Here is a 56,376-nt window from a genome sequence, read left to right on the forward strand (position 1 = left end):
GGTCGTCGCCGAGCAGGATGTCGCCGGGCTCGGAGAGCGTCGTGGTGACGAGGAGTTCGCCGTCCTCCGTGGAGACGGTGCTCTCCCCACCGGTCACGTTGCCGCGACCGATCATCAGCGACGTGATGAAGGTGACGCCGTCCTTGTGCCGGCCCTCCGGAGTCGGCTCGCCGGCCTGGTCCTTCGTGGCGACGGTGCGGATGGGGGTCACCTTGATGTTCCACTTCTTGGTGCCGTCGACCCCGCTGAAGATCTCGGCCAGGCTCATCAGCACGCTGCGCAGGACGGGTCCGCTCACGAACGTCTCGGTGAGCGGCTCGTAGTACCGGTCCACGCCGCCGTGCAGCTTGTTGACGTCCGCCTCCTGGCGGTACGGGCCGTGCGGAAGCCACGTGAGGTCGCCGGACTCCCCGTCGAGCTCGAACTGCCCGTATCTGCGGTAGCGGTAGGTACCGCCGTCGGCCATGTAGGGGTCGCGCTGGAGAACCTCCCAGTTCTCGGAGAACCGTGCCCAGTCGTCACGCGAGATTCCCGTCAGCGACGAGAAGTCGTCGTGCCGGACGAGGTGGGCACCGGATGCGGACAGGTCCCGCGTCGCGGCGAGTGCGATGTCGCCGGCCGTCTCTACGGTGATCATCGTTACTCCCCCCAGTCCTCTTCGACCTCGGGCGCGAGCGCGAGCACCACGGGGCTCAGTGCGACGATCTCCAGCTCGACGCGACAGCCCGCGCACTCCAGAATCTCGTTGAGTCGCACCGAATCGCCGATCTGTACCGACTCCTCGCACTCCGGGCAGGCGTGCACAAGGGCCGTGGTCATGAGATGTGCTCCTTCCGATCGGTCAGCCTTGGTCTCCGCTGCGGCAGAGGCGGCTGGGTCCGAACCTAGTCCGGCCCTGGAAGGCTTTCGTCCGCGTCGCGACTACGCCGCGCGTGCGGTTCGCTGACCGGCTCACGGGTCGGGTAAGCACGCCGACTATTCCGGTGGGCGCGGTCGTGCCCGGAGCGCGCGGCGCGCGCGGTGGTTCAGTCGTTGCCGTGGTTGTCGCGCGGCTCGGTGACGATCCCGGTCGGCGCCTCGGCGGACGGGGCGAGCTGCTGGACCGTCGCCGACGCCGGGGTGGCGTACGAGGCGGTGAAGCAGCCCGTCAGCGCACTGAGGACGAGTACCGAGGCGGCGGCGGGGGCGAAACTGCGCACGAGCTGACTCCTTCGTGGAAGCCGATCAGGACTCACCGTGCGGTCTCCGGCACGTTCATGAGAGAGAACAGGTCATCGGCGGCTGAGCGGTGCTCCCGGGCCAGCTCCAGCTGTCCCCGGGTCTCCGCGGTGCGGGCGAGACCCCACAGGGCGCACGCCTCGTCGTAGCGCAACTCCATGCGGCAGGCGATCTCGTGGGCCAGCAGCTGCTGGGCGCGTGCGAGTTCCAGCTCCCCCTGCGCGTACCGGACCCGCCCCACCGTGAGGTGGACGCCGGCCCGGTAGATGTCGCCGGTGCCCCGGGCGGCCGTGAGGGCCTGGTCGGCGCTGTGCGCCGCCTCCTTCAGCTGCCCCATGCGGGTCAGCACGTCGGCCCGGCGGGCGAGGACGAGGGGCAGCACCGACGGCATGCTGATCCGCTCGCACCGTTCCAGCGCCGCGTCGGCCCGGGCGAGCGCCTCCTCCAGGCGGCCCAGCCCCTCCATCGCCTGGGAGAGGTTGCTCAGCGCGTCCACGGACAGCTGGACCTCCTGGATCGACGCGAAGACCGACAGCGCCTGCTCCGCCGACTCCACCGCCTCGTCGAAACGCCCCAGGCGCACCTGTATCAGGCTCAGCATGCTGAGCGACGAGCCGCCGAGCCGGGTGAGCCCGAGCTCCTTGGCGCGCCGGTTGACCTCCTGATTCAGCTCCAGCGCGCGTTCCAGCTCCCCCATGCTGTTGTACGCCTGTCCCAGCCGCGCCTGGCAGGCGGCCTCGCTGTGCTCGTCGGCCATCTGCCGGGACAGCTCCACGGCCTCCTCCAGCCGGGCGATCGCGTCGCTCAGCTGCCCGAGGCGCCACTTGCCCATGGCGAGGTTCGTCAGGTTCAGCCGGGTCAGGGACAGGTCCCCGAGTCGTCTCGCCGCGCTCACCCCCTTCTCCAGGGCGGCGTTCGCGCTGGCGTCGTAGGCGCGGACGCTGGAGTGGAAGCCCAGTTCGCGCGGCAACCGCGCCGCGTGCCACAGCAGGCCCTCGTCGTACGCGGCGTCCACCGCCGCGAGCATGCCGTCGCGGTGCTGGTCGAGCCAGTGGAGCGCCTTGTCCTTGTGGTCGAACTCCGGGTGCGCGCCGCCCGCTTCGTCGCCCTCCCCGACGCTGCGCCGGCCGGGGAACAGCGTGTCGCCCGCGCGCTCCGCCATGTGCACGTAGTGGTCGAGCAGCCGGCGCACCGCCCGTCCGGTCTCCCACGTCCGCTCGTCCCGAGCGACCCGGTGGACGAAGCTGCGCACCAGGTCGTGCAGGGCGTACACCCCCGACTCCCTGGCCTCCAGCAGCCTGATGTCGACGAGTTCCTCCAGCACGCCCTCGGCCGTCATCGCGTCCGTGTCCAGGAGTGCCGCGGCCTCCTCGGTGTCCAGGTAGCGTCCGGGGTGGTGTCCCAGCAGCAGGAAGGCGGTGCGTTGGTCGTCGGGCATGGACTGGTACGACAGCAGCAGCGCGCCGGCGACTCCCCTGCCCTCGCTGGTGAGTTCGTCCAGACGCCGGTTGTGGTCCCGCAGCCTCTCGGCGAGCCGCCGTATGGTCCAGTGCGGGCGGTTCGCCAGCCGGGCCGCGGCGATCCTGACCGCCAGCGGCAGTCCGCCGCACAGGTCCAGCAGCTCGCGGGCCGCGTCCGGCTCGTTCCGGACCCGTTCGCCGCCCAGCGTCCTCAGCAGGATCTGGTGGCTGTCGGACTCCGACAGGGCGCCCACGGAGAGCCACTCGGCTCCGTCGAGCCCGGTCAGCCGCGGTCGGCTGGTGATCAGGACCAGGCTGTCGGACGAGGCGGGGATCAGCCCGCGTACCTGCTCGGACCCGGCGGCGTTGTCCAGGAGCAGCAGCATGCGGCGTCCCCGGATGTACGACTGCCATCGTGCGGCGCGCCCCGCCGGCACCGTGGAGATCTCGTCGCTGGGAACGCCGGCGGCGGCGAGCAGGTCCCCCTGGGCGTCGAAGGCGCTGAGCGGTGTCTTGCCCGGGGTGAAGCCGTGCAGGTCGATGAAGAGGCTGCCGTCCGGATACCGCTCGGCCAGCCGGTGGGCGGCGCGCACGGCCAGCGCCGTCTTGCCGCTGCCTCCCATGCCGTCGAGGGCGAGGACCGTCGGCACCCGGGGCAGGGCGCGTCCGGCCGCGTCGCAGACCCACTGCAGCTCGGCGTCGCGGCCCGAGAAGTCCCGTACGTCGAAGGGGAGGGCGTACGGCACGTCGGGCGGTTCGGCCGGGGCGGGGGAAGGCGGGCGTGCCGACTGGTGGATGAGCGACCGGTCCTGGCGCAGGATGCGTTCGTGCAGCTCGGTGAGCTCGACCCCCGGGTCGATGCCGAGCTCGTCGGCGAGGTGTCTGCGGGCGCGGGCGAACTCGGCGAGTGCGGCGGCCTGGTGGCCCGAGCGGTAGAGGGCGAGCATCAGCCGGCTGCGGAGCGTCTCGCGCAGCGGGTGCTCCTCGACGAGGGCCCGCAGCTCGCCCGTGACCTCGGCGGCCGCGCCCGCGGCGACGCACAGGTCGTAGAGCTGTTCGGCCGCGGTGAGGCGCTGCTCCTCCAGGGCCGCCGAGGCGGCGTCGATCACCCGGCCGCCGTCACCGGAGAGCACCGGCCCCCGCCACAGGGCCAGCGCCTCGCGGAACCGGGCGGCGGCCCGCTCCGGCTCCCCGGCTTCCAGCGCTGCCCTGGCCTGGCCCAGCAGCTGCTGGTGGCGGAGCAGGTCGAGCTGGTCGGTGTCGACGTCCGCGCGGTATCCGGGCCCGTCGGTGACGATGACGTGCGGGCCGTACGGGATGCGGCTGCGCAGCTTGGCGACCACCTTGCGCACCTGGTGCTCGGCGCTGTCGGGTGGCTCCTCGTTCCAGCCGGCCGCCACGAGGCGGGAGACGGGCACGACGCGGCCGGCCTCCAGCAGCAGGGTCACCAGGACGCGCCGCTGCAGCGCTCCGCTGACCGGCACGGGCTCACCGCCGCTGCGGACCTCCAGAGATCCGAGCACGGCGAACTCCGGTCTGCGACCGGTCTCGTCCTGATTCCGCCTCGACGTCGCAGCCTGCACCCTTTAGCCTCCCCCCGGATGGCATACCTACCTCGCGAGAGTAGATCATCTCGTGCAGCGCATCACCAGGTCTCGGGGCGCGGACTTGTCGGCTAGGTCTGGACCTGGGGGCGCAGGCGCAGGCCGTGCATGCCGTTGTCCACGGCGAGCACGGTGCCCACCGTAGCGGTCGACAGGGGGCTGGCCAGGTAGGCGATCGCGCCCGCGATCTCGTCGGCCGTCACCAGGCGTCCGGTCGGCTGGAAGGCGTCGAGGGCCGCCCGGGCGGCGACGGGGTCGGGTGTGTCCTGGAGCGAGCGGCCGATCCACGGGGTGTCGGCGGAGCCGGGGGCGACGCAGTTGACCCGGATGCCCTCGCGGACGTGGTCCGCCGCCATGGCCAGGGTCAGTGCCTGGACCGCGCCCTTGCTCGCCGAGTAGAGCGCCCGCTGCTGCACTCCGGCCCAGGCCACGATGGAGCAGGTGTTGACGATCGCGGCGGCGGGCGAGCGCCGCAGGTGCGGCACGGCGTGCCGGGCGACCCTGACCATGCCGACCACGTTGACGTCCAGGACGCGCGCCCACTCCTCGTCGCTGTTCTCCGTCACGTCCCCGACCGCGCCGATGCCGGCGTTGTTCACCACGACGTCCAGCCTGCCGAATCGCTCGACCACGGCGTCCACGGCGGACCTGACCTGGGCGTCGTCGGTGACGTCGGCCTCGATGCCCGTGATGTCGTCCGGGAGCCCGTCCGGCTTGAAATCGAGTACGGCTACCGAGGCTCCCCTGCTGCTCAGCAGTTTCGCCGTGGCCAGTCCGATTCCCGACGCACCGCCGGTGACGATCGCGACCAGTCCCGTGAAGTCACTCACTCATTCTCCCCTTTGCATTTCGAGACATCATCAAGGTCACGAGAGTCGTGGGTGGCTACGTCGTGTCGACACAGTTCGTGGAGCGCGGCGCGAGCGATCACGTCGTTCTGTCGGAAGAATTCGTCATTGCTCTTCGGGGACGGGAACCGGCCGGATGCCAGCACACTTCCCGAAAACAGGATTCCTGCCCCGAAGCGACTCTCGTGGGGGGTTCCGTCAGCGCGGTTCAGGCGATGCGAAGAATCGGTGTCGATGAGACTCGCCGTATCGACAAGGCCCGTGGGATACCGGTCGCCGCCGTCGGGGACCGAGGAGATCTCCGCCCTGATCTCCCCGCGCTCGACGAGCTTGCGCAGCAAGGGGTCGTCGACGCGGAGTACCGTCCGCTCCGGGAGCCGGGCCTCGATGAGGGAGCGGGCTGTGATCGATACGTTGACGTTGGACGACCGTGCGTGGAAGAGCCCCTCGTGGGCGGTCACCGTCATCTCCGAACCGAGGAATCTGACGACTCCGGCACGAGTGAGGGCGAGCAGCTCCTCCAGCCGTGGTCCAGGCGGTCCGCTGGTGAGGAATCGGCAGAGATCGAGGAACGCGGGCAGCTCGTGGTCCCATGCGGCGGGAGAGATCCTCTGTTCGTCGACGAGTGCGACCAGCCGGTAGAAGGCAGAGCTGAGGCCGTGCAGCATCGCCAGGCTCGCGCTGTGACGAGGATCGCGTCCGCGTCGAACTCCCGTGGCGATATGGCTGATCATCCAGCTCTGAAGGGCGTCCAGGTCGGCGAAGTGGCGGCCGGCCAGAGGGTGGGCCGTTCCCTCCAGGTCGATCCGGTCCTCGTCGAACCGCACTGCCTGACCGACCAGTTCCTTGAGTTCCGGCCCGTCCCAGTCGAGGGTGTCGAGGCGGTGAAGGAACTGACGGGCGTCGATGTCCAGGCGTTCCGGGTGCGATGCGGCGAGCTCGCGATAGCCGGCGTGGGTGATTTCGCGGGCGATCAACGGCCAGATGTCCAGGGCGAAGTCGAGGGGACGGTCGCCGAGGCCGTCCACGGCCGCGGCGTCGAGGTGGCCGAACGGTTCCGGGGGTGATCCGGCCAGGCCGTAGTGCATCTTCGACCAGTACGGTACGCCGCGCCGCGAGCCCGCGAAGAGGACGGGTTCCTGACCGGAGGGCCTGTACCGCAGCTCGCCGGAGTCGTCACGGTGGAAGGTGCCGCCGCGTCCGGCGGTCAGCAGCACGGCGGTGTCGACGAAACACAGTCCGAGCCCGCGGACGATCACCGGTTCGCCGGCGGGTATCCGGTCGAAGGAGTCGTCGACGGTCGATCCCGCCGGCAGATAACACAGGTCATGGGCGGCCGCGTACTCCGTCAGCCGCACCTCTTCCGCGGTCGGCGCGATATCGACGTTTCCTTGTGCGAACAGGACGACGTCGGCGTCCACCGGGGGAAGGCCGTCCGCCATGACGACGCGTTGCCGGCCGAGAGGAAGGTCCCGCACATCGACGGCCCGGCCTACGTGCGAGTGGACCCGCACCTGGGGCTTGCCGCTCTTGACCGTCTGCCAGAACACCCACGACAGATAGTCGCTCTGCGTCGGACGAGTGGTGAACCAGCTGTCCCGCATCCTCGTCGCCTCGACCGACGTGGCGGGGGCGAGCGTGAAGCCCGGGGGCGACGGCAGACTGCCCTCGGTCAGCTGTCGGGCCCATTCGCCGAGCGTGGGACCGGAGACGACCGGGCCTTCGCACGCGACGGTCTCGTCCGTGAACATGGTGCATTCGTCGGTCGCGGTGTTCATCCACAGCAGCGGTGACTGCTGGGAGCGCCAGATGCGACCGCCCCCGGGCGGATAGGGATCGATGACGTGGACGGCGATCGGCCGGTCCGGCGCACACTCGGCGGCGTTGGCGACGAGACGTTCGAGAAGTGAGGTGCCCCGTGGGCCGGCACCGATGATTGCCACGGTCAGCGTCCTGCTCATGTTCCGCTCCTACGCCTCGCTCGGGGTGGGGTCGTGTCGCATGCGTCGGGCTGACGCGTCACCGTGCCGGCGCGAACGCGTCTGGTCGCGAAGGGGGCGACGAGCCGGCCGGCTCCTCACCGTCGGGAGGTGTCGAAACGCGAGACTAGAGGCGCGTTCGGCCTCTGCACATCCGCGTCGAGTTCATCCGCGAGGACGTACCGCACTGACTCCTCTTTGCGCGTGTGCACGTTTCGCTTACCCGCGCCCACACGGTAGGAGGCGGTCGCGGAGTCGGGGTCGGCCGCGAGCATCATGAGCTGGGCGAAGGTCGGGTTCGACCCGGCGGGGTCGCCGCCGGCCTGGCGCCACCGGCGGTACTTGGCGGCGTAACTGATCACGGTCTCCTTGCCCTTGCGCGAGCGGGGCGTGGTGAACGCGCCGGCCCACAGGCCGTCCCAGGCGGCGTACCCGGGGTCCTGGAGCATGACCCGGTGGGCCCGGCCCAGGTTCCAGTGGGGGATGCCGGTGTTCAGGTGGTGGACCAGGTGGTACCGGTCGTTGTGGCGGCTGATCAGGAACCGCTCCAGGAAGCGGCCGTGGCGGTTGCGGGTGAGCAGCACCGGCTGCTGCTCGCTCTCCGGCATCGGGTAGTGCTCGGCCAGTTCGGCGAGCCAGCCGATGGCCGCGTTGGTGGTGAACAGCGGGACGAACCAGAACAGGGCCAGCTCCGGCAGCCACCCGAACCAGGCGCAGATCCCGACGATGGCCGCCCACTGGGCGAGGACGACGACGCGCTCCACCCGGAGCGACACCGGTACGGAGACCGTGACCTGGGAGGCGTCGAAGAAGAGCCGTTCACGGGCCACGTACCGGATGTAGCTGAAGGCGCGCAGTCCGAGGGCCGAGAGCACGAGGTGCTTGTAGAAGAAGTACCGGTCGGAGCGCTCGGTGTCGTAGAGACCGCACTCGATGTGGAAGCTGTAGTCGGGGTCGTTCTCGGCGTCACCCAGGTTGCGGTGGTGGTTGCCGACGTGCGAGCTGCGGTAGGGGCCGAGCAGGTGCCACACCAGGTATCCGGAGAGCACCGTGCCGCCGATGAGGTTCAGCGTCCGGTTCCGGGCGAGCACCTTGTGGGACGACTCGTGCAGGAAGTGGGCGAGGAAGCGCTGGGTGGAGCCGATGACGACCAGGGCCACCGGATAGAACCAGTACGAGCCCGCGACGCAGAGAGCTACGGATCCGGCGATCAGTGCGTACTCGAAGAGAATTGCCAGCGGGCCGTGGTGGTTGTCGAGCCGGCAGAGCTCCCGGAGTTCCTTTCTGACTCCGGGAGCCAGTCGGTCGAAGTTCAGTTGCTCTATTGCGGACATGCCCGTCCTTCGGTCTGTACGCACTGTGCAATGCGTTCTTTCGGATGGAGGGAGACGCCGAACGGCGCCTCGGACGGACGCTATACGCGTGATGTCTCCGGGCACGTCTGCCGCAGGTTTATCCACGGGGGATCAAGGCATTTACCGGACCGCCGGCGACTAGTCATCTCGCTTATTCGGTACGGCCTCCAGGTGTGCCAGCATTGGCGCCCGCGTGTCATCAGACACCCCTTCCTGAAAGCCTCCGGAGGTCCGCGACATGAAATCCGTGCTCGTCCTTTCCTGGATAGCCATCGGCAACGTGCCCGCTGCGGTCGGGGAGCTCCGGTCCCGCGGTCTGCGGCCGGTGCTGGTCTCGAACCTGCCGGACGACCCCCATGCCGGCCTCTGCGACGACCACCTGGTGTTCGACTGGGACGGCGAGGAGCTCGCGGCCCTCACGGCCCGGATCGACGAGCGCGGCATCGTGCCGATCGCCGTCGTCAGCATGATCGAGAAGCTGATCGAGTGGAACATCGCGCTCACCACGCACTACGGCCTTCCGGGCGGTGGCACCGGCCGCGCCGTGCTGGCGAGCAAGAACCTGGTTCGGGAGCACATGCGGGCCCTGGGCCTGTCCGGGATCAGGTTCACCGACGACCCGGCGACCCTGGACTTCTTCCCCGCCATCGTCAAGCCCGCGCGGGAGTCCTCGGCCTCGTACCTGGTCAAGCGGGTGGACGACCGGGCGGAGCTGCTCGCCCACCTGAAGCACCTGGCGGAGTCCGGGGCGGGCGGGGTGGAGCTGATCGCCGAGGAGTTCCTGCCGGGCGTCGAGTTCTCCGTCGACGGGCCCGTGCTGAACGGCCGCTTCCACCCGCTCCTCGCGGTCGAGAAGCCCGACCACGACGACGTCCGGCACCATGACGCGGGCCTCGAGTTCCACCCGCCGCAGCAGGACCACGTGCGCGAAGGGGTGCGGGTCCTGTGCGAGGCGATCGACAGGCTGTGCGCCGACCGCGGCCTCGACCAGCTCTGGCTGCACTTCGAGGGCCGGAGCTCGCCGGACGGCAGGACCGAGCTCATCGAGATCAACGTCCGGGCCGGCGGCGGCGAGATCCCCCGGTCGATCCAGGAGCTGTACGGCATCGACGTGTTCTCGGTGATCGTCTCCATGGCGCTGGGCGAGTACGCGCCGCAGGAGCTGCCGGCGCTCCGCGAGCGGCCGTTCATCGGCTGGATGGACGTGGAGGCCGAGGAGATCGGCACGGTGGAGGTCGTCACGACCGAGGCCGAGCTGCTCGCCCTGCCCGGCGTCCTGCACGTGCGGCTGGCCGACGGGTTCCGGGTCACTCGCCTGGACATGGAGAACTTCTTCCTCACCTTCTCGATGACCGGCGACTCCGTGGACCAGCTGCGCGAGCACGCGGCGCGGGTCCTCGGCACCGTCGAGTACCGCGTCAGGCCGTGACCGGCTCCCCCGGGAAAGCCTGAAGCCCGGTCCACCACCCGCGGGGTGCGGTGGACCGGGCTTCGTACTTCCCGCTCAGCTCTCCGTCGCGACCATGCCCGCCGTCAGCGTGGCTCCGTCGGCCTCGTCGACCAGCAGGAACGAGCCGGTGCGCCGGTGGTCGGCGTAGTCGTCGAGCGGCAGCGGCGAGGCCGTGCGCAGCGTGACGCGGCCGATGTCGTTGGCCCGCAGGGCCCCCGGGCCCGGCAGCCGGCGCAGCGTCTCCAGGTCGAGGACCGAGTCGAGCGAGCGGACCACGGCCTTGACGACGGCGGTGCCGTGGCGCAGCAGGACGCGGTCGCCGGCGCGCAGCGGCCGGTCGGCGATGTGGCAGACGGTCGCGGTCACCTCCTGGGTCACGCGGGGAGCCTGGTCGACGGCGGCGATGAGGTCGCCGCGCGCGACGTCCACGTCGTCGGCCAGCCGGATCGTCACCGACTCCTCGGCGCGGGCGACCTCGACGTCGCGCTCGCCGAGCCGGTCGATCCCGGCGATCGACGTCCGCCTGCCCAAGGGCAGCACGACCACGTCGTCGCCCGGGCGGAAGACCCCCGAGGTGATCTGGCCCGCGTAGCCGCGGTAGTCGCGGAACTCGGCGCTCTGCGGGCGCAGCACGTACTGCACCGGCAGTCGCGCCGGGGAGGCGGAGGCGTCGCGTTCGGCGTCGACCGTCTCCAGGTGTTCGAGCAGGGTCGGGCCGGTGTGCCAGTCCATCCGCCCGGACGGCTGCACGACGTTGTCGCCGCGCAGGGCGCTGATCGGGATCGTCGTGACGGCGGCGATGCCGAGCGCCCGGGCGTACTCCGTGAACTCGTCCGCGATCCGGGCGAAGCGGTCCTCGGCGTAGCCGACGAGATCCATCTTGTTGACGGCCAGGACGACGTGCGGCACCTTCAGCAGGGCGGCGACGGCGGCGTGCCGGCGGGTCTGCTCGACCACGCCGTGGCGCGCGTCCACCAGCACGACGGCGACCTGCGCGGTCGACGCGCCGGTGACCATGTTCCGGGTGTACTGCACGTGCCCCGGCGTGTCGGCCAGGATGAAGCGGCGCCTGGGCGTCGCGAAGTAGCGGTAGGCGACGTCGATCGTGATGCCCTGCTCCCGTTCGGCGCGCAGTCCGTCGGTCAGCAGTGCGAGGTCCGTGGTCTCCAGTCCGCGCTCGCGGGAGACCCGCTCGACGGCGTCGAGCTGGTCGGCGAAGACCTGTTTGGTGTCGTGCAGCAGTCGGCCGACGAGCGTCGACTTGCCGTCGTCGACCGAGCCTGCCGTGGCGAGCCGGAGCAGTGAGCCCGGCCGTGTGGCATCCGTGTTCCCGGCCGCGAGCGGCACCGTAGGCATGCTCATCTAGAAATACCCCTCGCGCTTGCGGTCTTCCATGGCCGCCTCGGACATTCTGTCGTCGGCTCGGGTCGCGCCGCGCTCGGTCAGCGTCGAGGCGGCGATCTCCGCGATGATCTCCCGCACCGTCACGGCGTCGGACTCGACGGCGCCGGTGCAGGACATGTCGCCGACGGTGCGGTAGCGCACCCGGCTGGTCCGGACCGTCTCGCCCCGCGCCGGGCCGCCCCAGGCGCCGGCGGTGAGCCACATGCCGCCGCGCCGGAAGACCTCGCGCTCGTGGGCGAAGTAGATCGAGGGCAGTTCGATCCGCTCGCGCTCGATGTACTGCCACACGTCCAGTTCGGTGAAGTTGCTCAGCGGGAAGACCCGCACGTGCTCGCCGGGGCTGTGCCGCCCGTTGTACAGCGACCACAGCTCCGGGCGCTGGCGCCGCGGGTCCCACTGCCCGAACTCGTCGCGCAGCGAGAAGACGCGTTCCTTGGCCCTGGCCTTCTCCTCGTCGCGCCGTCCGCCGCCGAAGAGGGCGTCGAAGCGGTGCGTGGTCACGGCGTCGAGCAGCGGCACGGTCTGCAGCGGGTTGCGGGTGCCGTCCGGGCGTTCGCGCAGCCGCCCGTCGTCGATGTAGTCCTGGACCCGTGCCACGTCCAGCCGGGCGCCGGCCCGGGCGGCGGCGCGGTCGCGGAACTCCAGCACCTCGGGGAAGTTGTGCCCGGTGTCCACGTGCAGCAGGCCGAAGGGCACCTTCGCGGGCCAGAAGGCCTTGGCCGCGATGTGCAGCATGACGATCGAGTCCTTGCCCCCGGAGAAGAGCAGGACCGGTAGCTCGAACTGGGCCGCGGCCTCGCGGAAGATGTGCACCGCCTCGGCCTCGAGGGCGTCGAGGTGGTCCGGCGGCGCGGGGCGCGGCGGGCGCAGCGCGCCGGCGGTGTCGACAACAGTCATGTCAGTCTCCTTCGTCACAGTCCCCGTGCAGCGAGCAGCGCACGCACCTGCCGGACCGACTCGTCGATCGTGTTGTGTTGCGTGTGGAGGCGCAGGTCGGGGTCGACCGGCGCTTCGTAGGGGTCGTCCGCGCCGGTGAGACCGCTGATCTCGCCCGCTGCCTGTCTGGCGTAGAGGCCCTTGACGTCCCGGGCGGCGCACTTCTCCACCGGGGTCGCCACGTGCACCTCCAGGTAGCCGACGCCGCGCGCCGCGTGCTGGTCCCGCACCGCGGCGCGGGACTCCGCGTAGGGGGCGATGACCGGTGCCAGCACGGTGACGCCGTGCTCGGCGAGGAGCCGGGCCACGAACCCGATGCGCCGCACACTGGTGTCCCGGTCGGCCTTCGAGTACCCGAGGTCGGGGGAGAGCGCGGCGCGGACCTCGTCACCGTCGAGGACGCGCACCCGGTGTCCTTCGGCCGAGAGGCGTTCGGCGAGTCCGGTCGCGATGGTCGACTTGCCCGCGCTCGGCAGCCCGGTCAGCCAGACCGTACCGCCCTGCCACCCGGCCGGTGTGCCATCGGCTTCGCTCATACCCGGATCTCCTCCTTGTGTGAACCGCCCTCCGCGGCAGGGGCGTCGGCGACGTGCACGGTGGTGCCCGCCCCCGCGAGCGCCCGGCTGACCGGGTCCGGAGTGCGTCCGTCCGCGATGCGCACGGTGGTGACCCCGCCGGCCAGCGCCTCGCGGGCGGCGATGAGCTTGAGCGCCATGCCGCCGGTGGCCGACGGGTCGGGCGCCCCGCTGGGGGTGATCCCGATGCTGTCGCGCACGCTGGTGGGGTCGCCGGGATCGGCGAGCACCCCGGGTGCGCCGGTGAGCAGCAGCAGTTGGTCGGCGCCGAGGGCGGCGGCCAGGGCGGCGGCGGCCCGGTCGGCGTCGACGTTGACGGGCTGGTCGTGCTCGTCGATGGCCGGAGGCGAGACCACCGGTACGTAGCCGGCCCGCAGCAGGTTCCGGGGGAGTTCGGGGCGCACGGTGGCGATCCGGCCGCTGTGGTTGTCGCGGACCAGGACGGTGCGGCCGTCGACGACGGCGCGGACGGCGGCCTTCCGGCGGGCCCGCAGCATCCCGCCGTCCATGCCGGTGAGGCCGACGGCGGGCACGCCGTGGCGGGAGAGTTCCGCCACCAGCCGGGGCTTGACCGAGCCGGCCAGGGCGAGGACGACCACGTCGAGGGTGTCCGGGTCGGTGTAGCGGGTGGACACGCCGTCCGGTGCGACCAGGGTGCGCTGCGGGACGTCGAGCCGGCCGGACAGCCGGGCGATCTCGCCGGAGCCGCCGTGGACGAGCAGGATGGAGTGGCCCTCGTGGACCAGGCGGGCGATGTCGGCGCAGATGCCTGCGGCGTCGACGGCGGGATTGCCGCCGCACTTGACGACGGTCAGGGGTTGGGTGATCACGCTCTCTCCGGTTCGGCGGGGGCTACAGCGGGTGCAGGCCGGGGAAGGTGAGGCCGAGGGTCTCGGGGAGACCCATGCGGACGTTGAGGGACTGCACGGCGTTGCCGGCACCGCCCTTGACCAGGTTGTCCAGGGCTCCGATGGCGCTCAGCCGGCGGGTGTCCTCGTCGAGGGCGAAGCCGACGTCGCAGAAGTTCGATCCGAGCAGGATCTTCGGGTCGGGGTAGCGGTAGACGCCGCGCTGGTGGGCGACGACGCGGACGAAGGGCTCGGCCGCGTAGCACTCGCGGAAGGCGCGGCGGACGGCCTTGGTGTCGACGCCGGGGCGCAGGGTGGCGTGGCAGAGGGTCTGGGCTCCGCGGACCGCCTCGACGCCGGTGGCGGTCATGGCGGTCGGCAGGCCGAGGTGCTGGGCGATCTCGGCCTCGTGCCGGTGGTGGGTGGGGGCGAAGACGCGCATCGCGCCGCTGCGTTCGGCGTGCAGGTTGGCCGGTCCCGCGGTGGCGCCCGAGCCGCTGGAGCCGGTCTTCGCGTCGACCTGCGCCCCGCGTTCGAGGTCGATCAGGTCGTGCGCCACCAGGGGGTGGAGAGCGAGCACGGCGGCCGTGGCCATGCAGCCGGGCACGCTGATCAGGTCGGCGGTGCGCAGGCGCTCGCGGTAGAGCTCCGGCAGGCCGGGGACGAAGTCGTCCAGCAGTTTCGGTGCCAGGTGCTCCTCGCCGTAGTAGCGCCGGAAGACCTCGGTGTCGTAGAGCCGGAAGTCGCCGGTCAGATCGAGGACGACGCCGGCGCGCGAGCGCCAGTGCTCGATCTGGGTCATCGCCACCCGGTGCGGCAGGGCCAGGAACACCGCGTCGCTCTCCGGTGCGTCCTCGGCCGAGCAGAACGGCAGATCGGTGACGGAGCGCAGATTGGGATGCACACCGTCGATCCGCTTGCCGGGGAAGCGGGACGACACGGCGCCCACCACCTCCACCTCGGGGTGGCCCAGCAACAGCCGCAGCAGTTCCCCGCCGATGTAGCCGGCCGCACCGACCACTGTCACTCGCAGCACGGCCACGCCCTCCTCACCTGCACGCCACGAAGCGCCTCCACCACGTCCTCCAATTCGAACGGTTGTGACCTGAAAGGGAATTCACGTACGCGGCCGGTCCGGCCCACGAGCCCGTCAGCCGGCGTTCCCGGCGGCCAGGACGCCGAAGTTGCGGCGGGCGATCGACACGGCGAGGTCCTGTACGGCGAAGGCCGTCATGTAGTAGCCGTGCGGCGGGATGCCGGGGTCGAGGGTCAGGGTGAACGTCGTCTCGCCGGTCCCGTCCGGGGCGATCCTGACCTTGCGCAGGTTCGGTTCGATCGTGCAGCCGGCGCGACCGTAGCTGGCGAAGAAGAGACCGAGGCGCAGGATGCCGGGCCGGGCGTCGCGCACGGCCACCCGCACCTCGTTCGTGGCCCCCTGCTCGGCGCCGTCCTCGGCGTGGATCAGCAGCGACGGGGAGCCGAAGAGCCGGAAGGCGACGTCACCGCAGCGGGTGCAGACGACGCCCTCGTAGTCGAGCGAGGTGGGGACGAGGGCACGCCGGCTGTAGCGCTCGGCGGGCCGGCCGCACTGGCAGCGCACGTGGCTGACGTCGGACATGTCGATCCGGCTGCGCTCGCCGAAGTAGGCGAAGCAGTTGCTGAGTTCGTTCTCCGGGTCCTTGGTGAACTGGGTGGCGATCGCCATGTCCAGCGACTGCAGGTCGTCCATCAGGCCGCGGAGCACCGGGGTGCGGTCCTGGTGGACCGCCAGGTCGCGCCGGGAGACCTGGCTCTCGACCTTGACGGCGAGCTTGCCCAGGCGGGGGCGGAGCGCGTGGTTGGGGGCCAGCACCCCGCCGGCCAGGTACGCGGTGAGGCGGGCCGAGGTGGTGAGGAGCAGCGGCTCCGGCTCGACGGCGGGCAGCTCCGGCGTACGGCCGGCGTCCTCGCCGGTGCCGAACTGGACGTAGGCGGGGTACGGCTCCGAGGTGCCGATGCTCGCGTTGAGCGCCTCCGTCGAGGAGGACCCCGCCAGGGCGGCCTCCGTCCAGACGAGGTTCTCCGGGCGGGCGGAGGCGTGGACGGTGATCGCGCCGACGACGTTCTTGGCGGTCCCGTCGATCGCGTTGAGCATCAGCTGGTACTTCGGGTCGAACACGGCGGCGTCGGCGAAGGGGGCGTTGTTGCAGGAGCTCAGCACCACCTCCGCGGCGCGAACGTCCCTGAGCTGGATCAGCTTGTCCACGGGCTTGTAGCAGGTGGAGGTGGCGCAGATCGGGGCGACCAGGGACGGGTTCCGTCCGACGGTCTCGTTCAGACCGCAGATGGTGAATTCGGCGAGGTTGATCGAGTCGTCCTTGCCGTGCCCCTGGAGCATCAACCGCCGCCAACGGGTCCCGAGGATCTCGGACCTGACGTCCGTGTTCCCCACCTCGCCCTCGTTGCGCAGGTGGATGCCGTCGCGGGTGAGACCGCGGTCGACGGCGGTGAAGAGACCGAGCTCGTGCACGTCCGGGGCCGGCGTGACGTACTGCTTGGCGGTGAACCAGGCGAGGGAGGCGGCGTCGCGGCCGGTGAGGAACGACAGCCGCACGTCCGGCCGGCGCGAGGCGGCGCGGACCAGCGGCCAGATGAGGTCCACCGTGAAGTGCTCGTAGAGACCGGCGACCAGGAGGGTGTACGTCTCGGGGCGGCCGTCCCGCGGGGCGAGCCGGTCGAGCAGGGCGGGGACGAGCTCCTCCTGGTCGAGCCAGGTGAGGGCGCAGGGCGCGATCAGCGCGTGCAGTCCCGCCGGCAGGGACTCGGGCCTGAGCACGACGCCGTAGGTGCGGGCGGCCGGGCGGGTCACCTCGCCGTAGAGGGTGGCCGCGCGCTCGGCGGAGGCGGCCAGGTCGGCCCGTCCGCCGGTCCACACCGGGACGGACGCGGGCGTGTCCGCGGCGAGGAACGCGTCGACGGCGGCGGCGTACGAACCCGCGTCGTCGAGGACCGAGAACGGCGAGCGCGTCAAGGTTGCCGTCCCGACGCCGGGACCGTGGGGTTCGGACTGCATGAGGTGGGGCTCCTTCGGGGAAGTCGTGCGCTTCTGGGCTGTGCGGAAGGTCCGGAACGCGGCGCGCCCCGGCGTACACGGCGCGCCGGGGCGGCCACCGCCGGGGGCGGCCACTGCCGGGGGCTGCTACTCGCCCCAGTCCTCCTCGACCTCGGGGGCGAGGGCGAGCACCATGGGGTCGAGCGCGACGACCTCCAGCTCGCTCCGGCAACCTGCGCATTCCAGGATCTCGTTGAGCCGGACCGAGTCGCCGACGGTCACCGGCTCCTCGCACTCCGGGCAGGACAGGGCAGTCGTGGTGGTCACGAGACGTGTTCCTTTCGGCCGGTTCTTCCCGTGCGGGCCGCGGTGTCGAGGGCGGTACGGACCGTCCTCACGACCCGCTCCGCGGTGAGGTCGTAGTGCGCGACGAGGTGCTCCTGGTGGCCGACCTCGGTGACGAAGGTGTCGGGCACACCCAGCCGCACCACCCGTACCGGCGCGCGCTCGGCCAGCGTCTCGGCCACCGCTCCGCCGAGTCCGCCGCCCCGCCAGTGCTCCTCCAGGGTCACGACGAGGTCGGCCGGGCGGGCCGCGGCGGTCAGCGTCTCGGTGTCGAGCGGTCGCAGCGTGTGCATGTTGAGCACGGTGGCCTCGATGCCGTGGCCGGCGAGCGCGTCCGCCGCGGCGAGGCACGCGAGCACCGGGTACGGGCCGCAGCTCGCGAGGACGACGTCGCCGCCCTCCCGCAGCGTCTGCGCCTGCCCGATGACGGGGGGCGGGCCGACGGGCAGCGGCGGGGTCGCCTTGCGGCCGAGGCGGACGTAGAGCGGTCCGGGCAGGTTCAGGCTCTGTTCGACGAACGCCTCCGTGGCGGCGGCGTCGGCCGGCACGACGACGGTCATGCCGGGCAGCACCCGCATCACGGCGAGGTCTTCCAGGGCCTGGTGGGTGGGGCCGAGGTGGCCCGCGGCCAGGCCGCCGTGGGTGGCCATGATGCGGACCGGCAGCCGGTTGTAGGCGATGTCGATCTTGATGGCCTCCAGCGCGCGGGAGGTGGCGAAGGCGGCCATCGTGTTGACGAACGGGACCCGTCCGCAGGCCGCCATGCCGGCGGCCACGCCCATCAGGTTCTGCTCGGCGATACCGAGGTTGAGGTACTGCTCGCCGGCGGCCGCCGCGTGGTCCGCGGAGAACAGCCCGGTGTCGGAGTCCAGGCACATCAGCTCGGGACGGCGCGCCAGCAGCGGAAGCAGGGTGTCCCGGTACGCCTCGCGGGTCGCGCGGCTCATCCCAGGGCCTCCGTGGCTCGTAGCGCGTTCAGCGCCCGCGCGTGGTTGCGGGGCGAGAGGGTGACGTAGTGGCTCGCCGGACGGCCGGCCAGGAAGGGCAGGCCGTGGCCCTTGACCGTGTGGGCGATCAGCACGCTCGGCTTGCCCGGCTCCCACGGCGCGCCGTCGAGGTGCTCGGCGAGCAGCGCCGGGTCATGGCCGTCCACCTCGCGCACCGACCATCCGAAGCTGCGCCAGCGTTCGGCCAGCGGCTCCATCGGTGCGATGCCCTGGGTCGGTCCGGTCAGCTGCAGGCCGTTGCGGTCCACGACGGCGACCAGCCGGTCCAGGCGCAGGCTGGCGGCCGCGATCGCGGCCTCCCACACCGAACCCTCCTGGAGCTCGCCGTCGCCGAGCAGGACGAAGCTGCGCGCCGGGCTCTGCGCGTAGCGGGCCGCCAGCGCGAAGCCGCAGCCCAGGGCGAGCCCGTGGCCGAGCGAGCCGGTCGGCAGTTCCACGCCGGGCACCGCGCGGACCGGGTGGCCCATCAGCCGGCTGCCGGGGCGGCCGAACTCGGCGAGCTCCTCGACCGGGAAGTAGCCGCGCTCGGCCAGGGTCGCGTACAGCGCGACGGCGGCGTGGCCCTTGCTGAGCAGGAAGCGGTCGCGGTGCGGATCGTCCGGTCGGCTCGGGTCCACGTCGAGGACGGAGAAGTACAGCGCGGTGAGCACGTCGGTGCAGGAGAGCCCGCCACCGAGGTGGCCGCCCTCGGGCCCGGCGCACATGTCGACCACGTGCCGGCGGATGCGGGCGGCGATCGCGTCGAGCGTCCCGAGTGCGTCCCGCTCCAGCAGTTGGGTTCCGGTCATGACGCCGCCTTCGCGAGTGTGGCCACCATGTCCTTGTTGGCCCACACCTTCTCGAAGGCGTCGGCGTACAGCGAGAGCAGTTCGCCCGCACCGGGGTTGAGGTGGCGCTTCTGGATGGTCAGCGAGTCGGCGATGACCTCGCGGGTCACCGGGTAGCCCTCGCCCTGGACCGTGCCGGGCGCGCCGGTCATGGCCCACGGGTGGCCCGAGCCGAAGCCGAGGCGGTCGACGAAGACCTTCTGGTCGGGCAGCGGCATCAGCTGGTACTGCGACATCGGGACGCCCTCGGCACGCAGCAGCCGGCGCAGAGCCGAGCGCAGCGCCTGCGGGCTCACGCCGTCCAGGCCGAACGCGGCCGGGTCGAAGCGGAAGCGCAGGATGTGCCAGACGTGGGTGGTGTCCGGGAGCGCGGTGGGCACCTGGAGGCCGGGCAGCCCCGCGAGCCGGGCGAGGAACTCGGTGACGTTCCGCTGCCGGTGCTCCTCGTACCCGTCGAAGCGGGCGAGCTGCGCGGAGGTGAACGCGGCCTGGAGGGCGTTCATCTTGTGGTTCCAGCCGAGGCCGTACGAGACGTAGTCGCGGTCGCGGCCCGCGGTGATCACCTCGCCGAACTGCCGGCCCCGGCGCATCGCCTCGGCCAGCTCGTCGCTGCCGGTCACGAGCAGTCCGCCCTCGCCGCAGGTCGGGATGTTCTTGCTGACCTGGAGGCTGAAGGAGCCCGCGTCGCCGATCCCGCCGACCGGCCGGCCGCGGTGGGTCGCCCCGGGGGCCTGTGCGGCGTCCTCGACCACCGCGAGGTCGTGCTTGCGGGCGATCGCCATGATGCGGTCCATGTCGGCGGGCGCGCCGTGCAGGTGTACGGGGATGATCGCCCGGGTCCTGGGCGTGATCCGCCGCTCGATGTCGTCCGGGTCGATGTTGAAGGTGACCGGGTCGATGTCGGCGAAGACCGGGACGGCCATCTGGTGCACCGGCGCGAGCCCGGTGGCGATGAAGCTGAGCGCGGGCACGATCACCTCGTCCCCCGGTCCGACGCCGAGCGCGGACAGCGCCAGGGACAGCGCGGCGGTGCCGTTGGACACCGCGACGCACTGCGCGAAGCCGAAGCGGCGGGACCAGTCGTTCTCCAGCTCGGAGACCGGGTTCACGCCGTCGGTGTCGGACACCAGCCGGGCGCCGTCGAGGGCGTCGAGAACGGCCTTGCGGTCCTCGTCCTCGACCAGGGGCCACGGCACATGACGTCGGTCTTTCGGCACGGCCGGCGTACCGCCGAGCGCTGCCAGCTTGCTGCTCACTCTTCACTCCGGGAGGTCACGAGGGTCGATGCGTACACGATCAGAGCCGGGCCGCCACCGCGCCGACGGCGTCGACCGCGCGGGCGTAGGCGCCGCGCAGCAGCGTGGTGTGGTGCGCGATGTCGAGGGCGGCCGCGCGCGGGTCCTCGAGCCCGTGCGCGCCGGTGAAGCGCAGCCCGGTCCAGGTGTGCGCCACGGTCTCGACCGCGCGGCCCGCTCCGGCCAGCGCCGGGTCGCGCCACTCACCGCCGCAGCGGCGCAGCAGTTCCCCGTGGAGCGAGGCCTGCGCCTGCATGGCCCAGCCGAACGGGTAGAGCTCGCGCAGCGCACCGGCGTCGTCCGCCCGGCACCGTTCGAGGAGTTCCGCGGCGAACTGGTCGAAGCCCGCGAGACCGGTGCGGACCGGGCCCGCGGTGGTGAAGTCCTCGGTGTTGGTGCGGAGGAAGCCGCCGAGCAGGTCGGGCGTCAGCGGGGCGGGCGCGGCGTCCAGCCGGACGTCGAGGCAGCGCCGGCCTATCCGGGAGTCGCTGAAGAAGGCGTCCTGGACGTCGGTCGGGTTCTCCGAGTTCCAGCTGCGCAGGAACTGCTCGATCGGGACCGCGCCGCGGAAGGACGGCGGCATCGCGTCCGAGACGTAGACGACGCCACGGGTCTCGTCCAGACCGTAGATCACCACCTGGTGCGCGGCGTGCACGTCTCCGTACGCGGGCCGGAACGGCAGGTGGAAGTTGTCGACGGCGGCGATGACGGGCCGGTCCTCGGCGAGCGATGCGCGCACCTCGCTCCAGACGTCCTGCTCGTCGGCCGGCCGCCACCAGCGCACGCTCAACGCGTGGTGCGGTGCCAGCGCGGTGCCCAGGTCGATCGTCCCGGACTCGTCGGGCAGGCACGGGTAGTAGAACTCCTCGTGCCGGACGTCGCCCGGCAGGTGCAGGAACCGCCACCCCGCGCCCAGCACGGCGAGCGGGTCGGCGCCCTGGCGGGCCAGCACCGAACCGATGGTGGCCTGCAGGCAGCTGATGAGGTCGCGGTACCACAGCTCGGGTTCCGGACCGTTGATCGTGTACGTGCGTGCGGGCGTTTCCACGGTCATGTCAGCGCTCCGTCCGCTGGAGGGTGACGGCGAAGATGTGCACCGCGACGTTGCGCGGCAGCAGGATGCCGGTGAGGTCGGCCCGCCGGGTCACGGCCACCCGCTGCGCCCACATCACCGCGGGGACGCCGCGCTGCACGTGGTGCGGGTAGTGCATGGCCAGGCTCTCGAAGGCCCTGACCTCGCCGAACCACGCCGGGGCCGCCCAGAAGTCGGAGACCCGCAGCGGTTCCGCGTCGACCGAGCCGTCCGCGAAGGTCAGCTCGACGGTGTCCTCGGAGCGCCGTTCGGACGCGGCCAGGACGTGGATCCAGTCGTACCGGTCCCGGGGGACCTTGATGAACTGGCCGGCGCAGCGGATGTTGTCGGACCCTTCGCAGACCGGAGGGAACTCAAAGGGAACCCCGTCCACGTGGACGAGACTCCCGCCCGCCGGCAGGTATTCCGCCGCGAACGAGTTCCGCCACACATTGAATGCCCCTGCCCCGGTCTCCGCCGCCGAAGAGATTGCCGCATTGTTGCGGTGCTCGGAAATGTCGATCCGATCGAACAGAAACCTTGTGGCTGAGGACGTCGAGATCCCCGTCAAGTGCCCCACCTCGCTGGAACGGAATGTACGACTCGAACGTAGTCTGCTGATTCGCGCTCATCATCCGCGTGGCGATTACCCTGCACATCCGCATACGGATACGGCGTACGCGCCGGGTCATCATGCGGAAGATTCCGCCGGACCTCACGGGCGGAGTGCGACGGCGCGCAGCTTCTCGTAGTACGGCTGGTGGTGGTCGCGGAAGGCGCGCAGCACCGGGTCCGCCGCCACTTTCTCCGCTCCGTCGGTCCTGCCGCGGGCGAAGCCGGAGGTCTCGCTGGTCGCCCGGTGCCACTTGCTGGTCGACCGCCACTCCGAGCGCATGCCCGGCCGCCAGGTCAGCGCCTCGGGGCGGAAGGGGATGCCGACCGCCTCGCAGTAGGCCCGCACGGTCTCGGCGGGGCGGTCGAGCAGGTCGTCGGAGTCGATCACGACCGGCGTGGCACCGGTGACGGCCTGCACCGCGCCGAAGATCTCGTACAGCCGGGCGAAGCCGATCTCGTCCTGGCCCAGCTCCGGGTTGAGCGCGTGGTGCGAGGCGATCGCCTCGGCCGGGTCGCGGATGATGAAGGTGTGCGTCGCGGCGGCGAGGAAGGCCTCGTCGGCGAGGAGCTCCGGGTAGGGGAAGTCCGTGGTGTCCTTGAAGAACACCGGCCGGCGGCTCCCCATGGCGCGCAGTTGGGCGAGCACGGCCCGCTCGTCGTGCGCGACGCGGTCGCCGACCTCCACCTCGCCGAAGTCGACCACCCGGGAGAAGGGCTCGTGCACGACGGCGTGGTCGCCCCGCTCCGTCATCATCCGCGCGAACGCGGTCGAACGACAGCGCGGCGCGCTCCACAGGGCGAGCACCGGAATCCGTTCCGACGTTCTTTCCACGACTTCCCCCTCTGTGCCTTGCGGCGGTCAACGCTTTCCGCCGGGTTTCCGAATGCGGTCAACAATGGCACGGCACCGGCCTGGGCCGGGTAATCAGAATTCGCAATCGCAGCGGCCCGACTCCCTGTGATACGTCCTCCCGATTCCTTTCGGCGCGGACGCGCGGACCGGCCCCGCCCTCCTATTTTTCTCTTCACGCGGCGGGCTCGCCCTGCCGTCCGGCCCAGCAGTGGTGCTTCAAACGGAGGTCACGTGTCAGCAACGCCCGAGCGCCCAGACGCCCGCAGGATCGCCGTGCTCGCCAGCAGGATCGGCGCTGACGAGAAGCGGCTGTTCGACGCCTTCGAGCGGCGCGGTGTCCCCTACGAGCACCTCGACCCGCGGCGGCAGTGGTTCCCCGCCGGGCGGCGCGAGCTGCCCTGGGGCCTCGCGCTGAACCGGGAGATCGGCCAGACGCGCGCGGGGTACGCGGCCCGCTGCCTCGCCGCGGCGGGGGTCGACGTCGTCAACAGCGTGTCCGCGACCGAGGTGTGCGGCGACAAGTGGCTCACCACCCAGGCCCTGGCGGAGGCCCGCGTACCGACGCCGCGCACCGCGCTCGCCCTCACCCCGCAGGCCGCCCTGGAAGCCCTGGACTCCCTCGGCTACCCGGCGGTGCTCAAGCCGCTGGTCGGCTCGTGGGGGCGGCTGGTGGTCCAACTCCCCGACCGCGTCGCGGCGGAGGGCGTACTGGAGTACGCCGGCGCGCTGCCCGGACCGCAGTCGCACCTCGCGTACGTGCAGGAACTGGTCGACAAGCCGGACCGGGACATCCGCGTGATCGTGATCGGCGGACAGGTGATCGGCGCGATCTACCGGACCGGTGAGGCCCTGCGCACCAATGTGGCGCTCGGCGGCCGGACGCTGCCGTGCGAGGTGACGCCGGAGATCGAGAAGCTCTCCCTCGAAGCGGCCGTCGCCGTCGGCGCGGACATCGCCGGTGTCGACCTGATCGAGGACCGCGACGGCCGGCTGCTGGTCCTCGAGGTCAACCACCGGGTGGAGTTCTCCGGTTTCCAGTCCGTCCTCGGCGACCACGTCAGTGTCGCGGACCGCATCCTCGACCACCTGCTGGAACGGAGTCAGCGATGAACTGGCCCTTCACGCCCTCGGGCAAAGTCACCGAGACGTACGCCGCCGGGCTGCTGCGCAAGCTGCTGGAGACCTCCTCCCCCTCGTACCAGGAGCGCGAGCTGGCCGACTTCCTCGTCGAGGCGATGACGGGCCTGGGCTTCGCCACGCACATCGACGACGTCGGCAACGTGATCGGCGTGATCGAGCGCGGTGACGGCCCGACCCTGATGCTGCTCGGACACATGGACACCGTCTCGGGCCACGTCCCGGTCCGGTCCGAGGACGGCCGGCTGTACGGCCGGGGTGCGGTCGACGCGAAGGGGCCGCTGGCGGCGATGATCTGCGCCGCGGCCGGCGCGGTGGACTTCCCCGGCAGGATCGTGGTGATCGGCGTCGTCGAGGAGGAGACCCCCGCCTCGCGGGGCGCGATGGCGATCCGGGCCCGCCACGAGCGGCCGGACGCGCTGATCATCGGCGAGCCGAGCGGCTGGTCGAGCGTGGTGCTCGGCTACAAGGGGAAGCTCGACCTGCGCTACACCGTCAAGTGCCCCGCCACACACCCGAGCAACCCGGTGCCGAAGGCGTCCGAACTGGCCGTCGCCTGCTGGAACGCGCTGCTCGACCTGCTCGGGCCGGACGCGAGCCACGCCGTCTTCGACCGGCCGGGCCCGACACTGTGCCGCCTCAACGCCGACCTGACCTCGGCGTCGATGGACCTCAGCATCCGCACCCCGCCGGGATTCGACGACGAGAAGCTGGTGCGCGAGCTGCGCGAGCGGCTGGCCGACGGTGAGCTCAAGGTGCTGAACGCGGTGTCGGCCTGCCGCGTGGGCCGGGCCGATCCCGCGGTACGCGCCCTGGTCACCGGCATCCGCCACCTGCACGCCCAGCCGCGACTCGTGCTGAAGACGGCCACCTCGGACATGAACACCCTCGCCGAGGTGTGGGACATCCCCATGGCCACCTACGGTCCGGGCGACAGCAGCCTCGACCACGCCGACGACGAGCACATCGTCCTCGCCGACTACCTGCGCGGCATCGACGTCCTGACCATCGCCATCGCGGAGCTGGCCCACCTGCCCGGGCGCCCGGGCGACCGGGTGAGCGCCGCGCCGCCACCGCTGAGGAGCGTCAAGTGACGGACATGACCCAGCGCCTCGCCGCGCTGCCCGAGGAGCGCCGCGCGCGTTTCCTGGCCCGGGTACGGCGGCAGGCGGCGGCGGAGCCCGGCCTGGTCCCGCGCGGGCACACGGGCCCGGCCCCGCTCTCGCCCGCGCAGGAGTCGCTCCGCTTCCTCGACCGCGCCGTCGCGCCGGGCGGCGGCCCCGCCGGCGGCACTCCCCTGCTGCTGCGCCTGCGGGGCGAGCTCGACCACGACGCGCTGCACTCGGCGCTGGCCTCGCTGGTGGCCCGGCACGAGGCGCTGCGGACCACGGTCGTGGAGCACGAGGACGGCCCGGTGCAGGTGGTCGCGCCCGGGGTCCCGGTGAGGCTTCCGCTGATCGAGGCCGACGGCGAGGACCCCGAACAGCGGCTCCGCGCCGCGCGGGAACTGATCGCGCGCCGCACCCGCGAGCCGTTCGACCCGGCCGGCACACCGGCCTGGCGCGCCCTGTTGGTCCGGGTGGCGGCCGAGGATCACCTGTTCCTCCTCGACGTCCCCCCGCTCCTCTGCGGCCCCGAGTCGCACGGCCTCCTGCTCCGCGACCTCGCCGAGCACTACCGGTCGGCGCGCCGGGGCGACGCCGTCCGACTGCCCGAACTCGCGGTGCAGTACCCGGACTTCGCACTGTGGCAGCACGAGCGGCGCGACGCCGACGACCTGGACCGGCTCACCGCGTACTGGCGCGAGCGGCTGACCGGCGCCGAGGCGCTGGAGTTCCCGGCCGACCGGCCCCGCGGTGAGACCCGGGGCGTCGAGGGCGACGCCCGCCGCTTCGCGATCGGACGGCAGGCCCTGGAGCGGGCGGCGGAACTGGCCCGGCAGGAGGGCGCCGCCCCGGCCGATGTGCTCACCGCCGCGTTCCTCATGCTGCTGCACCGGTACTGCGGCGTGGACGACCTGGTGATCGGCTCGCCGTACACCGACCGGCCCCACTCCGCCCTGTCCTCGACCGTCGGGCTCTTCACCGCACCGCGGGTGCTGCGCGCGGACCTCTCCGGCGACCCGGACTTCCGCACCCTGGTCCGGCGGGTGGCCCGCGAGTCGGCCGAGGCGTCGGCCCACGCCCACCTGCCGTTCGACCGGCTCGTCGAGGCGGTCGAGCCGGTCGTCGACCCGTCGCGCCCGCCGGTCTTCCCGATCGAGTTCGGTGTGCGGTACGAGGAGGCCGCCGCCGCCCTGCCCGGTGTCACCACCTCCGTGGAGACGGTCCGGGCCGGCGTCCCGCGGACCGACATGAGCTGGACCCTGACCTGCCCGCCCGTGGCCGGCACCGACGGCTCCCTGGACATCGGCTTCGACAGCGGTCTGTTCGACGCCGAGAGCATCGCCAGGTTCGCCCGGCACTACGACGGCCTGCTGCACACCCTGACCGCCGACCCGGACGCCCCGTTGTCGGCCGCCGAGCTGCTCGGCCCGGCCGACCTGGCGTTCCTGGCCGAGGTGGGCAGCGGACCGGCGCGGCCGATCCGCGAATCCACCATCGTGCGGGAGTTCGAGGCGCGCGTCGAGGAGGCCCCGGAGAGCGTGGCGGTCGTCGTCGCCGGCGCCGAGACCCGCTACGCAGAGCTCAACCTCCGGGCGAACCGGCTCGCCGCCCTGCTGCGCGGACACGGTGTCGGCCCCGGCACGCGGGTCGGTCTGTGCCTGCGCAGGAACGTGGACCTGCCGACCGCGATCCTCGCGGTGCTCAAGACCGGCGCGGCCTACGTGCCGCTCGACCCGGCGAGCCCCGCCGGGCGGGTCGCGGAGATCGCCGCCGACGCGGAGGTGCGGGTGGTGCTCGCCCACGCCGTGGCCGGCCAGGCCGTACGCGAGGTCGGCGCGCCCGTCGTGGTGCTGGACGAGGTCCGCGCCGAACTGGCGGCGCTGCCCGGCCACAACGCGCCGCTCGCGGCGCGGCCCGACGACGTCGCGTACGTCATCTACACCTCCGGCAGCACCGGCAAGCCGAAGGGCGTGCTGCTGGAGCACCGCGGCGTGGTGAACTTCATCGACTCCACCCGGGAGCTGTTCGAGCTGACGCCGGCCGACCGGGTGCTCGGCTTCGCCTCGGCGACCTTCGACGTCTCCGTGTTCGAGACCTTCTCCGCCCTGCTGACCGGGGCACGGCTGTACGTGGCGACCGACGAGGAACGGCTCTCCGTCGACCGGCTCCAGTCGCTGATGGAGCGGCACGGCATCACCGTCGTCGACCTGCCCCCGACCGTCATGCCGCTGCTGGCCCCGGAGCGGTTCGCCGCGCTGCGGATCGCCTTCGTGGGCGGTGAGAGCTTCAGCGGCGAGCTGGTGAACCGGTGGAACCCCGGGCGCCGGCTGTTCAACGGCTACGGGCCGACCGAGTGCACGGTGACGATGATCGTCGAGGAGTGCCCGGGCAGCTGGGAGACCTCGCCGCCGATCGGCCTGCCGATGACCAACCACGTGGCGCACGTGCTCGACCGCGAGCTGCGCCCGGTGCCGGTCGGCGTGCCGGGCGAACTGGTGATCGGCGGCGCCGGACTGGCCCGCGGCTACCTCAACCGGGACGAGCTGACCGCGCAGAAGTTCGTCGCCGACCCGTTCGGCACCGCGCCCGGCGGCCGGCTGTACCGGACCGGCGACCTGGTGAAGCGGCTGCCGGACGGACGCCTCGTCTTCCTCGGCCGGATCGACCAGCAGGTCAAGATCCGCGGCCTGCGGATCGAACTGGGCGAGGTGGAGTCGGCGCTGACCGGCTTCGACTCCATCGGTCCGGTCTGTGTGGTGGCCTGGACCGACGACCACGGGGCGAAGCACCTGGTGGGCTACCTGACCGGAGTGACCGAGCAGCAGGTGCCGGCGGTGCGCGAGCACCTGGGCGCGCTCCTGCCCTCGTACATGATCCCGTCCTACTTCGTGGTCCTCGACGAGCTGCCGGTCACCTCCAGCGGCAAGGTCGACCGGCGCAGGCTGCCCGCCCCGGACCCGAGCCGCGCGGGCGAGGAGCGGGGCGAGCGCCGTCCGCCGACCGCGACCGAACGTCGGCTGTTGCGCGAGGTCCTCGCCCCGCTGCTGGGCGAGGACCGGGTCGGCGTGCACGACGACTTCTTCCTGGCCGGCGGCAACAGCCTCCAGGCGGTCCAGCTGATGTCGGCGATCAAGCGCCGGTTCGGGGTGGAGATCGCGCTCGGCGACTTCTTCGCCTCGCCCACCGTCGCCCGCCTGGCCGCCACCGTCGACTCCCGCCGCGCCGTCCGGCCGGACGGCGGCCGGGCACCGGTGGCGATGCGCGCGTCGGGCCCGGCGCAGGTGATCCTCATGCACCCCTCGGGGGGTGCGCTGTTCTGCTACGTACCCCTGCTGAGGGCGCTGCCGGAGTCCGTCTCGGTGACCGGGTTCGCCGCCGATCCGCAGGACTGCGCCCTGCCTCCGCGGGAGGGCCTGACGGCGTCCGCCGCCCGGATCGCGCACCGTCTCCTCGAGACCGGGCTGCCGGACGCGTACTGCCTGGCCGGCTGGTCGTACGGCGGGGTGCTCGCCTTCGAGGTCGCCCGGCAGATCGAGGAGAAGACCGGGCAGCGGCCTCCGGTCGTCCTGCTGGACTCCGCCTACGACGAGGATCCCGTCCCGCTCGACGAGGCGACGGTGCGGGAACGCTTCGTGCACGACCTCGCCAGGCTGACCGGACGCGACCCGAAGGACATCGAGCCGGAGCTGGACGACGGGGAGGTGGCCGACAGCTACCGGACCTTCCGGTTCTGCGCCCTGGCGATGCAGGAGTACCGCCCGCCGAGCCCGTACGGCGGACCGGTGACCCTGCTCACCGCCTCGCCGCGGATCGCCATGGAAGAGCAGTGGCGGGCGGTGTGCACCGGCCCGTTCCGGGCCGAGAACGTGCCCGGCGACCACTACACCCTGTTCACGGAGCCGGCGTTGAGCCGGGTCGTCGCGGCGCTCGAAGCGACGCTCCCCAGTTGAGGAGACCACCATGCGGTTCGGATTCACCGAGGACCAGCGACAGTTCCGGGCGCAGGTGCGCGAGGCGCTGCGCTCACCCGAGGTGCGCGCCGCCGCCGCGGAGGCCACCGGCGCGGACGGCGTCGAGCCGGACGCGCGCCCGCTGTACCGGCTGCTCGGGCGGCTGGGCCTGCTCGCCGTGCACTGGCCGGCCGAGTACGGCGGTTCGGACCGTCCCCCGACGGACGCGGCGATCGTGGCCGAGGAGCTGGTGCGGGCCGGTGTGCCGGACACCTTCCACGTCAACACCATCCAGATCGTGGGCCAGTTCCTGCTGATGGCGGGCAGCGAGGAGCAGAAGCGGCGGTACCTGCCGGCGATGGCCCGCGGCGAGAGCTTCGCCTCGGTGCTCTACACCGAGCCGGACGCCGCGTCGGATCTCGGGGCACTGCGCGCCGTGGCCCGGCCCGAGGGCGACGACTACCGGATCACGGGGACGAAGGTGTTCAGCCTCAAGACCCGCTTCGTCGACCTCGGGCTGTGCGCGGCCCGGACCACGCCGGGCGCCGGGAAGTACCAGGGGATCAGTCTGTTCCTGGTCGACATGACGGACCCCGGCGTCACGGTGTCGGTGATCCCCGGCATCGGTGACGAGCACTTCCACCGGGTGGACCTCGACGCGGTGCCGGTACCGGGCGGCGACCTGATCGGGCCGCGCGACGGCGGCTGGCCGCTGCTCAACGAGGCCCTGGCCGTCGAGCGCACCGGCCTCGACTACTACCTCAAGGCCGAGCGCTGGTTCGGCGCGGCGCTCGACGCGCTGCTCGACGACGACCCCGACGCGGGGCACGAGGACCGTCTGGAGCAGATCGGCCGGTGGCACGGTGCGCTGACGGCCGACCACCTGCTGTCCTGGGAGGTTCTCACCGGCCTCGCCGCCGGCCGGGTCGACCAGCTCGCGGCGGCCGTCGCCAAGTACCACAGCAGCGAACTCGCGCAGTCCGTGGCGGCCTGGGCCGTCGGCATCCCGACCCCCCGGCAGCGGGCCGACCGCACCGGGGAGGCGCTGGTCCTGGACTCCGCCTACCGGGAGGCCCCGGGGCTCACGCTCTCGGCGGGGACCTCCGAGGTGATGCTCCAGATCGTGACCGCCGCGTTCGACTCCCTCGGACAGGAAGAGCACTGACATGAACCTGAACCCCGATCCGCTCCTCACCGAACTGCGCAAGGCACTGCGCAAGGGCCTGGCCGGCGTCGAGGCCCGGAAGGACCTGCACGGTGCGCCGGTCACCGACGGGTCCTCCGGCCCGACCCGGCCGGTCCTCGACGCGCTGCACGCGGCAGACTTCGAGCGTCCGGTCTCCGCCGGCGGCCTCGGTCTCGGCCTCACCGCCGGAGTGCTGGTCAGCGAGGAACTCGGCCGCGCGGCCCGCGGCGACTCCTACCGCGCCGACGCGCTGGCGGCCGACCTGGGTCACCCGGCGGGCGCGGCCCTGGCCGGGTTCGAGACCCTGCCGGCCGGTGGCCGGGTCACCGCGGTCCCGGTGGCGGGCGGCTGGGAACTCACCGGCACGGCCACCGTCGACGACGTCACGGCCGGCCACATCCTGGTGGCCGCCCGGACCGGCGACGGGTCGGTGCTCCTCGCGGTGGAGCGCGGGGCCCCCGGTCTCTCCGTCGAGGACGCCTGCTGGCCGCCGGCCGTCCGCTTCGCGCGCACGCCGGTGTCCGTCGGGGAGGTGGTCGGGCCGCTGGACGACGCGCCGGCGGGCCCGCTCTCCCGGGCCCGGCTGCGGCAGGCCGGCTACCTGCTGGGCATCGCCGCCGGCGCGCACCGGACCGCCGTCGAGTACGCCGGATTCCGGCGCCAGTTCGGCACCCGGCTGCGCGACCTGCCGGCCGTCGGCTTCCCGCTGGCGCGAGCCCTGGTCGCGGTGCGCGCCACCCGGGCGGCGGTGTACCAGGGTGCCTGGCTGGTCGACTCCGAGCCCGACGCGGTCGGCACCGCGCCGGCCGTGGCGCTGGCGATGGCCGCCGAGACCGCGCGCGACGTGGTGCGGCTGAGCATGCAGACCTGCGGCGTACGCGCGATGACGTCGGAACTGGGCCTGCACCGGTACTACCGGCTGGCCGCGGCCGAGTCCGCCCGGTACGGCGATCCCGCCGCCCTGTGGCGGGCGGTCGGCGCGGACCGCGTCCGCGCGACCCGCCGGACCCGGGCCGCGGCGGTGCTCCCCGGGTGAGCCGGGCGGTGTCCGCGGGCGAGCGGGCGGTGCTCCCCGGGTGATCAGCTTGCTCTGAGGCCGCCGGGCGACAGCGCCGGCTCGCCGCCGAACGTCCGCTCCCCCGAGCGGATCAGTCCGGTCCGGTACGCCAGGGAGACGAGCTCGGCGCGGTCGCGGACGCCGAGCTTGGTCCGCACCCGGTAGAGATGCGTACGGACGGTGGCCTCGCCGATGATCAGCTCGCTGGCCACCTCCTCGGTGGACATGCCGAGCGCGACCATCCGGGTCACCTCCCGCTCCCGCGGGGTCAGTTCGGTCACCTCCGGGCAGGCCACCGGCTCCTGCGGCTCCGGCTGGGCGCGGAACCAGCTGACGAGCCGCTCCGCGATGCTGGGGGCGAGCAGGGTCTGCCCCGCGGCCGCCGCCTGGATCGCGGCGATCAGCTCCTGGGGGCTGGCGGCCTTGCCGAGCAGACAGCTCGCCCCGGCGTGCAGCACGTCGCTCACCGTCCTGTCGGACGGGGTCGCGGTGAAGACGACGACGTTGGGCGAGTCCTCCTCCTTGCCGAGCCGGCGGATCAGCTCGAGGCCGGAGATGGTCTGGAGTTCCAGATCCGTGACGACGACGTCGGGACGGTTGGTGCGCACCAGCACCATGGCTTCCATGCCGTTGTGGGTGGTGCCGATCACTTCGATCTCCGGCATCGCGTCGAGAAGGGTCTTGAGACCATCCGCGATGACGGGCAGTTGGTCACAGATGAGCACCCTGATGGTCATTGCCTTGCCCTCCGAGGCCTGGGAACGTGCGAGGTTCAGTCGTTGCCGTGGTTGTCGAGCGGCGAGGCGACGACCACGGCCGCCGGCTCGGAGGCCTGGACGTGCGGCTGTGCCGTCGGCGCCTGGGAGGCGTGGGAGGCGGTGAGGCAGACCGCCAGCGCACCGATGAGGACCGATGCGGCGGACAGGGCGATTCGGCGCATGAGAGGTGACTCTTTCGTGGAAGCCGGTTGTTTCGACACCGCCGATGGTCCCGATCTCTCTTCCCCGTCCGTTCCCCTCTGAGCACCCGCCCGATCCCCGCGGTTCACCGGGGCCGCCCGCACCCGCACGAAAGACGCCCGTGACCGCGCGGGGAGCGAGGTCACGGGCGTACGAAGGAGGGATCGGGGGCGCGGGGGCTCAGCGCTTGAGGGTGAAGGTGAAGTCGCCGGAGAGCTTGCCGCTCAGCCGGACGGAGGAGACGAGCTTGCCGTCGTTGATCAGCTTCTCGACCCCGGCCCGCGAGAGGCCACAGCCCTCGGCGATCAGCCGCGCCGGCCGGACGGGTATGCGCGCCGCGAAGCGCACCGAGACGTCGACGACCTCGCGGTCCGGGTGGTCCGATCCGCCGGTGTCGAGGCGCCAGGCGTCCGACCAGTCGAGGTCGATGTGGTTGCGCCGCAGCAGGGCCGCGTCGTGGAGCAGCTCGGCCGCGAGGCTGGGGTCGTTGTCGTGCACCCGGTCCAGCAGTTCGGGGCGTACGGATCTCACGTGGACGCGCTCCATGACCACGATCTTCGTGGTGTCCCCGCACCCCGTGCAGAGGGCGAGGAGCCAGATGTCGATGAGTTTGTGGTTCGCGTTGGCGCGGAATTTGCCGGTCGTCCGGAACGTGTCGGACGCGCACCCGTGGCAACGGCGGCGAATCAGTGGGAGACGGACAGGTGTGACTACCCAGTTCTCGAGGACAGCAGTACTGCTCGACTGGTTCTCGGACATTTCACCGCCAGGTACTGGTGAGCGATCGGCGCTTCGTCAACCGGGGCTCGGGACGATTCGTGTCGGCGACCGTGCGCCGGCAAGTACCTGGAACGCTATGGAAGTTGGGGTGCATGGCGCGTCCGCGTGCGGTGCAACCGGTACGACACGTGGCGATGACGTCCGGCCGGCCCGCCTGCACATCTCGCTTACCGGGGGCCGCCGCCGCAATAGTCGGCGGGCGACCCCGTGCCGGTCAGCGCTCGGACGGCCGGATGTCCGTGACCAGGTCCCGGCGCGCGCCGGCCACCCGCGTACGGGTGAGCTCCGGCGTGTCCCCCTCGACGACCACGTAGGCGCGGCGGCTGCCCCGCTCGCCGACCGGGGCGACCCGGTCACCGGACCGGTAGGGGAAGCGCGCGCCGCGGACCCAGGGCGTGACCGCGATCTCCTCCGTGCCGGTGTACGTCTCCAGGCGCCCTTCGGGCAGCAGGAAGAAGCCGATCTCCGCGTACCGCGAGGCGGGCCCCACCACCGGCGGGGTGCCGAGCAGGCCGGCGAAGACCGCCGCCTCCGGGTCGAAGCCCCGCGCGATGTCGATCAGCAGCGGGATGCGGTCGTCGCCGAGGTGCGCCCGGCAGGACACGATCCGCGGCCCGTGCGGCAGCAGCGCCACCTGGGCGTGGGCGGGCCCGGAGCGGTATCCGCTCGCCGACAGCAGGTCCGTGACCAGCCCCGCGACCACCTTCTGCGCCGCTTCGTCCAGGGGCGCCGGGTGGAGGTGGCCGGTCACGTGGAAGTCCGGTGGCCCCGTGGTGCGTTGGGCCGTCATGCCGATGACGTGGTGGATGCCGTCCACGGTCAGCGTCTCGACGCCGACCCGGGGTGCCTCGGCGGGGATCCCGTCGTCCGCCTCGCCCTCCCGGAGCCGTTCGTGGACCTCCGGCGCGTTCGGGGTCAGGCCGAGCCGCCACGCCTCCCGGGCCACCGGCAGGACCGAGCCGTCGTGCCCGCAGTGGAGCACGACGTCGAGGTCGTGGGTGCGCGCGGTCCGCGCGATGAGCTCGCGCAGACCGCTCTCGTCGGCGAAGTCGGTGAGCAACAGTTCTTCGGATACTTCTTCAAGGCGCGGCCGCAGATCCGCGTCGAGCTGTGCAGGATCCCATAGCGACCAGATGCGGAACCCCAACTCCATTCCCTTGCGTACCAGTTGATGACTCGGCATCACCAGTAGCAGCCTGAATTGCGAGCTTCTCTCGGAGTGTGCACGCATAATTCTCAGTATGCAGGGGCCACTTCCCCCGCAATTCCCTTTCCGTTCCCCACGATTGCCTTTGCGTCACGCCGAACGCCCCTTTGACCGAAAGACGTTCACCATCCAGGGCGACGGGCTAGGCGGGTGACGTCACCGCTTCGGACGGCTCGGCCGCTCCGGCCGGCTCGGCCGACCCGCGCGGTTCGGCCGGCGCCGCGAACAGCCGGCGGGCGCCGAAGGCCAGCGCGGCGACCACGAGCATGCCGACGACCGCTCCGAGGAAGGGCGCCGAGGTGCCGTACGCACCGAGCCCGAGGCCCCCCAGCTGGGAGCCGACCGCCGAGCCGCCCACGCTGACCGTGATGGCCCAGGTGTACGCCTCGGTGACGTAACCCGCCCGCGCGGTACGGGAGATGAGCTCGTACGAGAGCGCGGTCACCGGCGCCTGGAGCAGGCCGAGGACGACGAGGGCGACGCCCATCGACCAGTTGTCCCAGGCGGCCAGCACCAGCGCGGAGGCCCCGCCGAGGGCGAGCAGGCCCCAGGCGAAGACGGTCTCGGACGGCTGACGGAAGGTGCGGGTGCCGTACCAGAGTCCGCCCAGGATGCCGCCGACGCCCCACACTCCGAAGACCAGACCGATGTCACCGGCGGAGCCGTGGTTCTCGACGAAGGCAGGCACCGCCACGTTGTACGCGCCGGTGGCGCATCCGGCGACGAGCAGCAGGACCAGCAGCCGGACCAGAGCCGGGGAACGGAGCGCGCCCAGCGGATCGCGCTTGCCGGTGACGGGTTCGACCTTCCGGTCCCGCGAGGCCCGGGTCATCGCGAATCCGATGGCGCCCACGCTGGTGAGCACGGCGCCGACGACGAGGGCCGACCCCGCGCCGCCCCAGATCAGCACCAGGCTGAACATCAGCGGCCCGCCGATCACGAAGACCTCGCCCAGCACCGCCTCCAGCGAGAGACCGACCCGCTCGGTGTTGCCCGGCGCGCTCCACAGGGAGCGGATGCAGCCGCTGATCGGCGGCATCGCCGCGCCGGCGACCACCACGCACACCAGCTGCAGGGCCACCGCCTTCGGGTCGGCGAGCACGAAGCCGATCAGGGCGACCGGATAGACCGCGCCGGTGATCAGCAGCACCGGCCGCTGCCCGTACCTGTCGACGATCCGGGCGACGAACGGCGCGAGGGCCGCGCCGCCCAGGCTGTACCCGGACAGGAGCAGACCGGCCGAGAAGTAGCTGAGCCCCCGCGACGCGGTGAAGACCACCATGGAGACGGAGATCAGATAGAGCGGGAGCCGGCCGACGGCGCTCCAGAACAGCGGGGCGCGCATGACCTTGTCGTGCACGATCGCCACGAAGGGGTTCTTCGCGGTCCCGGGCTCCGGGGCACGGTCCTCCCGGGCCTCCGGCGGTTCCGCGCTGTCGCTGGTGCTCGGGGAGTCTACGGACGGGGTGGGCGACATGATGGCTCACAATTCTCGCGGGCGTCCCCTGTGCTGAGGCCGCTCGCGGTCAGGTGACGGTTGATTGCTCCGGACCGGCGGTCCGCGCCGGGTCCGCCCGCTCCGCGCGACCCCGCGCGGCACGGCCGACCAGGTCCTCGCCGCTGCGGACGGACAAGGACAAGCGGGATCCGAGCGCGGCGACGGACCCCACGTACGGGGCGGGCAGCGGAAGGTCCCGAAGGCTGTAGTCCTCCGGGCGGCCGAGTGCCGGAGGGAGCGCGAGCAGCGTCGTGCCGTGCACCTCGATGTTCCTCGGATGCACCGCCAGCCCCTTCCCCACGGCCTTGAGCAGGGCCTCCTTGCGGGTCCACAGGCGGGCGAAGTCCGGGTAGTCCCGGCAGTCCGCGCGTTCCCGCGCCGTCAGCGCCGGGGCCAGCGGCTGCTCCCTGGCCGTGGCGTCCTCGACGTCGACGCCGACGGCCCGGTCCGAGACGACGACCACCGCGAGCGTGCCGCTGTGCGCGAGCGAGAAGTCCGGCCGCGGTCCGGCCGTCGCCACGACCGGCTTCCCGTGCGCCGGGTCGTCGCAGTGGGCGCAGGACCGGTCGAAGCTCAGGGCCGCCGGATCGCGGCCCAGTCGCTCGCCGAGGACGAGACGCGTCAGCACCCAGGCGGCCAGGAAGCGGCTCCGGTCCGCCGGGCGCGCGATCCGTCGCCGGCGGGCCCGGTCGCGCTCGTCCAGGAGGACGGCGAGCGACTCGGGCACCTGATCGACACCGACGTACCAGGCGTCGGCCCGGTCGTCGCTCCGCTCCTCCACGGTTCTCCCTCCGCTGGTGATCCGGTGCGATCCGAAAGAGACGGCCTACCGGCCGACGTAGGTCGTGGTGTGCTCCGGACCCTCCGTCAGGAAGGCCGCGACGGCGGCGCGGTGGTCCTCGGTGCGCACGACGTCGGCCGCGGTCCGGGCGAGCACCGCGTCGGCGGCCGGAACGCCGCCGTCGAGGCACGCGCGGACGATCCGCTTGGTCGCCGCGTGCGCCACGGTCGGCCCGGTGGCCAGCCGCATCGCGTAGGCGTGCGCGGCCTCGTGGAAAGCGGCCGGCTCGAACAGCGCGTTGACGACGCCCCATTCGGCGAGCTCCGACGCGCGGTACAGGTCGCCGGTCATCACGAGCTCGCGTGCGCGCGCCGGCCCGGCGCGCTCGGCCAGTCGCTGGGTACCGCCCATCGACGGGGTGAAGGCGACCTTGCGCTCGACGAGCCCGAACCTCGCGGACCCCGTCGAGACGATCAGGTCGCAGGCGAGCGCGAGCTCGAACGCGGCGGTCAGCGTCAGCGAGTGCGCGGCGAACACCGTCGGGCACGGCAGCGCCTCCACCGCCTGGGTGATCCGCAGCTGCCTCGCCCAGAACGCCTCCGCGTCGGCCGGATCGGTGTCGGCGAACACCTGGACGTCGACGCCCGCGCTGACCACCCGCCCTTCCGCCCTGATCAGCAGCGCCCGGGGCGGAGCGTCCGTGAGCCGCGCGACCGCCGCCTCCCACGCGTCCCACATCGCGAGGTCGAACAGGTTCAGCGGGGGGCTGTCCAGGGTGAGGATCGCGAGCGGCCCGTCGTGGGTCAGCCGGAGCGGCGCGTTCACGCGACGTTCCGGAAGATGCTGATCGCGTTGTTGCCGCCGAAGCCGAACGCGTTGCTCTGCACGTACCGCAGCTGCGGCAGCGCCAGCGGTGCACCGGTGACCAGGTTCAGACCGCCCTCGACCTCCGTGGGGTCCACGGCCGTCGGTGGCACCAGCCGGTGCCGCAGGGTCAGACAGGACGCCACCGCGCCCGCCGCGCCCGCCGCGCCCATCAGGTGGCCGATCGTTCCCTTGATCGCGGTCACCGCCGCTCGCGGGTAGATCTCGGTGAAGATGCCGCCCTCGACCGTGTCGTTGGCCCGGCTGCCGGTGCCGTGGGCGAAGATCACGTCGACGTCGGCGGCGGTGATCCCCGCCTCGTCGAGCGCCCGGCGATGGCACGCCTCGACGCCGCCGCGGTCGGGCGCCGTCGGGTGGCTCGCGTCGTTGGTGATCGCCGTCGCGAGGAGTTCGGCGTACGGACGCTGCCCGGGGCGCAGCGCGTCCTCCGTCTGCAGCACCAGGATGCCGGCGCCCTCGGACGGGGTCACGTAGCGTCGGTCGGCGGAGAACGGCCTGCACCGCTGGGCGCCGATGGTCTGCAGCGAGCTGAAGCCGATGATGTTCTTCTCGGAGTACGGATCACAGCCGCCGACGACCGCGGTGTCGGCGACCCCGCCGCGCAGCATCTCCATCGCGCTGGACACCGCCACGTTCGCCGAGGCGCAGGTGCTCTGCGTGGTGAACGCCGGCCCCCGGGCGCCGACGGCCGCCGCGACGTCCGCCGTGATCGAGTAGCTGGAGAAGCCGCCCGTCTCGACGATGTCCCTGCGTCCGGCGACGAGGTCCTCCAGCGCGTCGGCCTGACCGTCACTGGTGCCGACGCACACCACGGCGCCGCGCACCAGGTCGTCGCCGCGTTCCAGGCCCGCGTCGCGGAGCGCTTCGAGCGCCGCGTACTCGGCGAACACCGACGCCGCCCGCGGCCGCGCGCGCGTCCGCTCACTGACCTGTTCGAGCGCGATGTCCCAGGCGTCCTTGGGCACCCGGCCGCCGAGCATGCCGTCCTTCATCCCCGGGTACAGCGGGGTGAGATCGGTGAACCGGTTGCGTGCCGCGCACAGGTCGTCCCAGAACGGGGCGGTGCCGGCGCCGGCCGGGGAGATGACCCCCAGGCCGGTGACGAAGATTCGTGCTGACCTATTCACCGCGACCTCCGTTGGGTGCCGTGTCGACGCTCTGCCTGGTGACGGTCAGCGCGCCGCGGCGTGCGAGCGGACCCCGGCAGGTGAGCACGGCCCGTTCGCCCACCTCCAGCGTCTGGATCAATGCGAGGAACTCGGCGGTGACGAAGGCGCCGTTGCGGTCGTCCGACCGGCTCGACCCGATCTGTCCGCCGAGCGCCGCGCTCTCGTCGTCGTCGGACTCGAAGTCGAACTCCGCGCGGAACTCACCGCCCTTGACGAACGTGGCGTGGGTCAGCCCCGACCGGCACCGCAGGCCGTGGGATTCACGGCCGGCGTCCAGCAGCGCCTCCGGCGAGTAGACGTCGCCGAGCAGCACCTTGCTGATCGACGACCTGTCGACGGCGAGCGCGAGCAGGGCCTGCCAGATCGCCAGCACGGGCGTGAGCAGACCCGCGTTGAGCGTCAGGTTCCTGCCGGTGGCGCCGATCCCGATGTTCACGAACGCCGAGGCGGAGCTCGACGTGGCGTTCGGGAAGTGCTTGGCGGACAGCATCCTGCCGTCGGTTTCCGCGCGACGCTGCAGCCTGGCCAGCGCCGCGGTGTTGCCGTACTCGGTACCGATCACCACGGTGTCGTCGGTGCGCGTCTGCGGCGCCTCGTCGTGGGTACGGGCCAGGTACAGGCACAGACGGGTGAAGGGGTCGCGGTACTGGTCACCGACGGCTCCGATGACCGCGGTCAGATCCGACGGGGGCTCGGCCAGTTCTCCTGGCTCCTCCCCGGGTTGCTGTCCGCAGAGCGCGACCTGACGGAGACTGAACTCGAACACACGGCACTCCGTTGCATCAGGAACAGGGGCGGGGGGACTTACGCGGCCGCCGTCGCGGACAGCTCGCGGACGTGGTTCTGGAGGTCGGCCACGGTGGCGAAACTGCCGATGGACTCCTCGCCGATCTTGATGCCCAGCGACTCCTCCACGTGCATCACCAGGTCGATCATCCCCAGGGAGTCGATTCCCAGCTCCGACCTGAGGTTCTGCTCACCGGTGACCTCGAAATCCTCCGGCAGTTCAGCGACTCCCTTGAGCGCCTTCACGAGCTGCTCATCGAGAATGTCAGACATTTCCCCTCCTAGCGATTGCCGAACACGCTTCGAACGTGAATCGAGTCTGGCAGGGGGGAGGTCGACCCGCTGTAATCACGAGACTTACTCGCACAGAAGAATGATCAGCGAAATGTTTCGCTCGGACCAGCGCGGTGCGGACGCGCCTCGTCGGAGGGCGATCCTACCGTCCTTTATGGCGCGGCGTATCGGGCGTATGTCGTCCGGTCACCACTCACCGCGTCCTCAGTACGGAAACGATGGCGGAGAGTTTGAGGAGTTTCCATGCCGCTTGATCCAACCTATGCGATGATCAGGCGTTATCGCGAGGTGACCGGATTCACCCCGCTCTACGAGATGTCGGTGGCGGAGGCCCGCCAGGCGGACGCGTCCACCGAAGCCGCGGACTGGGACTGGCACGAGCACCCGGAAGACGTCTTCGACGTGGACTTCGCCGGGCCGGCCGGCCGGCAGACGGTCAGGGTGTACCGCCCGCGGAGCGACGAACCGCTGCCGATGCTCCTGTACTTCAACGGCGGCGGCTTCGTCGTCGGGTCCCTGAACACCTCGGACTCGATCTGCCGGGCGCTGTCCACCATGGCGCGCTGCGTCGTGGTGTCCGTGGGTTACCGGCTGGCCCCCGAGGACCCGTTCCCGGCAGCCGTCGACGACTGCTTCGCCGCCGTGACATGGGCGGCCGACCACGCTGCCGAATTCGGTGCGGACCGTCGGCGCATCGCCGTCGCGGGAGACAGCGCGGGTGGCAATCTGGCCGCGACCATGGCCCTGATGGCGCGGGACGAGAAAGGTCCTGAGATTACCGCCCAGGTGCTTGTCTACCCGCCGCTGCACAACAACATGGATTCGACGTCCATGCGCGAGAACAAGGACCTGATGTTCTTCAACGCGCATTCGAGCGCGTGGTTCTGGAATCACTATCTCGCGAATCCCGCCGACGGCGACTCCCCGTATGCGTCACCGCTCAAGGCGTCCGAGCACGGCGGACTTCCCGCGGCGCTGATCCTGACGGCGGAGCTGTGTCCCGTACGGGACGAGGGCGAAGCGTACGCGAACGCGCTCTCGGCGGCGGGCGTACCGGTGGAACACCACGACTACCCGGGTCTGCCGCACGGTTTTCTGGCTGTCGCGGCGAAACTCCAGACGTCCAGGGACGCTCTGGCACTGATCGCCGGATATCTGCGGCGGCAATGGGAGGCCGACCCGGTGAATTCCACGGAGGACACCGTTCCGGCGACGCGGGAGAGGGTGCCCTCCGGCGTCTGAGAGACCCCGACGGCCCCACGGCGTGGCTCGTGACGTGGGACAGGGCTCCCGCGTCGCCGGGCCGGCGATCTCGATCGCCGGCCGCGTCGACGCGGGAGCCCTGTCGTTTCCCTGGGGGCGGACCCGCTTCCGGGTCTCAATGCCCGCGCTCGGCCCCGCCGTTGACCTGGATCACCTGCGAGGTGACGTGCCCGGCGGCGGGAGAGGCCAGCCAGTGCAGGGTCTGGGCGATGTCCTCGAGCGTGCCCGCGCGTCCGGTGGAGGTCTCGGCGATCCACATCGCCCGCCGGTCCTCGGGCGGGGGCCCGCCGAAGAACCCGGTGTCCTCGATGAACCCGGGCGCCACCAGATTCACCGTGATCCCCCGCGGGCCCAGTACGCGGGCCAGCTCATGGGCGTACGGGTGCAGCGCGGCCTTGGACGCGGCGTACGGGCTCGCGTTCGACCCGCGGTAGGCGGCGATGGAGCTGAGGAAGAGCACCCGGCCACCGGGCGAGGCGAGTTGCTCGCGCAGCCCCTCCGTCAGCAGGGCGGCCGTGAGCGTGTTGATCCGGAAGTTGACGGTCCAGTCGTGGGCGACGGCGTCCAGCGCATCGTCGGAGGCGACCGGGGGCTCGAGTCCGCCGTTGCCGCCCGCGCTGTGGATCAGCACGTCGACCCGGCCGTCGAGCTCCGCGTCCACGAACTTCCTGACGCCCCGCACCTCTTCGGGCTGGGTCAGATCGGCCGCGTACACGCTCGCGCCCGGCACGCCGGCCTGCTCCAGCACCTCGCGCCGCCGCCCGAGCAGCAACACCCGGTCCCCACCCGCCGCGAAGGTCCGCGCGGCCGCGAGTCCGAGCCCCGTTCCGCCACCGCTGATCACCACGTTCCGTGTCATACGACGATCGTACCTTCGGCGATCTTCCCGACCCCGCACGGGCACGACAGAGAACCCGACTCCCCGACCCGAGCCCTCCACACCCTGAACGCCCCCGAACCACCCGCCCCGGCGACCGGCCGACCGCCACACGTGGAAGCGAGGTGTCTGCGGCCCGATCCGGACCTGCGCCGGAGCCGCACGCAACGTCCTGACCAGGCGCGCGTGGCGAGCAGTCGGTGCACCCGGACCGAACGCACCTGCCCCATGCGGTGGGCCCGAGCCACCGCCTGGTGTTCGACGGTCGGTAGTCACCCCTACGCCGCCCCGGCCCTTCCAGTCGGCGAACGCTTCCTGCCTGTCGGGGGCCGTGAAGAGGCATCACGCGCAGCTCGCTGCGGGCCTCGATCTCGCGTGTCCAGTTGATCAGGACGCCGGCCGGGCGGACGACCATGAAGTGGCTCTGCCCCTCGGCAGCGAGATGAGCCAGAGCGGCGATGGCCTGGATGGCCTTGCCGAGCCCCCTCTCGTCACCAAGAATCACCTTGCGTTGCGCCAGGGCGAAGCGCGCCCCGAAGGCTTGATAGCCGCGCAGCGACACCCGCCGGTGAGTGTCATCAAGCATCTGGGTCGCGGACCCGCTCGGCACTTCGTCAGGCAGGCCCCTCGGCTGCGGCAGTGTCGGGTCTGCGGCCGGAGATCTCCGCGAGCAGGCTGTAGTACTCGACGGAACGCAGCTCGAAGTCGACCCAGGCCGCAACCTCGGTCGAGATGCCGCGCAGCAGATCCACCGACCTGATCGGCGGTCCGCCGCCCCACGCCAGGAATCGGTCACAACCGATAGGAACCGGCATCGAGTACCTGCCGGACCGACCGTAGCCCGCTCCTCTCGACTTCCCCGAGCCTCAGCCGACCTCGGTGACCTCCTTCGATCGGGCCACTGGGATGGCGTCCAGCGCCTGTTCCGCCGCCGTGTCGCAGATCGGTTTCAGCGCCGCCCGAACCGCCTCGACAGCCCGCCGATGGCCACCGCCTGCGCCGCCTCATACAGCCGCCCTCCCGCGGCAACCGCCTCCCGCTCACTGCGCCCCGTCCCGCCCCGGCCCCTCTCGTCTGTCCCCGCATACTGCCACCGCTGCCCCCGGCACCGACCGGTACTCGAACATTGTGTACACATGGCACACTCGGTACTCTTGAAGCATGACTCAGCCGCTGCCCATAGAGTCCATCCGCGACGTACGCGCTCACTTGGCCGAAGTCGTGGAACGGGCCGACCGCGACGACGTACCCACCGTCATCACCCGCCGCGGCAAGCAGGTCGCCGCCGTGGTCTCGATCGAGGTGCTGCGCAAGTACCAGGAGTGGGAGGAGCGCGAGATCAACCGCATCATCGACGAGCGCATGGCGAGCCCGACCGCCGGCGTCCCGATCGAGGACGTGATGAGGGAGACCCTGGCGCGCAGTGAGTGACTACCGCACGGTGTTCCGGCCCGAGGCCCAGGCCGAGCTGCGCAAGATCCCGCGTGACATGGCGCTTCGCGTCCTGGCCAAACTGACAGAGCTGGAGAGCGACCCCTTCGGCTTCAACACCATCGCACTCGTGTCCCAGCCTGAGCGCCGCCGCCTACGGGTCGGCGACTACCGCGTCGTCTACACGATCGACAACGGGGAGCTGGTGGTGTGGGTCGTACACGTCGAACACCGCTCCACGGTCTACGACACGTAGCTGCTCCAGGTACTGCGGACTGCTGCGGACAGCACAACGGCCTGACCTGCTTCCTCGCAGGTCAGGCACGTCCAATCAGACGTGGAAGCGAAACTCCACCACAAGCCTCTGACCTGCGGAAATGCAGGCGCATCCCAGCACCGTCCCAGCACGGGATCCGCGACAAAGCACGAATTGTTCGGCGACGCGCCAGCGCCCTACGCGTCGAACGACAGCGCCGCATGAAGGAGCCCGCGGCCAGGTCCCTGGTTCTGCACTCCCAGGCGCTGTCGCTGCTCCTGCGCAACGACCGTCAGATGATCACCCGGATAGAGGCCGCTCGGCGCGTAGGCGTGCCCGTCCTCGTGTCGGCCCTGACAGTGGTGGAGGCCGTCTACGGGAAGACGGATACCGCCCCGCTGCACTGGCTCCTCTCCCGCCTTCAGGTCCAAGACGTCACTCAGGCGGACAGTCTCACCGCGGTGCAGCTACTGAGCGACGCCGGCGGCCCGCACGGCCACACGTACGCCATCGACGCCCTCGTCGCCGCGATGGCGCTCCGCTCCCCGGCACCCGTCCTTGTGCTGACCTCGGACCGCGACGACTGGTCGAAACTGTGCGGCGACCGCGTACAGATCAAGGATGTCTGAGCTGCTCCGGGTGATCGCTAGAGGCCGTTCGGGGGCAGCGTGAAGGTGTCGGCAGGCGGTACGAGGAAGCGGTTGAGGGCTTTGGCGATGCGGGGCCGGGAGGCGGCGCGCAGGACGGTATTGAGGGCGTGGATGCCGGCCCGGGTGCGGGGTGAGGCGATGTGGGGCACGCCGGGCGGCAGTTGCTGGGCGCGGGTGACGTAGGGGCGGAGGACGTGCTCGTAGCGGGCGAACGCGTTCCCGTGATGCGCGTGGTGGGCGAGTTCGCCGGCCAGGACGTAGGCGCCGCTGGCGAAGGCGGCTTTGGTGCGGTTCGCCGCGTCGACGAAGCGGATGCCTTCTTCGCGGGTGGCGTGGGCCCGGAGGGTGCGTTCCAGGCCCATCTTGCGGGCGACGTCCAGTCCGGCACCGCGTAGGTCCACGATCGGCCCGTCTTCCCGCGGGGAGGGAGCCCGCTCGACGACCGTGGCCTGCATTCCGTGCCGTCCGAGGAAGTGGGCCAGGGCCGGGCCGGCGAAGCCGGCTCCCGCGATCAGCACGTTCCGGTGTGTCATGACGCCCCTTTCGGCTTCCTCTTCTTCATCTCGCACTGGGCGACGGACCGGCGCGGGACTCGTCCGGGCCGGCCGGGAACCACTGGCCGCGCACGGCCCCCGGCCGGGGCTCAGACGGTGAGGTGTTGCTTGGTGTCGGAGCCGTCGGCAGTCGCCTCGGGGGTGATGCCGTGCTGTTCTTCTTCGGGGCGGCCCTTCTTGGGCAGCAGGAAGGTGATCGCGAAGAAGACCACCAGCAGGCAGGCCTGGACGATCAGCGCGCGATGGAAGCCGCCGGTGAAGTCGCCGGTCTTGGCCTGGGCGAAGAACACCGAGCCGAAGATCGCGACGCCGATGGAGCCGCCGATCGCCTGGACCGCCGACAGGACACCGGAGGCGGATCCGATCTCGTCGTCGTCGACCGCGGCCAGGATGAAGCTGAACAGGGCGGCGATCACCATGCCGGCGCCGACGCCCGCCACCGCCACGCCGGGGGCGATGTCCCAGATCGAGAACGAGGCGGCGTCGAGGCCGTCGAGCTCGAACCACAGCAGGGCGGCGCCGGCCAGCTGGACCAGCGGTCCGATCTGGAGCACCTTTCGGCCGATCTTGTCGGCGAGGAACGCGCCGCTGATGGCGCCGCCGATCGCGGTTCCCACCGCGAGGGGCAGGTTGCCGAGGCCCGCGTCACCGGCGGTGAAGTGCCGGCCGATCTGGAGGAACAGGGTCAGTACGAGCTGGGTGCCGATCAGTCCGCCGAAGAACAGGGCGATGCCGCCGAGGCCGACGGTGAAGGCCGGCTTGCGCAACAGGCCCGGGGTCACCAGCGGTTCGCGGCCCGCGGCGGCCGTGCGGCGCTGCTGGAGGGCGAAGAGGGCGAACCCGATCACCGAGGCGGCCATGGACAGCCACGTCCACAGCGGCCAGCCCTCCTCCTGTCCCTGGTTGAGCGGCAGCACCAGCAGGGCACAGGACGCCACGATCAGGGCGGCGCCGGTCATGTCGACCCGTACCGTGCGGTCGCCCGCCTTCTTGGGCACGAACTTCCAGGCGACGATCAGTGCCGCGATGCCGATGGGCAGGTTGATCAGGAACACCGACCGCCAGCCCAGGCCGAAGAAGTCGCCCTCGATGAGGAAGCCGCCCAGGACCGGGCCGATGATGCCGCCCAGGCCCAGGACGGGCCCGAAGATCGCGAAGACCTTGGTGAGCTCGGGGCCGGAGAAGTTCTCCCGCAGCAGGCCCAGGCCCTGGGGCAGCAGCATCGCTCCGGCGGTGCCCTGCAGCAGGCGGAAGGCGATCAGGAGCTCGATGCTCGGCGCGATCGCGCACAGCAGCGAGGTCGCGGTGAAGGCCGCGAGTCCGATCAGGAACATCCGGCGCCGCCCGTAGCGGTCACCGAGCCGGCCGCCGAGCACGAGCCCGGCGCCCAGGGTGAGGGCGTAGCCGCCGATCACCCATTGCAGTCCGACGGAACCGGCACCGAGGGATCTCTCCAGGTCCGGTCCGGCGACGTTGACGATCGAGGCGTCCAGGAGATCCATGATCTCCGCGACGATCATCACCGCCAGGATCAGCCATCGCCACCGGTAGGGCTCGGTCGTCTCCTCGGGGGTGGGGGACGGGTCACGCATTCCAGATACCTCCATGGTGAAGTAATTCCATCATGAAGGTAAATTGAGGTGGGTAGATTGTCAAAGGCGACCTGCGGGTGCAGGTCCGGCGATGTTCACGCAGGGAAAGGACGGCCGCTGGTGACGGAGGAATCGGCGCTCGACGGCGCGACGGCGCGGCGCGAGCTGCTGGTGGAGGCCCTGAGGATCTACGGCGGGCACTATGCCGAGCTCAGCCGCAGCTTCGCCGCCCATCTCGGCCTGTACGCCACGGACGCGACCGCGCTGCTCGAGATCATCGCGGCCGAGGAGCGCGGCACCCCGATCTCCCCGGCCCGCCTCAGCAAGCGCATCCTGCTCTCGTCGGGTGCCACGACCTCACTGCTCAACCGCCTCGAAGGCGCCGGGCACATCGTCCGCAGCCGCGAGCACAGCGACCGACGCATGGTGACTCTGCGCAGCAGCCCGCAGATCCAAGAGCGCGCCGATGAATTCTTCCGCCCGCTGGCGGCGCCCATGGACACCGTCGTCGGCCGCTACCCGCCCGAACTCATCGACCGGTTCAGGGAGTTGCTGGGGGAGATGTGCGCCGCCATGGACACCCACCTCGCGCACGTGAACGAGGAGGCGTAAGGGCACATGCCCGCCACTCGGCGCCGCGCGCTGGATGCGGCCAGGTCAGCCGGTGACCGTGTTGAACCAGGAGATCAGGTCGGCGACGACCTCGTCGGCAGAGCGCAACGGCGGAGGCTTTCCTCGCCGTTTACACGCACCGGAAATTCACGAGCGACTCCCCCTCCGCCAGGCGCTGGACAGGGCGCGACCCAGCACGGGCGTCGTCACCCCATCCCAGCACGGTACGGATGAGCAGGGGTGATGACAGGTGACGAGGGGTCAGCCATCCCAGCACCATCCCAGCACGGGAAAACGCAAAGGGCCCGACCCCGAAGAGTCGGACCCCATCTGACCTGCATGTTTACGAGGTCAGCGACGTGGTGATACGTCGACGGCTACACGTTGAAGCGGAATGTCTGCGGTCTGATCCTGACCTGCGGCGGAGCCCACTCCAGGGCTCTGACCTGGGATTTCCTGGTTGGCATGCGTTGGCTCCCGACGGCCGTTTACGGGTGTCCTGCGGACTGGGTGCGGACTGGCCGGGGGCTCCGAGGCGGCGAATTCCCTGGCACACCGGCTGGGCCTGCAACGAGACTGCGCAGGTGAGCGACCGCTACCCCTGTCCCTGCTGCGGGCACCGCGTGCTGGACGCGATGCCCGCCTCGTACGAGATCTGCCCCGTCTGCTTCTGGGAGGACGACGGGGTCCAGTTCCGCTGGCCCACCATGGCCGGCGGCGCGAACAAGGTCTCCCTCATCGAGGCCCAGCGCAACTACCAGGACTTCGGCGCATGCGACCAGCACGGCCTGCGGTATGTCCGCCCGCCGGCCGAGAACGAACCGCTCGACCCCGCCTGGCGCCCCATCGACCTGACGCGCGACTCCTTCGAGGACTGGGCGGCCGAGGACCGCGCCCCGTGGCCCGACGACCGCTCGGTGCTCTGCTGGTGGCTGCCCACCTTCTGGCGCCGGGACCACTCCGTGTCATGACCTCCCCCATCGAGACACTCGTCCAGCAGCTCGACGGCAAGGCCGACGAGTCCTACGACGCCCGCGCGGAGCTGATCTGGATCGGCGCCGACGCCATACCCGCCATCATCAGCGGCCTGCCTTCCCTCGGCGGCTTCGGCCAGCTGACCGCCATCGAGGTCTTCGAGGAGGTGGGCGATCCCCGCTGCGGCCCCGCTCTCATCGACCTGCTGGACAGCGACAACCCCACCGTCCGCGAATGGGCGGCCATGGCCCTGGCGAGCCTGGAGATCGACGGCGCCATCGAGCCCCTGCGCCGCGCCTACCGCGCCTGCCTGGAACGGGCGACGCCACCGGACTGGAGCGAGCCGGAAGGCATCCGCTGGGCCCTGACCGAACTCGGCGCCCGCGCCCCTGTCGTCCCGCCGCTCACCACGCGCCTACGAGCCTCCACTGCGGACGACGCCCCTGGCTGGCCCTCAACCCACTTCACAGAGATCATCAACGACCTGGCCGACCACGCCCAGGTAATCCTCTACTCCCAGTTCTGGCGAGTGGACACCGGCAGCATCTACGGCATTTCCGGCCCCGGCCTGGACTGGGAGCTCGACTGGACCGCGCCCTGGGAGCATGTGGTGGAGGAGTCCCGCACCTGGTCCCTGCTGGAAGCCTCCGAAGCCCCTGCCGGCGACGACATCTACGTCGCCCCCACCTGGATCGACCGTACCGACCTGTACCCGGAGAGGTGACCGATGCCGTTCCAGCACCCCGAGGAGGTCGGCTACGGCTACGTGATCGAGCGCTACGCGGCAAGGAAGGACTCGGGCCATGCGCGCTACCTCGTCCTGAAAAGTGGTCGATTCCTGCGGCCCGAGTGGCCTCACGGCGAACGTTTCGCCCATCACCTCATCGACGACGCGGCCACGATCACCGATGCCGAGTTGGAAGCGCTCCTCGGCTACGAGTGGCGCTCGCGCCTCACCGCCGCATGGCTGATCGGCGTCGACCGCCGCGAACGGTTCCGCGAACGCATCGGCGACCTGCTGTTGGCCAGTGAGGTCTGCTTCTCCGGTAGCGCCTACTGCTTCGCCCTGGCCCGCTTCGGCACCCACGCGGACGCCGAGATCCTCACCGCCTACCTCGACCATTACCTCCCCCGCACCGACCTCCGCTACGACCAGCCCGCAGCCCTCGGCGCCCTCCTCCGCATCGACGCCCACCTCGGCACCCAGCGCGCGGCCCGCTTCACCCAGCCCGACGGTCTCTGGGACCAGTGGGTCAATGCCCTGGCCCACCTCCGCGACCACCCCGCTTACACCCCCGTCGAGTGGCGCCGCTCGACGGACCTCCAGTGCGAGTTCGCCAACAGTTGGGTCCACGGATAGTCGACACCAGCCTGCTCGCCCCTCGCGAGTCCTCCAGGAACCCAACTTCAACGCCCCGGCAGACTTCTCGCTAGCCACGCTGCACCAATCTGGTGGCCTGCACCATGCGGAGTCTTGGACGCTAGGGGCAACGTGAGGAGGCCAGATGGGGAGGGCAAGTCGACGTCGCCGAGAGCTTCGAGCGTCGCCGCAGACTGCTGGAGAGGAAGAGAAGCGCGCGCGTCGGGCAGCTTCGAGGGCGGAGAGACGGGCAGCCTCGATAGGTTCCAGTCTCGATGAGTACAGGCACCTAGCCGGCATCGGCTCAAAGCGTGTCACCGAGGCATTGATCTCACGGCACAACAAGAGAATGTCCAGGATCGGCTCACTACAAGGTGACCTCAACGGCGAGGTAATGGGGGTCCTGGTTTCAGCCGGGTCGATCGACCTTTCTCTTCGACGCCTCGGAGCAAACAAGCATCGCATGCCCTCCAGTTATGCCGGTCCATGGATCGACCATGTGAGCTGGGGAGCGGACAGCGCGTTTCAGGCAGCGAGGCTTGTATTCTCTGGGCAACTCGCCGGAGCCTGCGCCATATTGCGTACGCAGCTTGAGCGGTGGACTGAAAATGTGGCATTCAATGCCGAACTAATCCATCAGCAAGGCGAAAGTTTCGGAGACTTCGCCGCGCGCGTTTGGTCAACAGCCAACATGACCTACCCCTATAAGGCCGACACTGCACTAATTAACGCACGAGAAGAGAGCGTTCGAGATACCTGGGAGGACGAACGACAGTCCGCCAAACAAGGTGAAGCCATCGCCGTCAGCGAGGACAGACTCGTCAGACCTTCCGAGCTCGCGGACGGCCTGTCGGAGATCCTGCATGGACGTGGCCCATGGGCAGAGCTGGCCTTGTGGGAGGGCGGCAGGCTCCTTGAAGGCGAAGACCCGCGCGCGCAACCTGCCGCAAAGCTGCTCGGCGACGCGATACTGCTCAACCTATGCCAGATCAGGGTGTGTGCAGCAACCCTCGCCACCGACGCCGGAAATCCTGGGCTCGCTCGCAGCCTGTTCTCAATGCCGGAGATTCTACCGGCCGGAACCGCGGCCCCGCCGCCAACCTCGCTGATGCCGCTAATGCCCTCGACGGGACTTGCCCCAGACGTGATCAAGACTCTAGAAAGGGGAGCCTATCTTCATGGACAGGTCCTCCTAGGCCGTCGCCCAGCGGGCAGACTGTACCGCGACGACGAGTGGGTGTTCCTGAGTTTTCTCGAACGCCGTGCCCGCGCAGCAAGGGGCGCCTTGAAGGCATTCGACGCGGAACGCGAGCACCTCGGAGACGAATTCAACCTGAACGGCGTCTCTTCTAAAGAATTCTATCTAATCATGGCGGCCGAGACGGCAGGACTAGCCTCCAACTGGTCCCCCAACAAGTGCACGGCAACCGCTCTCGCCCTATCATCAAGTGCACTGAGATCAGCTTTCTGGCTTTGGCTTGAAGACGACGACCGAGCCATGACCCTTCTGCGAGTATGCCTCGAACAGTACGCGCGACTTAGGGCTTGGAGGACGAAGCCCGAAAAGGCGGAGAAGCTGGATGAAAAGGGAGATGCCACCCCTAGGGATTGGCTAAACACCGCTGGACTAAAGCGCCTTCTTCCCTTTAATCGAGCCCTTGGCGAGTTCGCGCACGCCAAGAGAAATTCCAAGTGGGATGGCGCTCGCAAGCTCCTTACGGAAATCCAGGTCGATGCGACCCCAGAGACGGCCATCTACACAGCCCGAGGACACGCCATGGGTATCGTTTCTGGGCTGATCTGGCACGAATCAATCCAGCATGTACAGATGCTGGCCTCAGACGTCGGAATGGTGATGGAGGAGATCTTTAATGAGCATCGAGGGGAAGGCTTTGATAGTGAGATGAACGAGTGGTTCAACCATGTGGTTCAGTTCAAAGGAATGGAATTCGGCGCAGGGATCGGAGAAGCATAGATCCAGCAACCGGAACATGCCGGCGTGCTGGTCCCCCTGCTGCTACGCCGTCGGCCATCCGTTCAGGGAGACAGACACTCCGCCCTTGAGGTAGTTATGAAGGGCGCTGGCGGTGGTGTTGACGAATTCGTCGGGGATGGCATCAGCATCGACCCAGCGGACCTGGGAGTGCTTGCGGGGTTCGCGGTTCTCGGGTTCGCCGGTCCATTCGTGGGCGGCGAAGACGACCGTGAGGAAGCCGTTGGGGGCCTCGACGCCCCAGGCGCCGTGGATGATGTGGGCGACCCTGAGGGACTCGGGCTTCACCGTGAGGCCGGTTTCCTCGTACAGCTCGCGGACTGCCGTCTCCGTGATGGGCTCGCCCGCCTCGCTCTTGCCGACAGGCAGGTCCCACATGCCCTGGGCGAACTTGGCGTTCTCGCTGCGCTGGAGGAGGACGACGCGGTTGGTGGCCTTGTCGTGGACGATGACGGCGGCGACCAGCAGAGTCATCGATTCGAGCGCCGGCGTGAGGGCCTTCGGCTGGTCGTTGGTCTGCTGGGCCACGGTGTTCCCTTCGTCGGGCGGGTTGTTGGGCATGTTAGGCGAGGGCCTCGCGGGCGCGGCGAGCGAGATCGGCGGCGCCGGGCACTTTGCGGCGCTGGTAGACCGCGAGGGTGGAGCGGATCGACGTGATCGCTTTGCGGGTGCGGTCGGAGGTCATGCCCTCCATGAGGACCAGGGCCTGGGTCCAGGCGGCGACGGCTTCGTCGGCGCGGGCCTGGGCGGCGAGGCTGTCGCCGAGGTCGGCGTGGGTGAGGGCGTGGACGCGCTTGTACTTCTCGGGGTCCCAGCGGGTGAGGGCGTCTCGATGCTGCTGTTCGGTGCCGATGTGGTCGGAGAGGTCGGTCAGAGTGCGGGCGGTATGACTGGCCACGGTACCGGCGGCGGGGCCACTGACGCGGGAGTAGCTGGGCTGAGGACCGTCGTCCCGTAGGAGGGCGTCCTCGGCGGCGAGCAGGGCGCGTGCGGCCGACGAATGCTCGTCGGTGGCTGCGTAGGCGCGGGCGTGGGTGATGTGGAGGAGGGCCTCGGTCTGGCCGTCGACGTGGCCGAGACCTGTGCGAAGGGCGCCTTCGACGAGGTCGACGCAGTGGTGGGGCTGTTTGAGGCTCAGGGCCTGGTGGGCGAGGGCGCGCATCATCCAGGCTGCGTGGCCGTGGGGGTCGGCTTCGCAGGCGAGCTTGTAGCCGACCTGGTAGTAGCGCTGGGCGGCGCCTTCCTGGCCGAGGTCGTGGTGTTTCCAGCCTGCGAGGTAGGCGAGTTCGGCGACGGCGCCGAAGGCTGTCCGGCGTAAGGCTTCGTTGGGGAAGCGTCCGCGCAGCATAGGGGCGGCTGTGTCGGCGAGGTACGCGGTGACGGTGGTCAGGCCGTGCCCGCCGCCGAGGCGCTCGTCGGCGGCGCTGAAGGCCGCGGTGATCTGGCGTACGACGTCCACATCCTCCGCGCCGACCAGGGACGTGCCCGTGCGGGCGCGGAGCATGCGGGCGGTGGCTTCGTGGTCGTAACCGAGCGGCATGGCGACGCCAGCGGTGGTGAAGGCCGCGATGGTGAGGAAGCGGCGGCGCTCGACGTCGGCGCGGCCCAGATCGGTGACGGCGAGGACGGGGTCGGATTCCGCCGACTCTTCGTCATCACCGGCCTGGAGGCCGATCTCGGTACGGGTGACCGTACGTCCCGCTCGGCGGGACAGCGCCTCGGCCAGGTACTGGCCCACCCGGCCCGACGGTGCGCGGGTGCCGTTCACCCAGTGCGAGATGGCCGACTTGTTGGTCTGGAGGATCTCGCCGTTCTCGGCGGCGATGCGCCGCACGTCTCTGGCGAGGCCCTCGTAGGTGCAGTCGACCGCCGCGATGACGTCGCGCAGACGGCAATTGAGGTCTCTCTGCGCCGCCACGATCGCCTCCACTCCGGAGCTGTAAACCGCGTATACCGCTTCAACTGCCCTCCACCGTACCCACTGAGCGTGACCACAGGTTCACTTATCAGCAGCCGCCCGGAACGGCACGACCGTGATCCAGGCTCCCCCTTGGTCCGGGCGGCACCCCGAAGTTCCGTACGCCCACACCGGGCTCGGGCATTCCTGTGCCCGAACCCGGCCGATCAGAGACGGAGACACGGTGACCACCATCGACACCACGGCCATCACGGTCGAGCTGCCCGAGGCGTTCGACCCGCGCTGGAGCCGCCTGCCCGGCATCCAGGTCGACGGCCAGCGCATCACCATCGACCCAACCGAGTACTTCTTCCGCTTCGAGTCGAACACCTGGCTCGTCGCCGACTGGGAGCTGGTCAAGTCCCAGCTCCTCGGTGCGGACGAGACGACCGAGAGCGCGGTCGAGCAGCTCGCGCTCGATTTCATCAAGCAGCACGGCGAGTCGACCTCCGACGCGGCCCGCGTCCTCGCCACCGCGTACGAGGTGTACGCGTACCTCTTCCGCGACGAGCACCTGGCCGGCCTCGGCCTGCCGCAGATCACCGCCGACCACCTGCGGATGCTCCGCGAGGCCGCCACGCTCATGGCGCTCAACAAGGTCGAGCTGGACGGGCACATCTCCAACGTCGGCCCGTGCTGGTTCTTCCCCGCCGCCACCTCCGTCGTCTTCGACCTGGACGACGACATGGGCGGCATGCTCGACGAGGTCTACCACGGCGGCTGGTTCAACGAGCACCGCCGCATCGAGTCCATCAAGGCCCACGCCGCCCTCGGCGGCCGGCTCGTGCACGGCTGCCAGTCCGTGCCGGACCAGTCCGGCGGCGTGGTCGCGCCCTACGGTGCCTCGATGGCGAACTTCCGCGATGACCTCGCCGCGTTCAAGGCGGGCTGGATCGAGCAGGTCTACGCCCACCGCGTGACCCCCGCCGCGTAACCACCCGATCAGGCTCCGGGGCGGGCCGGCATCCCTCGCCCGCCCCGGACGCCACCACCCCCCGGAGCCCTCCCGTGACCACAAACCCCAGCGCCGAACTCCTCGACAACCTGCTCACCGCGACCGGCCAGACCACCGCCGTACGGGAGGAGGTTCGCGTGTGGTCCATGTCCGGCGTCGAGCGCGTGACCTTCCCCGACGGCACCACGGCCATCTTCAAGTACGCCAAGAAGCCCTTCGACAGCGAGGACCAGGCCCTCCGCCTGGCGCACACCCTCGGCGTTCCCGTCCCCCAGGTCCACGCCTCCGCCGTCCTGGACGGCTGGCTCGGCATGCTCATGGACGACCTCGGACCATCCGTCCGCGAGGCCGACGACCTCGACGGCGTCGCCGCGGCCGTGGTCCTGCACGGAACCCGTACGGCTCCGCCCTTGCCCGTCCTCGACCAGGACCGGCTGCGCGCGCTCCCGACCCGGGCACTGGAGCACCTCGAACGGCTCCGCAAGGCCGACCGGTGGCAGGACGCCGACGACGTCGAGGACGCGCTCGACCGGATCGCCCAGGCCGCCGAGGCCCGCTCGGCCGGAGCGACGCTGGAACCGTTCGGCTGGGTCCACTCCGAGTTCCACCCCACCAGCCTCCACATCGGCGAGCGCGGCTGGCGGCTGCTCGACTTCGCCCGCGCCTTCACCGGCCCCGGCCTGCTCGACCTCGCCAGCTGGCACGGCACCATCGAGCCCCCGCACCCCGTACGCCTGCGCGTCTTCCTGGAGCAGTACGTCACCGCCGGCGGCACCCCCGACGCCCTCGCGCCACGCGGCGGGCTCGCCGCCGAGAACTGGGCCCTGGGCTGGCACCGCATGTGGGCCGTCGAATGGTTCATGGCGCAGTCCATCCGCTGGATCAACGACCCGGCCACCGACCCCGCCTACATCAAGGCCGTCCGCCGCCACCTCACCGACGTCCTCCACCTCCTGGAGATCTGACGTGCTCGCCCAGGCTTCCCCGTGGCACGCCCACGCCCTCCAACGCACCGCCACCGGACTCGCCGAACCCCTGTCCGTGCCTGCGCGGATGGAGTGGACCACGAGGCCCGGCCAAGGGGCCGGGGCCGAGATCCTCGGCCCCGACGTGCGCGGCAAGCGACTCCTGGAACTCGGCTGCGGCCCCGGACACAACGCCGCCCACCTCGCCACCCGCCACGGCGCCCACGTCACCGGCGTCGACCTGGTCGGCCTCCAGGTCCGCCGCGCCCGCTCCCACTACGGACGGCTGAACAACCTCACCTTCGTGGCTGGCCACGCGCTGCACTACCTGCACGCCTCCGACGAGCAGTTCGACGCGATCTACTCCGTCTTCGGAGCCGTCGGCCTCGTCGCTCCCGAGCTCCTCCTGCCGGCCATTGCCCAACGCCTCACGCCTGGACGAGTGCTCGCCTTCTCCGTCCCCCACCCGCAGCGTGGTGGCCGAAGCCCCTCCGGCGACGACCTGCCCCGTCGCGACCACGTCACCCTCCCTGACCGCACCCGGCTCCCCATCGCCCGCTGGGAGTTCTCCACGGACCGGTGGGAGAGGCACCTCAGCCGGGCGGGCTTCTGGCTCACCTCGGCCCAGGAGTTCCACGACCCCCGCATGGGCCACTGGCCCACCACCCTGCTGATCCGCGCCCGCAAGCTCTGACCGCCGCCCCTCGCCCCGGCCCCTGGAGGACCGATGCGCCCGCCCTACCTGCTCCTCGACGTCGACGGCGTCCTCATACCCTTCCCCGACGAGCACGGCTCGACCCCGACCACTCACGCCCGCCACGACGTCGTGCCCGCTGGCCGGAGCGCCGATAACCCGGTCACCGTCTGGCTCGACCCCGCCCACGGTCGCCTGCTCATGAACGTGATCCGTGCGGGTCTGGTCACGCCGGTCTGGTGCACCAGTTGGCGGCAGGACGCCGCCACCCTGATCGGACCGCTCCTTGGCCTCCCGCCTCTGCCGCACGTCGACCTGCCGCGTCCCCAGATCACCACCAGCCACCCCAACGGCTACCTCTGGAAGCGCGACCACGTCGACGCATGGCTGGCCGACGCCCCCGCTGTGTGGATCGACGACGACTTCACCAGCCTCGACCACGCCTGGGCGGCGGAGCGCGCCGCCCGCGGGACGGCGACCCTCCTCGTGCAGCCCGACCCGCACCTCGGGCTGCAGCCCGAGCACCTGACCGAGGTCACGACGTGGGCCTCGCAGTTGACCGCAGCCCACGCCGCCTGACGACTGATGCCCTCGCTGCCATGAGCAGCGAGGGCATCAGCCTGATGAGCATGGTGCCCCACTCGACCAAGATGTGCGGAAGATCGGCTGCGTACCGACCGACATGACGCCTGAGCTTGTTGGTTGAGACTTCGAGCTCTCCGCCA

At 71.1% G+C, this 56,376-nt stretch carries 54 protein-coding genes and 1 pseudogene (1 of these 55 cut by a window edge); 19 read left to right on the forward strand and 36 right to left on the reverse strand.

All coding sequences use genetic code 11. From position 1 onward, the window contains the following. From ACIPPS_RS03245 to ACIPPS_RS03275, 7 genes are all read right to left on the reverse strand, one after another. Positions 1 to 637 carry the 5' portion of a 2OG-Fe dioxygenase family protein gene (locus tag ACIPPS_RS03245; RefSeq protein WP_401426193.1) on the reverse strand. It extends 95 nt beyond the left edge of the window, so the window shows 637 of its 732 coding nt (coding positions 1-637); it begins with the start codon at positions 635 to 637; the stop codon falls past the left edge of the window. Between the two features lie 2 nt (positions 638 to 639). Next, positions 640 to 819: a lysine biosynthesis protein LysW gene (locus ACIPPS_RS03250; protein WP_401426195.1), complete on the reverse strand. Its 180-nt coding sequence runs from the start codon at positions 817 to 819 to the stop codon at positions 640 to 642. A 206-nt stretch (positions 820 to 1,025) separates the two neighbouring features. Then, positions 1,026 to 1,199 carry a hypothetical protein gene (locus ACIPPS_RS03255; RefSeq protein WP_401426197.1) on the reverse strand — a complete coding sequence of 58 codons (174 nt, stop codon included), beginning with the start codon at positions 1,197 to 1,199 and terminating at the stop codon, positions 1,026 to 1,028. A 32-nt stretch (positions 1,200 to 1,231) separates the two neighbouring features. Then, positions 1,232 to 4,201, reverse strand: a complete 2,970-nt coding sequence (locus ACIPPS_RS03260) for a BTAD domain-containing putative transcriptional regulator (RefSeq protein WP_401426199.1) — start codon at positions 4,199 to 4,201, stop codon at positions 1,232 to 1,234. A 152-nt stretch (positions 4,202 to 4,353) separates the two neighbouring features. Further along, a complete protein-coding gene (locus tag ACIPPS_RS03265; RefSeq protein ID WP_401426201.1) occupies positions 4,354 to 5,112 on the reverse strand; it encodes an SDR family NAD(P)-dependent oxidoreductase in 759 nt (252 codons plus the stop codon). Beyond that, complete coding sequence (locus ACIPPS_RS03270; protein ID WP_401426203.1) at positions 5,109 to 7,091, reverse strand: FAD/NAD(P)-binding protein; 1,983 nt, start codon at positions 7,089 to 7,091, stop codon at positions 5,109 to 5,111. The genes ACIPPS_RS03265 and ACIPPS_RS03270 overlap by 4 nt, the downstream gene beginning before the upstream one ends. Positions 7,092 to 7,207: 116 nt before the next feature. Further along, complete coding sequence (locus ACIPPS_RS03275; protein WP_401426205.1) at positions 7,208 to 8,443, reverse strand: fatty acid desaturase; 1,236 nt, start codon at positions 8,441 to 8,443, stop codon at positions 7,208 to 7,210. Between the two features lie 259 nt (positions 8,444 to 8,702). Here ACIPPS_RS03275 and ACIPPS_RS03280 point away from each other — a divergent pair, with 259 nt between their 5' ends. Next, positions 8,703 to 9,893 carry an acetyl-CoA carboxylase biotin carboxylase subunit family protein gene (locus ACIPPS_RS03280; protein ID WP_401426207.1) on the forward strand — a complete coding sequence of 397 codons (1,191 nt, stop codon included), beginning with the start codon at positions 8,703 to 8,705 and terminating at the stop codon, positions 9,891 to 9,893. A gap of 75 nt (positions 9,894 to 9,968) precedes the next feature. On the opposite strand, the gene ACIPPS_RS03285 is transcribed toward ACIPPS_RS03280, so the two are convergent. The 13 genes from ACIPPS_RS03285 to ACIPPS_RS03345 all read right to left on the reverse strand — a co-directional run bounded on the left by ACIPPS_RS03285 (position 9,969) and on the right by ACIPPS_RS03345 (position 22,701). Next, complete coding sequence (locus ACIPPS_RS03285) at positions 9,969 to 11,276, reverse strand: sulfate adenylyltransferase subunit 1 (protein ID WP_401426209.1); 1,308 nt, start codon at positions 11,274 to 11,276, stop codon at positions 9,969 to 9,971. Then, the gene (cysD, locus tag ACIPPS_RS03290; RefSeq protein WP_401426211.1) at positions 11,277 to 12,215 is read right to left on the reverse strand and encodes a sulfate adenylyltransferase subunit CysD; all 939 of its coding nucleotides are present in this window, start codon (positions 12,213 to 12,215) and stop codon (positions 11,277 to 11,279) included. Positions 12,216 to 12,229: 14 nt separating this feature from the next. Then, positions 12,230 to 12,790: an adenylyl-sulfate kinase gene (gene cysC, locus ACIPPS_RS03295; protein ID WP_401426213.1), complete on the reverse strand. Its 561-nt coding sequence runs from the start codon at positions 12,788 to 12,790 to the stop codon at positions 12,230 to 12,232. After that, on the reverse strand, positions 12,787 to 13,659 hold the full coding sequence (locus ACIPPS_RS03300) for a [LysW]-aminoadipate kinase (protein ID WP_401426215.1): 873 nt from the start codon (positions 13,657 to 13,659) through the stop codon (positions 12,787 to 12,789). Before ACIPPS_RS03300 ends, cysC begins: the two co-directional genes overlap by 4 nt. Before the next feature lie 22 nt (positions 13,660 to 13,681). Continuing rightward, complete coding sequence (gene argC, locus ACIPPS_RS03305; RefSeq protein ID WP_401426218.1) at positions 13,682 to 14,713, reverse strand: N-acetyl-gamma-glutamyl-phosphate reductase; 1,032 nt, start codon at positions 14,711 to 14,713, stop codon at positions 13,682 to 13,684. A 114-nt stretch (positions 14,714 to 14,827) separates the two neighbouring features. Next, entirely contained in the window at positions 14,828 to 16,729 is a 1,902-nt protein-coding gene (locus ACIPPS_RS03310) for a hypothetical protein (protein WP_401426221.1), read from the reverse strand. 126 nt (positions 16,730 to 16,855) lie between these two features. Continuing rightward, on the reverse strand, positions 16,856 to 17,035 hold the full coding sequence (locus ACIPPS_RS03315) for a lysine biosynthesis protein LysW (protein WP_401426223.1): 180 nt from the start codon (positions 17,033 to 17,035) through the stop codon (positions 16,856 to 16,858). Beyond that, entirely contained in the window at positions 17,032 to 18,000 is a 969-nt protein-coding gene (locus ACIPPS_RS03320) for a transketolase family protein (protein WP_401426225.1), read from the reverse strand. Before ACIPPS_RS03320 ends, ACIPPS_RS03315 begins: the two co-directional genes overlap by 4 nt. Continuing rightward, a complete protein-coding gene (locus ACIPPS_RS03325; protein WP_401426227.1) occupies positions 17,997 to 18,848 on the reverse strand; it encodes a transketolase in 852 nt (283 codons plus the stop codon). The genes ACIPPS_RS03320 and ACIPPS_RS03325 overlap by 4 nt, the downstream gene beginning before the upstream one ends. After that, positions 18,845 to 20,143, reverse strand: a complete 1,299-nt coding sequence (locus ACIPPS_RS03330; RefSeq protein WP_401426229.1) for a DegT/DnrJ/EryC1/StrS family aminotransferase — start codon at positions 20,141 to 20,143, stop codon at positions 18,845 to 18,847. Before ACIPPS_RS03330 ends, ACIPPS_RS03325 begins: the two co-directional genes overlap by 4 nt. Before the next feature lie 40 nt (positions 20,144 to 20,183). After that, the gene (locus tag ACIPPS_RS03335) at positions 20,184 to 21,236 is read right to left on the reverse strand and encodes a BtrH N-terminal domain-containing protein (RefSeq protein WP_401426231.1); all 1,053 of its coding nucleotides are present in this window, start codon (positions 21,234 to 21,236) and stop codon (positions 20,184 to 20,186) included. A 1-nt stretch (position 21,237) separates the two neighbouring features. After that, positions 21,238 to 21,648: a hypothetical protein gene (locus ACIPPS_RS03340; RefSeq protein WP_401426233.1), complete on the reverse strand. Its 411-nt coding sequence runs from the start codon at positions 21,646 to 21,648 to the stop codon at positions 21,238 to 21,240. Positions 21,649 to 21,969: 321 nt separating this feature from the next. Continuing rightward, positions 21,970 to 22,701: a sulfotransferase family protein gene (locus tag ACIPPS_RS03345; protein ID WP_401426235.1), complete on the reverse strand. Its 732-nt coding sequence runs from the start codon at positions 22,699 to 22,701 to the stop codon at positions 21,970 to 21,972. Between the two features lie 252 nt (positions 22,702 to 22,953). On the opposite strand from ACIPPS_RS03345, the gene lysX reads away from it, so the two are divergent. The 5 genes from lysX to ACIPPS_RS03370 are packed head-to-tail and all read left to right on the forward strand — an operon-like array spanning position 22,954 to position 31,137. Then, a complete protein-coding gene (gene lysX / locus ACIPPS_RS03350; protein WP_401426237.1) occupies positions 22,954 to 23,832 on the forward strand; it encodes a lysine biosynthesis protein LysX in 879 nt (292 codons plus the stop codon). Next, complete coding sequence (locus ACIPPS_RS03355) at positions 23,829 to 24,953, forward strand: M20/M25/M40 family metallo-hydrolase (RefSeq protein WP_401426239.1); 1,125 nt, start codon at positions 23,829 to 23,831, stop codon at positions 24,951 to 24,953. Before lysX ends, ACIPPS_RS03355 begins: the two co-directional genes overlap by 4 nt. Positions 24,954 to 24,958: 5 nt before the next feature. Then, positions 24,959 to 28,915 carry an amino acid adenylation domain-containing protein gene (locus ACIPPS_RS03360; protein WP_401427190.1) on the forward strand — a complete coding sequence of 1,319 codons (3,957 nt, stop codon included), beginning with the start codon at positions 24,959 to 24,961 and terminating at the stop codon, positions 28,913 to 28,915. A 10-nt stretch (positions 28,916 to 28,925) separates the two neighbouring features. Then, a complete protein-coding gene (locus tag ACIPPS_RS03365) occupies positions 28,926 to 30,080 on the forward strand; it encodes an acyl-CoA dehydrogenase family protein (RefSeq protein ID WP_401426241.1) in 1,155 nt (384 codons plus the stop codon). Between the two features lies 1 nt (position 30,081). Continuing rightward, positions 30,082 to 31,137: an acyl-CoA dehydrogenase family protein gene (locus ACIPPS_RS03370; RefSeq protein ID WP_401426243.1), complete on the forward strand. Its 1,056-nt coding sequence runs from the start codon at positions 30,082 to 30,084 to the stop codon at positions 31,135 to 31,137. A 44-nt stretch (positions 31,138 to 31,181) separates the two neighbouring features. Here the strand turns inward: ACIPPS_RS03370 and ACIPPS_RS03375 are convergent, their stop codons facing one another. The 10 genes from ACIPPS_RS03375 to ACIPPS_RS03420 all read right to left on the reverse strand — a co-directional run bounded on the left by ACIPPS_RS03375 (position 31,182) and on the right by ACIPPS_RS03420 (position 39,496). Next, positions 31,182 to 31,895 (reverse strand): response regulator, encoded by a 714-nt coding sequence (locus ACIPPS_RS03375; protein ID WP_401426245.1) that lies wholly within the window; start codon positions 31,893 to 31,895, stop codon positions 31,182 to 31,184. Between the two features lie 35 nt (positions 31,896 to 31,930). Continuing rightward, entirely contained in the window at positions 31,931 to 32,098 is a 168-nt protein-coding gene (locus ACIPPS_RS03380) for a hypothetical protein (protein ID WP_401426248.1), read from the reverse strand. A 199-nt stretch (positions 32,099 to 32,297) separates the two neighbouring features. Next, positions 32,298 to 32,876, reverse strand: coding sequence for a DUF1062 domain-containing protein (locus ACIPPS_RS03385; RefSeq protein WP_401426251.1), 579 nt, complete (start codon positions 32,874 to 32,876; stop codon positions 32,298 to 32,300). 235 nt (positions 32,877 to 33,111) lie between these two features. Continuing rightward, on the reverse strand, positions 33,112 to 33,957 hold the full coding sequence (locus tag ACIPPS_RS03390) for a phosphoribosylglycinamide synthetase (RefSeq protein ID WP_401426254.1): 846 nt from the start codon (positions 33,955 to 33,957) through the stop codon (positions 33,112 to 33,114). Between the two features lie 289 nt (positions 33,958 to 34,246). Then, positions 34,247 to 35,581 (reverse strand): MFS transporter, encoded by a 1,335-nt coding sequence (locus tag ACIPPS_RS03395; RefSeq protein ID WP_401426256.1) that lies wholly within the window; start codon positions 35,579 to 35,581, stop codon positions 34,247 to 34,249. Positions 35,582 to 35,630: 49 nt separating this feature from the next. Continuing rightward, the gene (locus tag ACIPPS_RS03400; protein WP_401426258.1) at positions 35,631 to 36,383 is read right to left on the reverse strand and encodes a 4'-phosphopantetheinyl transferase family protein; all 753 of its coding nucleotides are present in this window, start codon (positions 36,381 to 36,383) and stop codon (positions 35,631 to 35,633) included. A gap of 45 nt (positions 36,384 to 36,428) precedes the next feature. Beyond that, positions 36,429 to 37,208 (reverse strand): enoyl-CoA hydratase/isomerase family protein, encoded by a 780-nt coding sequence (locus tag ACIPPS_RS03405; RefSeq protein ID WP_401426260.1) that lies wholly within the window; start codon positions 37,206 to 37,208, stop codon positions 36,429 to 36,431. Continuing rightward, entirely contained in the window at positions 37,205 to 38,395 is a 1,191-nt protein-coding gene (locus tag ACIPPS_RS03410) for a beta-ketoacyl synthase N-terminal-like domain-containing protein (RefSeq protein ID WP_401426262.1), read from the reverse strand. The genes ACIPPS_RS03405 and ACIPPS_RS03410 overlap by 4 nt, the downstream gene beginning before the upstream one ends. Next, on the reverse strand, positions 38,388 to 39,203 hold the full coding sequence (locus ACIPPS_RS03415) for a hypothetical protein (protein ID WP_401426264.1): 816 nt from the start codon (positions 39,201 to 39,203) through the stop codon (positions 38,388 to 38,390). The genes ACIPPS_RS03410 and ACIPPS_RS03415 overlap by 8 nt, the downstream gene beginning before the upstream one ends. Positions 39,204 to 39,241: 38 nt before the next feature. After that, entirely contained in the window at positions 39,242 to 39,496 is a 255-nt protein-coding gene (locus ACIPPS_RS03420; protein ID WP_401426267.1) for an acyl carrier protein, read from the reverse strand. Positions 39,497 to 39,760: 264 nt separating this feature from the next. Between ACIPPS_RS03420 and ACIPPS_RS03425 the strand changes: the two genes are divergently transcribed. Then, positions 39,761 to 40,759: an alpha/beta hydrolase gene (locus tag ACIPPS_RS03425; RefSeq protein ID WP_401426269.1), complete on the forward strand. Its 999-nt coding sequence runs from the start codon at positions 39,761 to 39,763 to the stop codon at positions 40,757 to 40,759. A gap of 136 nt (positions 40,760 to 40,895) precedes the next feature. Here ACIPPS_RS03425 and ACIPPS_RS03430 read toward each other — a convergent pair whose 3' ends face one another. Further along, positions 40,896 to 41,639 (reverse strand): SDR family NAD(P)-dependent oxidoreductase, encoded by a 744-nt coding sequence (locus tag ACIPPS_RS03430; RefSeq protein WP_401427192.1) that lies wholly within the window; start codon positions 41,637 to 41,639, stop codon positions 40,896 to 40,898. Between the two features lie 261 nt (positions 41,640 to 41,900). Further along, positions 41,901 to 42,795 (reverse strand): annotated as a pseudogene (locus tag ACIPPS_RS03435) (SNF2-related protein); the annotation flags it as partial. Between the two features lie 23 nt (positions 42,796 to 42,818). Here ACIPPS_RS03435 and ACIPPS_RS03440 point away from each other — a divergent pair. From ACIPPS_RS03440 to ACIPPS_RS03450, 3 genes are all read left to right on the forward strand, one after another. Continuing rightward, positions 42,819 to 43,088 (forward strand): type II toxin-antitoxin system Phd/YefM family antitoxin, encoded by a 270-nt coding sequence (locus ACIPPS_RS03440; protein ID WP_392829588.1) that lies wholly within the window; start codon positions 42,819 to 42,821, stop codon positions 43,086 to 43,088. Further along, the gene (locus ACIPPS_RS03445; protein WP_401426272.1) at positions 43,081 to 43,344 is read left to right on the forward strand and encodes a type II toxin-antitoxin system RelE/ParE family toxin; all 264 of its coding nucleotides are present in this window, start codon (positions 43,081 to 43,083) and stop codon (positions 43,342 to 43,344) included. The genes ACIPPS_RS03440 and ACIPPS_RS03445 overlap by 8 nt, the downstream gene beginning before the upstream one ends. 221 nt (positions 43,345 to 43,565) lie before the next feature. Then, on the forward strand, positions 43,566 to 43,973 hold the full coding sequence (locus tag ACIPPS_RS03450; protein WP_401426274.1) for a DNA-binding protein: 408 nt from the start codon (positions 43,566 to 43,568) through the stop codon (positions 43,971 to 43,973). Between the two features lie 17 nt (positions 43,974 to 43,990). Here ACIPPS_RS03450 and ACIPPS_RS03455 read toward each other — a convergent pair whose 3' ends face one another. Together ACIPPS_RS03455 and ACIPPS_RS03460 are read right to left on the reverse strand one after the other, a co-directional pair. Further along, the gene (locus ACIPPS_RS03455) at positions 43,991 to 44,527 is read right to left on the reverse strand and encodes an FAD-dependent monooxygenase (protein ID WP_401426276.1); all 537 of its coding nucleotides are present in this window, start codon (positions 44,525 to 44,527) and stop codon (positions 43,991 to 43,993) included. Positions 44,528 to 44,637: 110 nt separating this feature from the next. Then, positions 44,638 to 46,140 carry an MFS transporter gene (locus tag ACIPPS_RS03460; protein ID WP_401426279.1) on the reverse strand — a complete coding sequence of 501 codons (1,503 nt, stop codon included), beginning with the start codon at positions 46,138 to 46,140 and terminating at the stop codon, positions 44,638 to 44,640. A 117-nt stretch (positions 46,141 to 46,257) separates the two neighbouring features. Between ACIPPS_RS03460 and ACIPPS_RS03465 the strand changes: the two genes are divergently transcribed. The 5 genes from ACIPPS_RS03465 (at position 46,258) to ACIPPS_RS03485 (ending at position 51,062) form a co-directional block, all read left to right on the forward strand. Next, positions 46,258 to 46,752, forward strand: a complete 495-nt coding sequence (locus ACIPPS_RS03465; protein WP_401427194.1) for a MarR family winged helix-turn-helix transcriptional regulator — start codon at positions 46,258 to 46,260, stop codon at positions 46,750 to 46,752. A 584-nt stretch (positions 46,753 to 47,336) separates the two neighbouring features. Further along, complete coding sequence (locus tag ACIPPS_RS03470; RefSeq protein WP_401426282.1) at positions 47,337 to 47,723, forward strand: CPCC family cysteine-rich protein; 387 nt, start codon at positions 47,337 to 47,339, stop codon at positions 47,721 to 47,723. Continuing rightward, the gene (locus ACIPPS_RS03475) at positions 47,720 to 48,451 is read left to right on the forward strand and encodes a HEAT repeat domain-containing protein (RefSeq protein ID WP_043465969.1); all 732 of its coding nucleotides are present in this window, start codon (positions 47,720 to 47,722) and stop codon (positions 48,449 to 48,451) included. Before ACIPPS_RS03470 ends, ACIPPS_RS03475 begins: the two co-directional genes overlap by 4 nt. A 3-nt stretch (positions 48,452 to 48,454) precedes the next feature. Continuing rightward, positions 48,455 to 49,087, forward strand: a complete 633-nt coding sequence (locus ACIPPS_RS03480; RefSeq protein ID WP_043465972.1) for a DUF6000 family protein — start codon at positions 48,455 to 48,457, stop codon at positions 49,085 to 49,087. Positions 49,088 to 49,232: 145 nt separating this feature from the next. After that, positions 49,233 to 51,062, forward strand: coding sequence for a hypothetical protein (locus tag ACIPPS_RS03485; protein WP_401426285.1), 1,830 nt, complete (start codon positions 49,233 to 49,235; stop codon positions 51,060 to 51,062). Positions 51,063 to 51,104: 42 nt separating this feature from the next. On the opposite strand, the gene ACIPPS_RS03490 is transcribed toward ACIPPS_RS03485, so the two are convergent. After that, complete coding sequence (locus ACIPPS_RS03490; protein WP_043465978.1) at positions 51,105 to 51,641, reverse strand: NUDIX domain-containing protein; 537 nt, start codon at positions 51,639 to 51,641, stop codon at positions 51,105 to 51,107. Between the two features lies 1 nt (position 51,642). Beyond that, positions 51,643 to 52,998 carry a hypothetical protein gene (locus tag ACIPPS_RS03495; protein ID WP_043466060.1) on the reverse strand — a complete coding sequence of 452 codons (1,356 nt, stop codon included), beginning with the start codon at positions 52,996 to 52,998 and terminating at the stop codon, positions 51,643 to 51,645. Between the two features lie 223 nt (positions 52,999 to 53,221). Here ACIPPS_RS03495 and ACIPPS_RS03500 point away from each other — a divergent pair, with 223 nt between their 5' ends. The 4 genes from ACIPPS_RS03500 (at position 53,222) to ACIPPS_RS03515 (ending at position 56,230) form a co-directional block, all read left to right on the forward strand. Next, positions 53,222 to 53,971: a hypothetical protein gene (locus tag ACIPPS_RS03500; RefSeq protein ID WP_401426290.1), complete on the forward strand. Its 750-nt coding sequence runs from the start codon at positions 53,222 to 53,224 to the stop codon at positions 53,969 to 53,971. Between the two features lie 74 nt (positions 53,972 to 54,045). Further along, the gene (locus tag ACIPPS_RS03505) at positions 54,046 to 54,957 is read left to right on the forward strand and encodes a phosphotransferase family protein (RefSeq protein WP_401426293.1); all 912 of its coding nucleotides are present in this window, start codon (positions 54,046 to 54,048) and stop codon (positions 54,955 to 54,957) included. A gap of 1 nt (position 54,958) precedes the next feature. Further along, complete coding sequence (locus ACIPPS_RS03510) at positions 54,959 to 55,651, forward strand: bifunctional 2-polyprenyl-6-hydroxyphenol methylase/3-demethylubiquinol 3-O-methyltransferase UbiG (RefSeq protein WP_043465987.1); 693 nt, start codon at positions 54,959 to 54,961, stop codon at positions 55,649 to 55,651. A 33-nt stretch (positions 55,652 to 55,684) separates the two neighbouring features. Continuing rightward, on the forward strand, positions 55,685 to 56,230 hold the full coding sequence (locus tag ACIPPS_RS03515; protein ID WP_350714412.1) for an HAD domain-containing protein: 546 nt from the start codon (positions 55,685 to 55,687) through the stop codon (positions 56,228 to 56,230). Positions 56,231 to 56,376: the final 146 nt, after the last annotated feature.

Origin of the sequence: Streptomyces sp. NPDC090127 (genome assembly GCF_044746945.1) — a bacterium.
Lineage (GTDB): Bacteria > Actinomycetota > Actinomycetes > Streptomycetales > Streptomycetaceae > Streptomyces.

Bases quoted from the DNA above. Each gene is read 5' to 3' on its own strand.
- ACIPPS_RS03250 (WP_401426195.1), bottom strand. From the start codon at position 819: ATGACCACGGCCCTTGTGCACGCCTGCCCGGAGTGCGAGGAGTCGGTA.
- ACIPPS_RS03270 (WP_401426203.1), bottom strand. From the start codon at position 7,091: ATGAGCAGGACGCTGACCGTGGCAATCATCGGTGCCGGCCCACGGGGC.
- ACIPPS_RS03275 (WP_401426205.1), bottom strand. From the start codon at position 8,443: ATGTCCGCAATAGAGCAACTGAACTTCGACCGACTGGCTCCCGGAGTC.
- ACIPPS_RS03280 (WP_401426207.1), top strand. From the start codon at position 8,703: ATGAAATCCGTGCTCGTCCTTTCCTGGATAGCCATCGGCAACGTGCCC.
- ACIPPS_RS03285 (WP_401426209.1), bottom strand. From the start codon at position 11,276: ATGAGCATGCCTACGGTGCCGCTCGCGGCCGGGAACACGGATGCCACA.
- cysD (WP_401426211.1), bottom strand. From the start codon at position 12,215: ATGACTGTTGTCGACACCGCCGGCGCGCTGCGCCCGCCGCGCCCCGCG.
- cysC (WP_401426213.1), bottom strand. From the start codon at position 12,790: ATGAGCGAAGCCGATGGCACACCGGCCGGGTGGCAGGGCGGTACGGTC.
- ACIPPS_RS03310 (WP_401426221.1), bottom strand. From the start codon at position 16,729: ATGCAGTCCGAACCCCACGGTCCCGGCGTCGGGACGGCAACCTTGACG.
- ACIPPS_RS03320 (WP_401426225.1), bottom strand. From the start codon at position 18,000: ATGAGCCGCGCGACCCGCGAGGCGTACCGGGACACCCTGCTTCCGCTG.
- ACIPPS_RS03325 (WP_401426227.1), bottom strand. From the start codon at position 18,848: ATGACCGGAACCCAACTGCTGGAGCGGGACGCACTCGGGACGCTCGAC.
- ACIPPS_RS03335 (WP_401426231.1), bottom strand. From the start codon at position 21,236: ATGACCGTGGAAACGCCCGCACGCACGTACACGATCAACGGTCCGGAA.
- ACIPPS_RS03355 (WP_401426239.1), top strand. From the start codon at position 23,829: ATGAACTGGCCCTTCACGCCCTCGGGCAAAGTCACCGAGACGTACGCC.
- ACIPPS_RS03360 (WP_401427190.1), top strand. From the start codon at position 24,959: ATGACCCAGCGCCTCGCCGCGCTGCCCGAGGAGCGCCGCGCGCGTTTC.
- ACIPPS_RS03365 (WP_401426241.1), top strand. From the start codon at position 28,926: ATGCGGTTCGGATTCACCGAGGACCAGCGACAGTTCCGGGCGCAGGTG.
- ACIPPS_RS03370 (WP_401426243.1), top strand. From the start codon at position 30,082: ATGAACCTGAACCCCGATCCGCTCCTCACCGAACTGCGCAAGGCACTG.
- ACIPPS_RS03375 (WP_401426245.1), bottom strand. From the start codon at position 31,895: ATGACCATCAGGGTGCTCATCTGTGACCAACTGCCCGTCATCGCGGAT.
- ACIPPS_RS03380 (WP_401426248.1), bottom strand. From the start codon at position 32,098: ATGCGCCGAATCGCCCTGTCCGCCGCATCGGTCCTCATCGGTGCGCTG.
- ACIPPS_RS03385 (WP_401426251.1), bottom strand. From the start codon at position 32,876: ATGTCCGAGAACCAGTCGAGCAGTACTGCTGTCCTCGAGAACTGGGTA.
- ACIPPS_RS03395 (WP_401426256.1), bottom strand. From the start codon at position 35,581: ATGTCGCCCACCCCGTCCGTAGACTCCCCGAGCACCAGCGACAGCGCG.
- ACIPPS_RS03420 (WP_401426267.1), bottom strand. From the start codon at position 39,496: ATGTCTGACATTCTCGATGAGCAGCTCGTGAAGGCGCTCAAGGGAGTC.
- ACIPPS_RS03425 (WP_401426269.1), top strand. From the start codon at position 39,761: ATGCCGCTTGATCCAACCTATGCGATGATCAGGCGTTATCGCGAGGTG.
- ACIPPS_RS03430 (WP_401427192.1), bottom strand. From the start codon at position 41,639: ATGACACGGAACGTGGTGATCAGCGGTGGCGGAACGGGGCTCGGACTC.
- ACIPPS_RS03440 (WP_392829588.1), top strand. From the start codon at position 42,819: ATGACTCAGCCGCTGCCCATAGAGTCCATCCGCGACGTACGCGCTCAC.
- ACIPPS_RS03450 (WP_401426274.1), top strand. From the start codon at position 43,566: ATGAAGGAGCCCGCGGCCAGGTCCCTGGTTCTGCACTCCCAGGCGCTG.
- ACIPPS_RS03455 (WP_401426276.1), bottom strand. From the start codon at position 44,527: ATGACACACCGGAACGTGCTGATCGCGGGAGCCGGCTTCGCCGGCCCG.
- ACIPPS_RS03460 (WP_401426279.1), bottom strand. From the start codon at position 46,140: ATGCGTGACCCGTCCCCCACCCCCGAGGAGACGACCGAGCCCTACCGG.
- ACIPPS_RS03475 (WP_043465969.1), top strand. From the start codon at position 47,720: ATGACCTCCCCCATCGAGACACTCGTCCAGCAGCTCGACGGCAAGGCC.
- ACIPPS_RS03480 (WP_043465972.1), top strand. From the start codon at position 48,455: ATGCCGTTCCAGCACCCCGAGGAGGTCGGCTACGGCTACGTGATCGAG.
- ACIPPS_RS03485 (WP_401426285.1), top strand. From the start codon at position 49,233: ATGGGGAGGGCAAGTCGACGTCGCCGAGAGCTTCGAGCGTCGCCGCAG.
- ACIPPS_RS03490 (WP_043465978.1), bottom strand. From the start codon at position 51,641: ATGCCCAACAACCCGCCCGACGAAGGGAACACCGTGGCCCAGCAGACC.
- ACIPPS_RS03515 (WP_350714412.1), top strand. From the start codon at position 55,685: ATGCGCCCGCCCTACCTGCTCCTCGACGTCGACGGCGTCCTCATACCC.